This window comes from Nocardia sp. alder85J (assembly GCF_020176955.2).
Classification (GTDB): domain Bacteria; phylum Actinomycetota; class Actinomycetes; order Mycobacteriales; family Mycobacteriaceae; genus Nocardia.
In genome coordinates this window covers 115,343-171,171 of the sequence record NZ_JAIUCZ020000008.1, presented here as the reverse complement: position 1 = coordinate 171,171, position 55,829 = coordinate 115,343, and the positions used below count along the sequence as shown (strand labels likewise).

The window sequence follows — 55,829 nt, the reverse complement described above, 5'->3', positions numbered from 1 at the left end:
CACACTCGCGGTGCTCGGCATTCCGCGCATCGACGGCTGGGCCGAGCGCGGCATCGACGTGTTCGCACTGCCCGCGAACGCTGCCGTCGGCATCCTGCTCGCGTTCCGCGGCACGCTGCGCAAGCACGGCTCGGCCGACATGCCGATCATGGACCCGTCCACGACGATGGCGGACATCCGCGCTGCCGCAACCGAACTGCTGCCCGGCCTCACGGTACGGCGGCACCTGTACTGGCGTTATTCGCTGCTGTGGCGCAAGCCGCAGCGCTCGGCTCCCGAGAGTTGTTGAGCATCAGCTTTATCCGTCACCGGCATGCGTGGCCGACGACCGTCCTCACCACCGTGAGGTCCGGTTCGTCCGCGAGAGTCGCTGAATACCGGACTGTTTCGCCACAGCTTGTGTGCTGAACCGGTTGACTGCCCGCATGACGTGCGGAGGTCCGGTCACGCGTCGCCCGGGGATCGTCCGGGGTCGTCGCGGTGCCGCACGGTGGCCGCGCGGAGTGTGAGGTGGTTGCGTTCGGCCAGGTTGTGGGCGTGCGCGGCAGCCTGCGCGTAAAGCTCTGCGGCAGTATCGATGTCACCGGCACGCTCGTGCAGGTAGGCCGCGGAAGCGGTGTACCGCGGCAGTGCCGGGTCGAGTTGCGCCAGCGCCGCGAGCCCCGCGCGCGGCCCGTCCGCCTCGCCCAGCGCGACCGCCCGGTTGAGCCGGGCGATCGGACTGTCGGTGATCCGCACCAGTTCGTCGTACCACTCGACGATCTGCACCCAGTCGGTCTCGTCCGCGGCCTGGGCATCCGCGTGCAGGGCCGCTATGGCGGCCTGCGCCTGATATTCACCGAGCCGGTCCCGCGCCAGCGCCGTCTGCAAGACGGTCACCCCCTCCGCGATCAGCCCGCGCCGCCACCGCCCGCGATCCTGCTCGGCCAGCGGAACCAGGCTGCCGTCGGCGCGGGTCCGGGCATCCCGCCGCGCATGATGCAGCAGGAACAACGCCAGCAGTCCCGCGACCTCGGGATCGTCGGTCATCGCGGCCAACTGCCGGGCCAGCCGGATCGCCTCTGCCGCCAGATCGACATCACCGCTGTACCCCTCGTTGAACACCAGATACAGCACCCGCAGCACGGTGTGCAGATCGCCGGGCCGATCCAGCCGGACCTCGCCGACGGTACGTTTGGCCCGGCTGATCCGCTGCGCCATCGTCGCCTCCGGCACCAGATACGCCTGCGCGATCTGCCGGGTGGTGAGCCCGCCGACCGCCCGCAGCGTCAGCGCGACCGCCGCCGCCGGGCTCAAACGCGGATGCGCACACAGGAAATACAGCCGCAGCGTCTCGTCCACCGCGATCGCGGGTCCGGGCGGCGGCTCGTCCGCGACCACCTGTTCCCGCCGCCGCCGCGCACTGTCCGACCGGACGAGATCGAGAAAGCACCGCCACGCCGTGGTGATCAGCCAGCCCTTCGGATCGGCAGGCGGCCGCTGCGGCCAACTCTCGACCGCTTTCAGCAACGCCTCCTGCACGGCATCCTCGGCGGTCGCGAAATCCGCCCCGCGGTGGACGAGGGCCGTGAGAACACCCGGGATCAATTCCCGCACCCGGTCCACGCCCACCGCGTCCGCGGCCGTCATTCGGTGACGGTCGGCGGCGCCGCCAGGAACGGCCGCACCTCCAGCCATTCGTAGATCGGCTCCCCGTTCGCCCCCGGCGCCGCCGACAACTCCCCGGCCAGTTCCAGCGCCCGCTCGTAGGAATCGACGTCGATCACCATCCACCCCGCGATCAGATCCTTGGTCTCCGCGAACGGCCCATCGGTGACCGGCGGCTTACCCGGCCCGCCGTACTGCACCCAGGCCCCCTGCGGCGCCAGCGCCTGCGCATCGACGAACTCCCCGGTCCCCTCCAGCCGCGCCGCGAAATCCTGCATGAACGTGATGTGCGCCGACACCTCCTCGGGCGCCCACTGATCCATCGACACATCGTTCACGCAGGCCGGCGCGCCACGGTAGTGCTTGAGCAGCAGGTACTTGGCCATGAGATTCTCCTGTCTGGATCGGCGATCCGGTCGATCGCTCACCCCTGGGACGGAGCCGTCACCGCATTCTCGACATCCCTGCCGAACTTATCCGAAACTTTTTCCCGAGCCCGCACACCGGCCCGAATCAGCCGCCGCGGTGTGATGGTCATCGTGCGGGGACGAACGCGGCCCCACCTGCTCGCCCCGGCGACCGGCCCGACCATCGACCGTTGGGCGATCGTGAACCCGCTGTCCGGAGAACTCGCCCCACTGTCGTGGCCCGCATCGCCGCGCTCACCCGGCCGGCTTCTCGACGAGTTCGGCAGAACTCTCGACGAAGAACCGGATCACGCTCTCGGGCAGCGGCCGGATCGACGTCAGGGGACAGCCGAGGAGGTGGCCCTGCCCTAGCCTCGCGCCATGTCCACGAACCGGCTCAGGTGCAGCTGGTGCGCGACGGTGATGGTCGCGGTGGGACCGTTACGGTGCTTGCCGAGGATGAGGTCCGCCTCGCCGCCGCGGGGGTCGTCCCGCTCGAACGCGTCGGGCCGGTGCAGCAGGATGACCATGTCGGCGTCCTGCTCCAGCGAGCCGGACTCACGGAGGTCGGACACCATGGGCCGCTTGTCGGTTCGCTGTTCCGGACCACGGTTCAGCTGACTGATGGCGACCACCGGAACCTCCAGCTCCTTCGCCAGCAGTTTGAGGCTTCGGGAGAATTCCGAGACTTCCTGCTGCCGGGACTCGACTTTCTTGCCGGAGGTCATCAGCTGGAGGTAGTCGACCACCACCAGGCGTAGATCGTGACGCTGCTTGAGCCGCCGTGCCTTGGCTCGGATCTCCATCATGGTCATGTTCGGCGAATCGTCCACGAACAGTGGCGCTTCGCTGATCTCGCTCATCCGCCGCGCCAGCTTGGTCCAGTCGTCGTCGCTCATCCGGCCCGACCGCATATCACCGAGTTTGATCTTCGCCTCCGCCGACAGCAGACGCATCACGATCTCGGTGCGGCTCATTTCCAGCGAGAAGATGACACTGGCCAACCCGTGCTTGATCGAGCAACTCCGCATGAAATCCATTCCCAGCGTGGAGTTGTGGGTCGGGATCATGGCGCGGCCGGCGAGATACAGATGCTCGGCATTGTCGACCTCGACGCAGCGCACCGGCACGCTCGGGACGCGCCGGACGTCGACCACGTATCGCGAGCCGGACGCGGTGGTATTCGCGCTCGCGCGTCGTTCCTTGTGCAGCAGGTGTTTCCGGTGCAGCCCGAACACCTGGTCGTCGGTGGCGAAGGTGAGTGTGTCAGCGACCGACGATGCTTCCGATCGGCCGCGAACTCGCTCACCCGAGCGATGGCAGCGGTATCCGAGGCCGACTATCAATTCCTCGACGTCCTGCGCCAGTCGCCGAGCGGTGACGGAGAACTGGACCGAGCCGGCGCGGGTGACGGTGCCGTCGGTATCCAGCAACCCGGCCAGCAGGGCTCGGCGTTGCCGCTCGGACGACCGGAGATAGCGGGCCGGAATGTGCTTGTTGCCCAGCACATCCAGGGTTCGCAGGCGGGGCTGGACGGATCCGGCGCCTTCCGCCTCGATGCGGGCCACGATCTCCGGGTCGGCCGTGGTCGGCTGCGCGGCTGCCGAAGTGCCGTCGCCGAGCCAGGCGCCGAGGGTGTACGGCGGGACCAGCAGGTCTTGTTCGGGCAGTTGCAGTGGCTCGGTGTTGACGACCGAGTGGTTGATGCGCCGATCGGCCGTCTCGCAACGAAGAGTGGCGGCGATCTCGGCGGTGGTACGGACCGCCGCGCACGTGCGCTGGTTGCGGGATCGGCCGATGCCGCTCGTCGCCTGCTGGGCCGATCGCCGCGACGCGCGGGTCTCGGTCAGCCATTGGTGCTGTTCGTCCGCGACAATGACCGTGCCGTCGGAGAATTCGACCTCGTAGCAGGGACGGTCCGGCAGGATCTCGGTGGCCGCCACGACCCGGGTGGGGCGGCCGTGGGCGTCCAGCAGTTCGTCTCCGACGGCGATGTCGCCCATGGTGGTCCAGCCGGTGGGGGTCGGCAGGGGGGTGTCCAGGGCGAGAGCCTTACCGACACCGGGTCGGGCCGCGACGATGATCATCTGGCCGGGGTGCAGGCCGTTGGTGATCTCGTCGAGTTCGCTGAAGCCGGTGGGGACGCCGAGGGACATGCCGCCGCGGCTGGCGATGGAGTCGATCTCGTCCATGGTGGGCTGGAGGAGTTCTTCCAGGGGTGAATAGTCCTCGGTGGAGCGGCGTTCGGTGACCTCGTAGATCTCGGCCTGGGCGCGGTCGACCACCTCGGCCACGTCCTGGCCGTCGGCGCCGGCGTAGCCGTACTGCACGATGCGGGTGCCCGCTTCGACCAGGCGGCGCAGGATCGCCTTCTCGGCAACGATTTCCGCGTAGTAGGAGGCGTTGGCGGCGGTGGGGACGGTCTGGGTCAGGGTGACCAGGTAGGGCGGGCCGCCGATGCGCTTGAGTTCGCCGCGGCGGTCCAGGGCGGCGGAGACGGTGACCGGGTCGGCCGGCTCGCCGCGGCCGTACAGGTCGAGGATCGCGTCGTAGACGGCCTGGTGGGCGGGGCGGTAGAAATCGCCGGGGCGCAAGACTTCCACGACATCGGCGATGGCGTCCTTGCTGAGCAGCATGCCGCCGAGCACCGACTGTTCGGCCGCCATGTCGTGCGGTGGCTGACGGCCGAAATCCTCTCCGGGGGCGTCCGAATACTCCGAGTGCCCGCGATCATCGACGACTGCCACCAGACTCGACCGTCCTCTCTCGTCACGCCCGGCGTCCGGACCTTCCGATGACACCTATCGATGACATCCGACGATGACGTTGTACGCCTGGGGACCGACACATTCGCGCCGGTGCACGCGCGTCACCTCGGCCGTTGCCGCTTTCCCGCAGGACAGTCGCAGCAAACCGAGGGTACGCGGTGCAAGCCTCGCCGAATCAGCCGTTCCGGGCGTCCGATCACCGCACCGGGGAAGAACCTAGGGGACCGGACTGGGGACTACAAACCCTGTTGTGTGCAGACCTGTGGATAAACTGGGCACAGTTCACCTGCTGTTGTGCAGCCTCTGTGTACTACTTGGGGATAAACGGCCGGAGTTCCGCACGAGCGCCAGGTAGCACTGTGTTCTCTGGGTTGTGCACTTGTGGATCAAATTCCCTACGGCGTGTCGTTCAAGGTGAACGGCCGGGCGTGTTGGGTTAACAAGTGCGCGTGCGGGGTGTGACCGCCGACACAATACGGTCGGTCGGTCTGCTGGTTGTCCACAAATCCGCAGGACCTGCGGATAAATCCGGCGCCGGATGCGGCGTGGATCACAATCGGCGGGGCACCGTCCCGTGACAGTTCACCTGCGAACCATCGGCTAACTATCCGCAAATATCGAGCGCGGGCAGGAGAAAGCCACCTCCGTACCGAAATACGGAGGTGGCTCGTCCGATGGTCGCGGCGGTCGCCGCGACGACGGGCGGTACTCGGTCGAGTACCGCCGCAGCGTCACTCGGCGGCGTCGACCTGCAGGTCGAACTTCGCGACCACATCGGGGTGCAGGTGCACCGCGACGGTGTGCTTACCGGTGCTCTTGATGTGCGCCTTGGGCAGCTCGATGCTGCGCTTGTCGACGACCGGGCCACCGGCCGCCTTGAGCGCGGCGGCGACGTCGGACGGGGTGACCGAGCCGAACAGCTTGCCGGTGCCCGCGGTCTTGACCGACAGGGAGACCGACTCCAGGCCCTGGATAGCCTGCTTCAGCTCGTTGGCGTGGTCCAGGTCGCGCACGCGACGGGCCTCCTGGGCCCGGCGGATGCCCGCGACCTGCTTCTCGGCGCCACGGGTGGCGGCGATGGCCAGGCCACGCGGCAGCAGGAAGTTGCGGCCGTAACCGTCCTTGACCTCCACGGTGTCGCCGGGGGCACCGAGGTTGTCCACATCAGCGGTCAGAATCAGCTTCATCGTGTGCCTCCCTCTCAGCGAGCCGTGGACACGTACGGCAGCAGCGCCACTTCGCGGCTGTTCTTGACCGCGATGGCGATGTCGCGCTGATGCTGCACGCAGTTGCCGGTGACACGACGGGCACGGATCTTGCCGCGGTCGCTGACGTACTTGCGCAGCAGCGCCGTGTCCTTGTAATCGATGACGATGCTCTTACCTTCCTTGCAGAAGGTGCACGCCTTTTTCTTCAGCACCTTTTCGCGCGCCGGTGCTTTGGCCATTGTTTTCTACTCCGTCATTTTTTGGGAACCGCAGGTGCGGGCCCGAGTCGTAGCCGTCTAGAACGGCGGTTCGTCGTCCATCTGGCCGCCCCCGAAGGAGCCTGCCGCGGGGGCGCTGCCCCAGGGATCGTCGCCGGCACTCTGGCCGCCGCGACCACCACCGGAGCCGCCGAAGCCCCCACCACCGCCACCGGAATTGGAGTTGCCGCCGCCGCTGAAGCCGCCGCCGCCACCTCCGCCGCCCCGCGTGGTCTTGTTGATCTTCGCGGTGGCGTACCGCAGGGAGGGACCCACCTCGTCGACCTCGAGCTCGACGACCGAGCGCTTCTCACCCTCGCGGGTTTCGTACGAGCGCTGCTTCAGCCGTCCGCTGACGATGACGCGCATGCCGCGAGTCAGGCTCTCGGCGACGTTCTCCGCCGCCTCGCGCCAGATGTTGCAGCGCAGGAACAGTGCCTCGCCGTCTTTCCACTCGTTGCTCTGCCGGTCGAACACGCGCGGGGTCGAAGCGACGGTGAAATTGGCCACCGCCGCGCCCGCCGGCGTGAATCGAAGCTCCGGATCGGCTGTCAAGTTTCCGATGACGGTGATGACCGTATCGCCTGCCATGGGGGTTCCTCCTGCATTCCGGTGCAGTCCGCGTGCACCCGTCGGTTGCGCTAGAGCCTAGAGAAAGACCCTGACGAATACCGGTGTGGTCCACACGGACACAGGGGATTTACTTGCCGTGGCGCAGGACCTTGGTGCGCAGCACGGTCTCGTTCAGCCCCAGCTGACGGTCGAGCTCGCTCACGGTGGCCGGCTCGGCGGTCAGATCGACCACCGCGTAGATGCCCTCGCTCTGCTTGGCGATCTCGTAGGCCAGCCGGCGGCGGCCCCAGATGTCGACCTTGTCGATCTTGCCGCCTTGTTGCGGGACCACGGAGAGCAGCTTGTCCAGGTTCGGACCGACAGTGCGCTCGTCCAGGGTCGGATCGAGGATGACCATCACTTCATAATGACGCACGGGAACCCATCACCTCCTGTGGACTGGAAACGGCCACGGACGGTCCGTGGCAGGAGGGGTCGTTGCGTCAGCAACCCGACAAGGTTACCTGAGGGTGTGTTCACCTGCGAAATCGGGCATCGGGGAGAGGTATATGGGCGGGGGACGAGTAGTCCACCTATCGTTGTGCGCATGTCCAGTCGACCCGCCGCCGGCGACACCGCCCGCACGGCGGGCCGGTGGACAGCGGCGATCGCGGTGCTGTTCTGCGCGGTGACGTTGTTGTTCGCCTACCTGAACAAGGCCCGGTGCGCGGGGCCGCCCTTCACCCCCGACGGCCGCAGCCTGATGTTCGACCGGGTCAAGGACGCGAAGGTCTGCTACTCCGACATCCAATTCCTCTGGCTGGGAAGGGATATCAACGCCCACATCTTTCCCTACGTGAACGGTGACATCACCGCCGACGGCACGCTGATCGGCGGGGCGGTGGAGTATCCGGTGCTCAGCGGACTGCTGATGTGGATCGGCGCGGCGGGTGTGCACAACGACGCCGACTTCCTGCTCCACTCGGCCCTGCTGCTGGCGCCCTTCGCGCTGCTCACCGCGTGGATGCTGGGCCGGCTGTCGGGTCCGGCGGCGATGTTGTGGGCGGTCGGCTCGCCGCTGGTGCTCTACGCCTTCCACAACTGGGAGTTGCCGGTGGTGTGCACCGCGGCCGGCGCCGTGTACGTGGTCGCCACGCTGACCCGGTATTCGCTGCGCACACGGGGGATCATCGCGGCCGTGCTGCTGGGGATCGGCTTCTGTCTCAAGCTCTATCCGGGCATCTTCGTGCTGCCGCTGCTGGTCTACCTGGTCACCGGGGGTGACGAGGTCCGTGCCGGGCGGGTGCGCCGCCGCGACGTCTGGTCCGCGGTACTGGCGGCGGTATCGGCCGTGGTCACCGTCGCGCTGATCAACCTGCCGTTCGCCCTGGCCGGATACGACGGCTGGCGGGCGTCGATCACGTTCCAGCAGTTGCGGCAGGCGGACATCACCACGAATTCCGTCTGGTACTGGGGAGTCCGGCCGATGTTCGGCGATCTGCCGGGCAGTGAGGCGTCCTTCCAGCAGTTCGTGTCGACGGTGTCGCCGGCGCTGGTGATGGCCGCGTTCGTGCTGGCGATGTGGTTGGGATGGCGGCGTTTCCAGACCTCCGGGGTCTTTCCGTGGGTCGGTGTGAGCGGAGCGATGCTGTGTGGATTCCTGCTTTTCCACAAGGTGCATTCGCCGCAGTACACCCTGTGGCTGGTGCCGTTCATGGTGCTGCTGGAGGTCCCGTGGACGGCGATCGGGTTGTACCTGCTGGCCGACGCCGCCATCGGGATCGGCGTGTTCCGCTATTTCTATGCCCTGGGGATGACGGGTTCGGCGGATCTCGAGGGGAATATCGTCCAGTTCGGGGTGTGGGGCCGCGCGATCCTGCTGGTGTACTTCTTCTTCGCCTTCGCCCGCGCCCGGCCGCGCGATCCGGATCCGGTGCCGGTGGTGGTCCGCCGGGCCACCGGCGAGCTGCTGCCGGTGGGTCACTGAGCGGCGGCCGGCAGATCGAGTATCGGGGCGGGAAGTGCTGCGGTACAAGGGAATTCGGTGATCAGGTGCCGTGTCGCTGCCGGAATGCGGCGCTCTTGGCGCGGTTGCCGCAGATCGCCATGTCACACCAGCGGCGCGAGCCGCCGCGTGAGGTGTCCACATAGAGGCGGGTGCAGTCGTCGCGCCCACATTGCTTCAGCCGCAGCCGATCCGGCCCGCCGTGAAGTTCGATCGCCGAGCGGGCGACGGCCGCGAGCGCGTCATCGATCGTGCCGGTGCGCCGGATCGTGCGCTCGGCGGTCAGTTCCACCGTGGGTGGGCGGCCCTGCGCGCGTTCGTTGAGCAGCCGCAGATCGGCCGGGTCGAGCGGTTCGCCGAGCAGGGTCGCCAGGCCCGACCGGTAGACGGCCTCCCGTAGTTCGACGGCCCGCCGCAGCGCCTCGGCATCGCAGCCGGGTGCGGCATCGAGCAGGTCGGCGGCCGTCAGCCAGTTCGCCAGGTCCGTGGCGGTGGTCATGGTGTCCCGGTATTCGGTGCTGCGCGCCTCGACGGTACCGGCGAAGTCCAGGGCGAGATTCCCGCTGACGAAGGTGAACACGGTCCCAGCATAACCACCTTGACAGGTTATGGAAACCGATGTCAGAGTAGCAACCAGTCAAGATGGTTACTCGGGTGGGAGGTACCGATGCGGACTCGGACACTGATGTCGGCGGCCCCGGCAGCTTTCGTACTGATGTGGAGCAGCGCGTTCATCGCCGGAATCATCGGGGTCGGCGCCGCGCCGCCGATGGTGTTGCTGTTCGGCCGATTCGGCTCGGCGGGCCTGGCGCTGGCGGTGTACGCCGTTGCGGTGCACGCGCAATGGCCGCGTGGCCGGCAACTCCTCCATGCCGTGGTGGCCGGTCTGCTCATGCAGATCGTGCAGTTCGGCGCCTTCTACACGGCGATGACCGACCATGTGTCGGCGGCGGTGGTCTCCCTGATCCAGGGCCTGAATCCGGTGGTGATCGCGCTGTTCGCCGGGCGGGTCCTGGGTGAGACGGTGACCCGGCGGCAGTGGCTGGGCTTCGCGGTCGGCGGTGTCGGTGTCGGGCTGGCGGTGCTGGACCAGTCGGCCTTCTCGGTCTCCGGGCTCCTGCTGTGCTTCGTCGGCCTGCTCGGCCTGAGCCTCGGGACGGTGTACCAGAAGCGGTTCACCCCGGAGATCGACTCCCGCTCCGCCACCGCCGTGCACGCCCTGGCCAGCGCACCCGTCGCCGGTCTGCTGGCCTGGGCATACCGGGATTTCCACATCGTCGACACCGGCCGGTTCGCCGGCGCCCTGGTGTGGATGGTGCTGGTGAACGCGATGGGCGCCTTCCTCCTGTTGAACGCCATGTTGCGGCGCTGGGACACCACCCGGGTCGGCAAGCTGTTCTTCGCCACCCCCGCGGTCACCGCGATCATGGCCTGGCTGGTGGTCGGCCAGCCGCTGCACCCGCTCACCCTCACCGGTCTGGCGGTCGGCGTGGTCGGCATGGTGCTGGCCGCCCGCCGCTCACCCGCGCCGCGACCGGCCCCGGCGGATTCCACCCCGATCATGACTCTCGCTGTCCCGCAACATGTCCGGGTGTCCGGCTGACAGTCGTGACCGGTCCCGCAACGGACTACCCGGCCACGAGGTCCATCGCGAATCGATCCGAGTTCGGCGCCCGATCCTCCGCTCAGGCGCCGGACTCCGCTGTGGCGCGGGGTATCCGGCCGCTCACGACCGTCCCGGCCGGTCCGGATTCACGCGGCCGGATTCTCTCGGGTCCGGCTCCGCGGGCTCGCGGCGTCCGGATCCTTCAGCAGCACCATGAATTCCGGGCATTCCACCAGCAGCTCGTGATCACATCCGGCCGCATGCCCGAGCGCGTCCCGCATCCGGATCAGCCGGGCGATGTCCGCGTCCACCTCGCGGGCCTTGGCCGCCAGCCGTGCCCGCAGCGCGGTGTCACCGGGAGTCGCGTGCAGTACCCGCTCGATCTCCGCGATGGTGAATCCGGCCCGCCGGGCGCAGGAGATCAGCGCCAGCCGGTCGACCACCCCGGGGTGGTAGCTGCGCCGCAGTCCGTTGCGGCCGGCGGCGACGATCAGCCCCTTCTTCTCGTAGAAGCGCAGCGCCGAGGGTGCCAGTCCGGACTGTGCCGCCACCTCGGCGATATCGAGCAGTTCCGGATCCATCGCGACTCCTTGACTTGAAGTGCAGTTCAAGTCACAGACTAGCCCACATGACGATTCATCACCTCAACTGCGGATCCGTCCGGCGGATCGAAGCCACCTATCCCGGCCGGGAACCCGCGGCCGCTGTCAACCGCTGGCTGTTGCACTGCGGCGACGCCTACTACCACCACCGCGAACTGGACGACGAGCCGCACCCGCATCCGATCCTGGACATGGTCCAGACCGGCTTCGAGGTGCACCGCGACCTACGCCTGGGCACCCAGGCCCGGCTGCGCGAACTGGTGCACCGCCACGGCGACGAGGTGACCCTGATCAGTGCTCATGATCCGTGGGAATGGCAACGGCTGCGACGGGAATCCGCGCCGGCCTGACCGGCGCCGGCTGCGGTTGCAGCCAGGGCGGCAGCCAGGGCAGCAGCGGGTCGGCGGCCCGGTCCAGGATGCCGCCCGCCGGGTCGTCCACCCCGCCGCGGCGCACCGGATCCGTTGCCGGACGGTAGATCTCGCGGACGATCAGCGCGCACAACGCGAGCACGGCCAGATCCCGCAGCGCCACCGTGCCGGTGAACCACTGCTCCGGCACGCCCTTGCGGTCGGTGCCCAGGTAGTAGTACATCCGCGGGAACCAGACCAGGGCGTCGACCGTCATCCAGGCCAACAGGATTCGCCGGTGCGGTAGCGCCAGCGCGGCCAGCGGCACCAGCCACAGCGAATACTGCGGACTCCACACCTTGTTGGTGATCAGGAAGGCCGCCACCACCAGGAAGGCCAACTGCGCCAGCCGCGGCCGCCGCGGTGCGGTGAGCCCGATGCAGCCGATGGCCGCGCAGGCCACCAGGAACAGCAGCAGCGACACCGCGTTCAGCAGGGTCGGGGTCTGTTCCGGATGCAGCGGCCCGTCGAAACCGCTCCAGCCGGTGAAGGAGGTGATCACGTTGTAGGCCGAATCCGGGTCGGCGTGCCGCTCGGTGTTGAGCCGGAAGAACTCCCACCAGCCGGCCCGGAACGGCACGGCGATCGGCAGATTCACCGCCAGCCACGCCGCCGCGGCGGCGGCGACGGTGATCCCCGCGGCGCGCAGCGGGCGGATCCGCGCCCCGGCCAGATACTCCCGGCAGGCCGCGGCGAAGCCGATATCGCTGTGCCGCACCAGATCTCGCAGTCCCGGTAGGCGCTGCCGGCTGTCGGTGCGCAGGCACAGCAGCACGATCGGGCCGAGCAGCAGCAGCGGGTACAGCTTCGCCGCGCCGCCGAGTCCCAGCAGCACCCCGGCCAGCACCGGCCGCCGCCGCGCCCAGGCCAGCATGCCGGTGGCCGCGAACGCCGTGGCCAGCGCGTCGAAATTGGTGAAGATGTGCACCAGCACCAGCGGCGACAGCGCCACCAGGGCGGCGTCCCACACCCGCCGCCCGGACAGCTGCGAGGACGCCCACACCGTCACCAGCCAGGCCAGCGCCAATCCCAGTGCGGCGGTGTCGAAATACAGCACCACCGGCAGCGCCTTGGGGGTGAGCCGGACCCGGCTCCAGGCGTAGGAGACCTCCGCCGCCGCGTACTGGTACAGCCCGGACAGCACCGGATACTCCATGTACCGGGTGTGCGGGTGGCCGTCGCCGTCGAAGTCGGTCCACTGCTTGCGATACGGGAACGCGAGCTCGTTGAGATGTTCGGCGCCGTACAGCGGCACCGTGTCCGAGTAGCACATCGCCACGTATTGCCGGCCGTTGGACCAGTCCAGTGTCGGCTGGCCGGCGCTGTCGGTGGTCTGCTGGATGCAGGCCGCCTTGCCGGCCCAGCCGAACGCCAGGAACACCAGGGCGAAGGCCATCAGGACCCGTAGCGGCGTCCAGAACCGGACCCGGCCGATGAGCGCGTGCTCACCGACCGGCCCGCCCACGAGCGGGGACAGCTGCGCGGTCAGCGTGTCGGTGCGACTCGGCTTGTCACGCCGGTCCGCCGACCGTAGATCCGGTGCCAGCGGCGCCGGCGACGTCTCCCCCGACTCCGGAACGCTCGCCACGGCCGGTGTCCGCACCAGTTGCTGCTGCTCGGTCACGGGACCAGAGGCTACCGTTGCCGAGTCGGATAGGTCCCGTTTCCGCTGGCCCCGTTCCCGGTACCGCCCTGGGAGTATCCGCTGTTACCGCTGGTCGTGGGTGTCGCGCCCTCCGAGGTAGCCAACGGCTGCCCCGGCATCGGACCGCCGTCCGCCGGCTGCTGGTCGTCCTGCGACTGCTGCTGCTGGGGTTGCTGCCGCGGGTTCGGCGCCAGTCCGGGGACCGGAATCCGCACGCCCGGCAGGATTTCCATCTGGGACGGGGTGACCACCACCGGCGGCTCGAACGGCGCGCGCGGGGTGGACGACGGCGGGGTGTAGGGCGCGGACCAGGACGGCACACCTGCCTGGCCGCCGATCGCGGCGGGCTTCGGGAAGTCTTCGTTCGACGTGCCCTTGAGCGCGCCGTCCATGGTGTCCTTCCAGATGTTCGACGGCAGGTTCGACCCGTACATGATGGAGCCGCTGGGCGTCTTCAGCGCCACGCCCTGCTCGGTACCGGCCCAGACGGCGGTCGCCAGCGAGGGAGTGAAGCCGATCATCCAGGCGTCGCGGTTCTGGCCGGTGTCGCCCAGCTGGGTGGTACCGGTCTTGGCGCCGGACTTGCGGCCGCCCGCGAGGTTGTGGTTGAGCGACCACGCGGCGATCGGCTCCATAGCGGCGGTCACGTTGTCCGCCACCGCGGCCGAGACCCGCTGCTCGCCGGGCACCTGACCGCGGTCGAGCAGCACCGTGCCGTCGGCGGCCACGACCTTCTGCACGAAGTGCGGCTTGTGGTAGATGCCGGAGGCGGCGATGGTCGCGTACGCCGAGGCCATGTCCAGCGGCCGCACCTGGTACTGGCCCAGGATGATGCCGTTGTTGGGGCCGCTGCCGTCGGCCTCGGTCAGGGTCTTGCCGACGCCGGGGATGGTGTCCGGGATGCCGAGCTTGTGCGCCATCGCGGCGATCTTCTCCGGGCCGCCCTGCATGTCCAGCTCCATGCGGTAGAAGCTGGTGTTCAGCGAGCGCTTGAGCGCCTCGGCGATGGTGCAGGTGCCACAGGTCTCACCCTCGGCATTGGTGATCTTGATGCCGTTCACGTTGAGGTCCGCGCTGTCGTACAGCGTCGACAGCGGCTTGCCCAGTTCCAGATTCTCGGCCAGGCCGAACACCTTGAACGTCGAGCCGGACATCAGGCCCGCGTTGGCGAAGTCGAAGCCCTGGCCGTTGTCACCGCCGTAGTACGCCTTGACCGCGCCGGACTTCGGATCGATCGACACCGCGGCGGTGCGCACCTCGTCGCGCTGGCCGTCCATGTCCTTGTGCACCGCGTCGATCATGGCCTGCTGCATCTTCGGATCGATCGTGGTGGTGATCGTCAGGCCCTGGGTGTTCAGCTGGTGCTCGTTGATCCCGGCCTCGGCCAGCTCGCTGAGCACCTGGGTCTTGATCAGGCCCTCCGGGCCCGTCTCCAGGGTGTCGCTGCTGGTCTGCGCCGCGGTGACGACCTGCGGGTACTCCATCTTCTGGCGGTCGGCCGCGGCCAGGTTGCCGCCGGCGACCATGCCGTCGAGCACGTAGTTCCAGCGGGTCTGGGCGCCCTTCGGATTCTTCTCGGGATCGAGATTGGACGGCTGCTGGATCGTGGCGGCCAGCACGGCGCCCTCGGCGACCGACAGGTCCTGCACCTTCTTGTCGAAGTAGGCCTTGGACGCCGCGTCGATGCCGTAGGCGCCGCGGCCGAAGTAGATGGTGTTCAGGTACGCGGTGAGGATCTGGTCCTTGCTCCACTGCTGCGCCATCTTGGCCGAGATCACCAGCTCGCGCACCTTGCGCGACAGCGAGTGCTCGTTGCCGACCATGGCGTTCTTCACGTACTGCTGGGTGATCGTCGAACCACCGCCGGCATCCTCCTGGCCGGTGGCGTTGCGGTACAACGCGCGGCCGAAGCCGGAGATCGAGAAGCCCGGGTTGGTGTAGAAGGTGCGGTCCTCGGCGGCGATCACCGCGTTGCGCACGTGCGGCGGGATCTGGTCGATGGTGACATCGGTGCGGTTGCCCTGCGGCGGCACCACCTTGCCCAGCACGCTGGACCCGTCGGAGGCGTAGATGGTGGCCACCTGATTGGTCTTCAGATCGTCCGGCTGCGGCACCTTGACCGTGGTGTAGGACAACAGGAAGGCCGCGCTGGGCGCGATGAAGGCCAGTGCGATCAGGACGTACAAGGTGCGGCGGACGATCCGCCACGGCGAGCGGCGTCTGCGCGGCGGTCTGCCGCCGGGCCCGCCGGGACCGCGGCCGTTGCGGCCCGGCCCGCTCGGCGGTGCGCCGCCGCCCGCGGGGCGCATCGCGCGCTGCACCCGCCGGGTGGGGCTGTCCAGCGCCTCGGCCGGAATCTTCTGGGTGGCCTGGGAATCGGAGCCGGGGCCCGGCCGGCCGGGCTGCTCGACCCGGCGGGTGGGCCCGGTCGGTGGCCGGTTCGGGTCGCGCGGGGGCTGCCCGCCCCGCGGCGGCTGGCCGCCGGGACCGCGCGGCGGATCGTTCGGGCCGCGTGGCGGATCGTTGGGACCGCGCGGCGGGAGCGGCCGCCGCGGGTCACCGTCCTGTGGCCCGCGGCGCACCGTCGGATCGCCGGGCTGGCCGGGCTGCGGGGGCCGGCCGGGATTGCGCGGCTGGCCACCCTGCGGCGCGGGACCCTGCCCCGGACGAATCGGCGGCAGCGGACGGCCCGGCGGCGGGCCCGCCGGGCGGGGCGGCGGATAACCGCCCGGGCCCGGTTGTGGGCCCCCCGGGGGGCGTCCGCCGTGCGGTCCATCGTCATAGGGCGAAGTCACAGGCTGGATCTCCATTACTCGAAATCGGTCCGGGTCGCGCTGGCTGCGGGCACGCGGGTGCCCCCCATCTCAGCCGAAGGTCCCCATCATTCGGCGGCGGTCCGACGGGTGCCGGCCCGCCGACGAGTGGGCGTCGGCGCGCGACCGAGGAGGTAGGACTGCACCAGATGGTTCCAGCTACAGGACCGACACACCTCGACGTCGTGCACCGAGAATTCCTCACGAGATTCGGCCAGCCGGGCCAGCTCCTCGGGTGTTCGCGCGGAGCCGGCGATCGGACCCAGCCCCTCGCCGTAGACCCACGATACGAGGGTCAGCTGTTCCTTGCGGCAGATGGGGCAGGTGTTCTCACTCGGCCGCCCGTGAAACTTCGCCGCGCGCAGCAGATACGGATTCGCGTCGCAGACCTCGGTCACCGCGACCCGGCCCGCGTAGACATCGGACAGCAGCAACCGGCGCCGGAGCGCGTAGTCGACCACCTGCCGCTGGATTTGCACGCCACCCAGAGTAGCGGCCCGCGCTGAGGCCGGGTGTGGCGCTTTCGGGCCGATGGGCCGTGGTTCCGAACACGCTGCGCGAAGATGTATCGCTCCGATATAGTGGGTAGTCGCATCCATCGGTTAGGTTTGCACGACAGTCAGGAGGTGGAGCCCGATGCTCGAGCTGGCGATTCTCGGGCTGCTCCTGGAGTCGCCCATGCACGGCTACGAGTTGCGCAAGCGGCTCACCGGCCTGCTGGGGCCGTTCCGGGCCTTCTCCTACGGATCGCTGTATCCGACCCTGCGCCGCATGCAGGAGGACGGACTACTCGCGGAGGAGAGTCCGGCCGGAGCGGTCACGCGCCGCGCCCGGCGGGTCTACCAGCTGACCGAAACCGGCCGGGAGCGGTTCAGCGAACTGCTCGCCGACACCGGCCCGCAGAACTACACCGACGACGGCTTCGGCGTCCACCTCGCCTTCTTCAACCGCACGCCCGCCGAGGCGCGGATGCGGATCCTCGAAGGCAGGCGACGGCAGGTCGAGGAGCGCCGAGAAGGGCTGCGCGAGGCGATCAAGAAGGCCAGCGGAACCCTGGATCGCTACACCCGCCAGCTCCACCAGCTCGGCCTCGAATCGAGTGAGCGCGAAGTGCGCTGGCTCAACGAGTTGATTGCAGCAGAGCAATCACTGAACGCGGCACCACAGAAAGAGGGAAATATCGGCCATGAGTGATGTCAACACGGCTGAACACGCGAATCAGATTCGCGTCGCCATCGTAGGTGTGGGTAACTGCGCGTCCTCGCTGATCCAGGGCGTCCAGTACTACAAGGATGCGGACGAGACCTCGACCGTGCCCGGCCTCATGCACGTCAAGTTCGGCCCCTACCACGTCCGCGATGTGAAGTTCGTCGCCGCGTTCGACGTCGACGCCAAGAAGGTCGGTTTCGATCTGTCGGACGCGATCTTCGCCAGCGAGAACAACACCATCAAGATCTCCGATGTGCCGCCGACCGGCGTGACCGTGCTGCGCGGCCCGACGCTGGACGGCATCGGCAAGTACTACGCGGAAACCATCGAGCTGTCCGAGCTCGAGCCCGCCGATGTGGTGAAGACGCTGAAGGACGCGAAGGTCGACGTCATGGTGTCCTACCTGCCGGTGGGTTCCGAGGAGGCCGACAAGTTCTACGCGCAGTGCGCGATCGACGCGAACGTCGCGTTCGTCAACGCGCTGCCGGTGTTCATCGCCTCTGATCCGGTGTGGGCGCAGAAGTTCGTCGACGCCGGTGTGCCGATCGTCGGTGACGACATCAAGAGCCAGGTCGGCGCCACCATCACCCACCGCGTGATGGCGAAGCTGTTCGAGGATCGCGGCGTGCAGCTCGATCGCACCATGCAGCTGAACGTCGGCGGCAACATGGACTTCAAGAACATGCTCGAGCGCGAGCGGCTGGAGTCCAAGAAGATCTCCAAGACCCAGGCTGTCACCAGCAACCTGAAGAAGGAGATGGGCGCGGGCGACGTGCACATCGGCCCGTCCGATCACGTGGGCTGGCTGGACGACCGCAAGTGGGCCTATGTCCGGCTCGAGGGCCGGGCCTTCGGCGATGTGCCGCTGAACCTGGAGTACAAGCTCGAGGTGTGGGATTCGCCGAACTCGGCGGGCATCATCATCGACGCCATCCGGGCGGCGAAGATCGCCAAGGACCGCGGCCTGGGCGGCCCGATCCTGCCGGCCTCGGCCTACCTGATGAAGTCGCCGCCGCAGCAGATGGCCGACGACATCGCCCGCACCGAGCTCGAGGCCTTCATCGCTGACCGCCCCTCCGCGAGTTAGGCCGTGTCGTAGGAGCCTCGGGAGTGCGTCGCAGGTTCCCATCCGGGTTGACGCTCGGATGGGACTTTCCCGGGGAGTCACCCGTGTTCTCGCGGTGATCTGCCGGTACCTCTGCAACTCGGTATTCGCCGGTTGCAGAGGTACCTTTGTCAATCCAGGGAGACGTAGACCTCTACCGAGGCCGGGCCGGTGTAGCGCTCCAGTTCGGCGGTGTGGGAGCGGGTGATGGTGCCGGCGCTCTCGGCTCGGGCGACCTGGGCCCAGGCGGTGCGGAGCAGGTCGTACGGCTTGTCGGTGACGACGAAGCGGGCGTAGCGGCCGGCCGGGATGCGGGTGAGGACGTCGCCGGTGTCGAGGTCGTCCAGGGTGGACAGTTCGTAGCCCAGCACCGCGACCGCGTGGTCGTTCTGGCCGATGTAGGCGGCGACCCGGGCGGCGTCCTTCTGCCGGGCCAGGTAGCGGTCCCAGGTGAAGTTCACCAGGTCAAGATCGCGGGCGGTCACCTCGCGGCCGGCCAGTGGCACCGTGAGACCGCCGACCAGGCTCTCCGCCAACCGCACGATTTCGAAATCCACGCGTACCCCTCTACCTGTTGCGGTCCGGCGTGGCGTCGTCGGCCAGGGCCACGAACACCTCGACGGTGTGCGAATCCGGATAGTGTTCGAAATCACCGGTATACGACCGCACCAGCGTCCCGGCGGCCTCGAGATCCCACACCGCCCGCCAGATCGACACGATGATGTCGCCCAGATTGTCGCCGGTGTGCAGGAAGCGGGCGAACCGGCCGGCCGGGACCCGCGCGAGCACGTCGCCGGGTTGTAGGTCGGCCAGGCTGTCGCAGCGGTAGCCGACGATATGGGTGAGGTACGAGCCGATCTCCGGCGCATGGTCCACATACGCGGTGGCCGGGGGACCGGGCAGGGTACGGGCGAGATTGCGCTTCCACGCCTCCTCGACCTTCAGCCGGCGCGGGCCCTCGACCGCCAGCGCCGGACTGCGGAGCACAGTCCCGGCTACCAGCGTTTCGTGGCGCTCAACGACATTGAAGTCCATCGGTGTCGCCCCTATGTCTCGTGCTGTATGGAATCCCACCCGGCTCCCTGGTCCATCACTGTCGCGCACATCCTTCCGCATCCTGCCACCGTCGCGCCGTATCGGCCCATCGCACCGCGCGGCGACCACCTGTGAGAACCCCTGGCGCACCACGCTTCACGCATCCCACCCTAATCGGCGCGCCACGCGCGATGGCCGCATAACGAATTCGCGCTCTGCCTACCTTAGGCCGGGGGCGTGGATGCCGGGGAAGATCTCGCTGGGCATCGGCTCGGGTTGTGGTTCCGGCGCGGGTGCGGGCTGCGGTGCGGGCGGGATGATGATCTGCGGCGGCGGCGCGCTCGGCGGGGCCAGCACGTCGAAGGGTCCCTGACCGGGCGCGGCCGGCGCACCCGAAACCGACGGCCCGGCCGCGACGGACGGCCCCGTGGTGGGGGACGCGGGCGGTACGGACCAGAACGGCCCGGGCGCGATCGACGGTTCCGACGGCGCCGCGAACTCCTCGACCGGGGTGCCGTGCAGGGCCCCGTCCATGGTCTGTTTCCAGATGTCCGACGGCAGGGTGGAACCCCAGATGGCGGCGCCGTGCGCGGTGCGGATGGCCTCGGACTGCGCCGTGCCGATCCACACCGCGGTCGACAGCGACGGGGTGAAGCCGATCATCCAGGCGTCCTTGTTGGCGCCGGTGTCGCCGAGCTGGGTGGTGCCGGTCTTGGCCGCGACCGGCCGCCCGCCCGCCAGTGTGTGCCCGTTGGAGTAGCCCGCGATCGGCAGCATCGCCTGGATGGTGGTGTCGGCGATGGTGCGGGGCAGATGCTGTTCGCCCGGCGGCAGCGCCCCCTTCGCGCCCTGCGCGCCACGATCCAGCAACACCCTGCCGTCGCCGGTGATCACCTGCTGCACGAAGTACGGCCGGTGGTAGATGCCGTCCGCGGCGATGGTGGCGTAGGCCGACGCCATATCGATCGGCCGCACCGAATACGAGCCGAGCACGATCGAGGGCGTGGGGATGCCGTCCGGCTCGGTCAGGGTGCGGCCGGTCACGCCCGGAATCTGTTCCGGGATACCGGCCTCGTGCGCGGCGTCGGCGACCGCCTTCGGCCCGACCGCCTCGGTGAGCCGGTAGAAGCTGGTGTTCAGGGAGCGTTTGAACGCCTCGGCCAGCGAGCAGACGCCGCAGGAGTCGCCCTCGGCATTGGTGACCTTGGTGTCGTTGACGGTCACCGGCGCGCTGTCGAGCTGATACGACAACGGCATGCCCTGTTGCAGCGCGGCGATCACCGCGAAGGTCTTGAACGCCGACCCGGTCTGCAACGGGGCCTGCGCGAAATCGAAGCCGACCCCGTCCTCGCCGCCGTAGTAGGCGCGCACCGCCCCGCTGCGCGGATCGATCGACACCACCGCGCTGCGCAGATCGGGTGGCTGCCCGCCGAGGGTGTTGTGCACGGCGTCGAGGGCGGCCTGCTGGGCGCGGGCGTCGACGGTGGTGACGATGCGCAGCGCGCCGGTCTCCACCTCCTGGTCACCGATGCCGGCCTCGCGCAACTCCTGGAGTACCTGGCTGCGGATCAGCCCGGTGGGCCCCTGCGCGCCGTCGTCGACCATGGCCGCGATCGGGACGATCGGCGGGAACACGGTGGCGTCGCGATTGCCGGGCGCCAGCCAGCCCATCTCCACCATGCCGTCGAGGACATAGGCCCAGCGTTGCTTCAGCTGGTTCGAGTGGGTCTCCGGATCCAGTAGCGCGGGGGTGCGCACCACCGCGGCCAGGACCGCGCCCTCGGCCAGGGTCAGCTCCGGCACCAGCTTGTTGAAATAGGCCCGCGCGGCGGCGGCGATCCCGTACGCGCCGCGGCCGTAGTAGATGGTGTTGAGGTACGCGGCGAGGATGTCGTCCTTGTTCCACTGCCGGGCCATCTTCGCGGAGATGATCAGCTCGCGCATCTTGCGCGACAGCGTGCGCTCCGAGCTGAGGAACGCGTTCTTCACGTACTGCTGGGTGATGGTGGAACCGCCGCCGGCGTCGTCGTGACCGAACAGATTGTCGCGGGCGGCCCGCAGATAGGCGCCGGTGTCGTACCCCGGATTGGAGTAGAAGTGCCGGTCCTCTGCGGAGAGCACCGCGTACCGGACCGGTTGCGGCACATCGGACAACGGGACCGGGGTGCGGTTGCCCTCCGGGGGGACCACCTTGGCCAGCACCGTGGCGCCGTCGGAGGCGAAAACGGTCGCGATCTGATTGGTACGCACGGCCGCCGGATCCGGGATCTCCGCACTCCAGTAGGCCAGGGCCAGTAGCAGCGACGGGATGATCACGAAGATCAGCGCCAGCGCCAGCGCGACGCGCAGGATGCGCTGGGCCCGGGTGCGGCGCGGTCGGGGCGCGGACGGATCGGCCGCCGGTTTCGACCGTCGTTGCAGCCGGGTGCGGGGGTGGCGGCGCTTCGCGGCCGCGGCCTTGCGGGCGGCGGTGACGGATTCGATCTCGGCCCAGCCGGCCACCGTGGCGATGCCGGGCCGCGACTCACCTTCGCCCTGTCCGCGCGACTCGCCGCGGCCGGGCCCTCTGCGAATCGAGCTCACGGGCATCTCCTCCCGGAGAAATCGGTGAACCTGTACGAGTCATCGGTGTAACCGCACCACGAACGAGAATAACGCAGAGCGCACACAACCCCACCGCGCCAAGATGATTCGCGATCGTATCAGCACCGGCCGACACCTGATCCGGCGCGACGGACCCGTGATCAGCTCTTGACGCCGCCCGCGGTGAGACCGGCGATGATGCGGCGCTGGAAGATCAGCACCATGATCACCAGCGGCACCGTGACCAGCGTGCCCGCCGCCATGATCTCGACGTACGGCGGCACCTTGGGATCGTTACCGGAGAACCGCGAGATCGCGACCGTGACCGGTTCGGTCTTGTCCGCCGACAGCAGCCGGGCCAGCAGGTACTCGTTGACCGCCGCGATGAACGCCAGGATGGCAGTGGTGAACACGGCCGGCGCCGCCAGCGGCAGCATCACCAGCCGGAACGCCTGCAACCGGCCGGCGCCGTCGATGCGCGCGGCCTCCTCCAGCTCCCACGGCAGTTCGGTGAAGAACGACGCCAGCGTGTACACCGTCATCGGCAGCACGAACGAGATGTTCGGGATGATCATCGCCTGGTAGTGGCCGATCCAGCCGATATCGGTGAACAGCTGGAACAGCGGCGTCACCAGCACCACGACCGGGAACATCGACGCCGACAGGATCAGCCCCGACACCACCGACCGGCCGCGGAAGTTCAGCCGGGCCAGCGTGTAGGCGGCGAGGATGCCCAGCAGCAGCGCGATCGCCATGGTGGCCAGCCCGATGATCACGGAGTTGACCAGCGCCCGGCCGAAATCGTTCCCGCGGGTGGTGTCGAACACGTGCTGGAAGTTGGCCAGCGTGACGTGCGTCGGCCACGGCGTGGAATCGAAGGTGTAGGCCGGATCGCGGAACGCGGTGACCGCCATCCAGTAGAACGGCCCCAGGCCCCAGACCAGCACGATCAGCGCGGCGACGTAGATCCGCGCGGACTTCAGACGTTTCAGCATCAGTGCGCCTTCCGCTGCTCTTCCTGGGTGGCGACGGCGTTCGCGCCGAGCACCTTCACCAGCAGGAACGCGACCGCGAAGATCATCAGGAAGGTGATCACCGACAGGGCCGAGGCACTGTTCGGGCCCTGCCGCACCTGGTCCACGACCAGCATCGAGATCGTCCGGGTGTGCGGGTTGCCCTGCATCATGATCGCGGGCAGGTCGTACAGCCGCAGCGCGTCCATGGTCCGGAACAGCACCGCCACCAGCAGCGCGGGCTTGAGCAGCGGCAGCGTGATCCGGGTGAACCGCTGCCATGCCGAGGCGCCGTCGACCCGCGCGGCCTCGTAGACATCGGCCGGGATCACCTGCAATCCGGCCAGCAGCAGCAGCGCCATGAACGGCGTGGTCTTCCAGACGTCGGCGATGATCACCGCGAACCGGGACGGCCAGGGATCGGTCTTCCACAGGATGTGGGTGCCGAAGAGGTGGTTCACCACGCCGTCGTACTGGAACATGTACTCCCACAGCCGGGCCGTCACCGCGGTCGGGATCGCCCACGGGATCAGCACCGCCGCCCGCAGGATCGCGCGGCCGTGGAAGGTCTTGCCCATCACGGCGGCCATCCCGAGCCCGAGCGACGTCTCCAGCAGCACGGTCACCACGGTGAACAGCAGGGTGATGCCGATCGCCGCCCAGAACTGTGAACCCAGATTGCCGGTCGGGCAGGTCTCGACGCTGCCGTCGGGCAATTGGCACTGCTGCAACAGCCAGTGTGTGTAGTTGTCGAAGCCGGCGCCGCCGCCCTGCACGAACATGCCGGTGGCCGGATCGAGCCCGGAGTCCTTCTGGAAGGACATGATCAGCGCCCGCACCACCGGATAGCCGATGACGACGGCCAGCGCCACCAGCACCGGCGCGACGAACAACCAGGCCCGGCCCGAACCGGGCAGCCGCAGCCGGCGGGTGCGGGCGGCCGCCGGTTCGGGTGGGGTCGGACGAGTGGCCAGGTCGGTTGCTCCCGAAGGATCTGACACCGTGACTCTTCTCCTACGGGAACGACTCGACGGGACTGCGAGCGCCGGTTACGAACCGGCGGCCTCGATGCCCTTCTGCATGCCGGTGATCGCGTCGTCGACGGACTTGGTCCCGGTCAGGGCAGCATAGGCGTTCTCGGAGATGGCCTTGGACACCGCCGGGTAGAACGGGGTCACCGGCCGCGGCACGGCGCTGGCGATGGAATCCTTCAGCGCGGGCAGGTAGGGCATCTTCGCGATCAGCGCCGGATCGTCGTAGAGCGAGGCCCGCACCGACGGCAGCGCGCCGTCGGCCACGATGTGCTGCGCGTCCTCGCCGATCAGGAAGCGCAGGAAGTCCAGGGCGGTGGCCTTGTTCTTCGAGTAGGCGCTGATCGCCGCGTTGTAACCGCCGAGGGTGGAGGCGCCGATGCCGTCCTTGCCGGGCAGCGGCGCGACCGCGGTGTCGCCCTTGACCGCCGAGGAGTCGGCGTTGGCCGAACCGTAGAAGCTCGGCCAGGTGCGCAGGAACAGCAGTTTGCCCTGGGCGAAGGCGTTCTGGCTCTCGGTCTCGGTGAAGGAGGTGGCCTCCTTCGGGATGTCGCCGTTCTTGAAGGCGTCGGCGAGTACCTGCAGGCCGGCGCGCGACTGCGGGCTGTCGACCGTGGGGGTCTTGCCGTCCGGGCCGACGAAGGTGCCGCCGAAGGCGTTGATCACCTCGGCCGAGTTCACGGTCAGGCCCTCGTAGTTCTTGAACTGCCCGGCGTAGCAGTCGATTCCGTGCGACTTCGCCACGTTGCAGTCGGCCAGCAGCTCGGACCAGGTCTTCGGCGGGGTCTGGAGCAGGTCCTTGCGGTAGAACAGCAGGCCGCCGTTGGTGTTGAGCGGGGCCGCGTACAGGTTGCCCTTGTAGGTGGCGCTGGCCACCGTCGGCGACAGCAGGGTGGAGGTGTCGATCGAGAACGAATCCTTCAGCGGCTGCACCCAGCCCTTGGCCGCGAATTCGGCGGTCCACGGGACGTCCAGCGCCATCACGTCGTAGTCCGGCTGCTTGGCGGTCAGGTGCTGAGCCAGGTCGTCGTACTGCTGGGAGGCGTCGTTGGACTGTTCCTTGAAGGTGACCTTCTCGTCCGGATGCGCGGAGTTCCAGCGGTCGACCAGTTGCTTCACCACACCGGTCTCGGTGGTGTCCTTACCCTCGACGAAGGTGATCGGCCCGCGGCCGGACAGATTCTCGGTGAGCGGGTTGACGCTGCTCGAACTGGAGCAGGCGCTGGTGAACGCGGCGGTCAGCAGGGCGACCGACGCCGCTGCCAGCGCCGCGCGGGACACGAGAGATGTACGTCGGGGCGCCATCTTGTTCAAAGCCATCGCGGATACTCCAGGGTCGAGACGTGAGCGCCAGCACACTCAGCCGGTTGCCCTTGGCAAGATACATGGTCGTCACTTCGCCCGCCCGAGGAGTGTCGGTCCGTTCTCGTATCCTGGCCGCCATGTCCACCCAGACCGGCGCCGCGCCCCAGGACAAGCTGCTGACCCGAATCGGCGGCCTGCTGCGGCAGGCCGAGTCGACCGACAACGAGCACGAGGCCGAGGCCTTCCTCGCCGCCGCCCAGCGGCTGGCCACCCGCTCGTCGATCGATCTGGCGGTGGCCCGCGCGCACGTGGCCGGGCGGGAGCGCCGCGCCGCCCCCGTGCAGCGGATGATTCCGATCGGCACGCCCGGAAAGCGCGGATTGCGCACCTACGTGCAGCTTTTCGTGGCGATCGCCACCGCCAACGACGTGCGCTGCGATGTGGCCCGCTCGTCGACCCAGGTCTACGCGTACGGATTCGACTCCGACATCGCCACCTGCGAGGCCCTCTACGCCAGCCTGCTGGTACAGATGGTGCGAGCCTCGGACCAGTACATCAAGTCGGGCGCCTACAAGTCGGCCACCGTGGAGAAGATCGTGGCGGAATCCCGATGGGGCCGTACGGTCCAGCGCCGGGTCCAGGCCCCGGTAGCCCCGGTGACGGCCCGCCTGAACTTCCAGATGGCCTTCGCGGCCCGCATCGGCCGCCGCCTGGCCTCGGTACAGGCCGACGTCCGGGCGGAGGCACTGCGCGAGGAGAGTGCGGCCCCCGGCACCGCGGTGGCCCTGCGCGACAAGGACGTCGAGCTGAAGGACTTCTATTCCAGCACCTCACAGGCCCGCGGCACCTGGCGCGGCCCCCAGGAGTCCGCGAGCTACTCGGCCGCCGCCCGCCGCGCCGGCGACCGCGCCGGCCGCGCCGCACGCCTGGGCACCGCCCCCGAACTGGGCGCGGCACGTGGGCAATTGGACGAGGGCCGATGAGCATGCCGTGTCCCGGATGCGCCACCGGCATCTGCACGCCGCGCGCATATGCGCTCGGTTCGGCATCGCCCGGAATCACGCACGTCGATGCGGTCGGGTACCGAATGCCCGTGCGCCGGGTCGTGCCCGCGTGAGCCCGCGATGAGCGGTACCCGAGACGCGCAGCGAGCCCGGGTGTACGACGCGGAGGGCTTGGTGCGCCGGATGTTCGAGCGTGCCGACGAGCACGGCGCCCGCACGGTCGAACTGCACGGCTCACACCTGACCCTGCCGATCGAGCGCAGATTCGCCTCGGTCGAATCGGTACAGAGCTACGCGGACAAGGTGCTGTCCCTGAATTGGGTACGCGCGCAATGGGATCGCGCCACCGTGCCGATCCGGGTGCGCGCTCGATCGGGAGCCCTGGCGGCCCACTACGAATTCGACACCGGTGTCCTCGCGGTCCCCCTGCACACCGGCGGAACCGCTTGGGCCCTGCGCGAGTTGGTGGTTCTCCACGAACTCGCCCACCACCTGGAACCCGCCGGAGCCGACCTGGCAGCGCACGGCCCCGAATTCTGCACTCGCTACCTCGATCTGGTGGACGGGATCGTCGGCCCGGAGGCCGCGCTGTTGCTGCGCACCACGCTGCTCGGTTGCGGCGCCCGCCTGGGCTGACGACCCGCTGCGCACCGACCGGAACCGGCGATCAGCGCAGCAACAGCCGCACCCGTTCGAGGCGGGTGCGCCACCAGGCGGTCCGGTCCGGGTCCGGGTGCCGGAAGCGGCGCAGCAGTGCGGGATCCGGGGTCGGTGGGGCTTTCGGAACCGGGAGGAAACCGTCGACCGGGCGTGATGATTCGGCGACCACGTCTCCGTCGAACAGCTTCACAGTGCCCAGGCCGCAGGCGAAATCGAGCTCCGGCAGTGCGCCGGCCAGCGCCAGTTGGGCCGAGAGGCCGACGCTGGTCTCCAGTGCGGAGGACACCACGCACGGCAGTCCGGTGGCCTCGGCGACCTTCAGCGCGCGTCGCACGCCGCCGAGCGGGGTGCATTTCAGCACGGCGATATCGGCCGCCGCGGCGACATCGACCCGCAGCGGATCGCCGGCGCGGCGGATGGATTCGTCGGCGGCGATCCGGACACCGGTCCGCCGCCGGACGGCCGCCAATTCCTCGATGTCGCGGCACGGTTGCTCGACGTATTCCAGTCCGCCCGCGGCATGTTCGATCTTCTGGATGTGGTGGACCGCGGTCTCGACATCCCAGACGGCGTTGGCGTCCACCCGGATCGCGCCCTCGGGCCCGAGCGCGGCCCGGACGGCCTCGACCCGGGCCAGATCCTCGGTGAGCGAACCGGGGTGATCCGCGATCTTCACTTTCGCGGTGCGGCAACCGGATTCGGCGACGATCGCGTACGCGCGCTCCGGATCCACCGCGGGCACGATGCAATTCACCGGAATCCGATCCCGCACCGGCGCCGGCCATCCGACGGAGATCTGTTCCACCGTGGTGGCCAGCCACCCGGCGGCCTCCCGGTCGTCGTATTCGGCGAAGGGACAGAATTCCCCCCACCCGAGCGGCCCCTCGATCAGCACACCCTCCCGCACGGTGATCCCCCGGAACCGGTTGCGCAGCGGAATGGCGTAGACGAACGCGGACCGCGGATCCAGCAGATCGCTCATGGGCTCAGCCTAGGACCCGGCCCGGCCGAACGGGCCCAGCCTGTCCGCACTCGCCCGCGCTACCCGGGTCGGACTCGCGTCGACCTGCTCACGAGGTTCGGCCGCTCGGGTCGGCTGGGACGGTCTGCGCGCGGCCGGATTTCCGATCGGGACAGTTCGATCACCTGTGCCGTCGATTGTCGGCGGCAGTGAGACGGTCCCGGTGCGGCCGGACCTGTGGCGCGGCGGCATCGGTCGATGTATCCGCAGGTGTCACGGCTCGGACGGAACTCGCACGCCGCTCCCGAGCCAGCGGGTCAGAGCGGTTTCCAGGCCGCCGAGGTCCTCGATGCCGTCCGCCGCCCAGGCCACCACGCCGTCGGGCCGGATCAGCACGCTGCTCACCGTCGTGTCGCCCGAACGAGCCCGGACCAGTTCCAGGCGTCCGGAGTATTGCTCGGCCAGGGCCGTGAGCCGATCGTCCCCGGCGAGATCGACGAGCAGCGCGCGGCTGGAGCGGGTGTGGTCGGCGAGCCGTGTCCCGTCGCCCAGTCGGAGTTCGGGCGTCGTCGCGCCGACCAGCGGATGGCCGCCGCCGAGGTCGTAGTGCTGCCAGAGGCCGGAGACCCGTTGCACGTAGTAGGTAGCCCCGTCGCGGGTGCCGAGGAAGTCGGTGACCACGGCTCGCAGTGCGCGGCTGTCGGCGTCGCCGCGCATCACGGCGACCTGTGCGCGCGTCCAATCGAGCACCCAGGCCCCGATCGGATGGCGTTCGGCGGTGTAGGTGTCGAGCAGGCCGGCGGGTGCCCGGCCCCGCACGGTGGCGGCGAGCTTCCAGCCCAGGTTGACGGCGTCGCCGAGGCCGAGGTTGAGGCCCTGACCGCTGAACGGCGAGTGCACGTGGGCGGCGTCCCCGCAGAGTAGGACGCGGCCGCGGCGGTAGGTCGTCGCCTGCCGGGCGTTGTCGGTGAAGCGGGTGCCGGCGACCAGGTCGGTGACGCGGATGTCGGCGCCGGTGACACGCCGCAGACTGTCCTCGATTTCGGTCGCGGTGACCGGGGCCTCCCGATCGGCCGGTGGACCGTCGAATTCGACCGTGCGCACCCGGCCCGGCATCGGCCCGTGGACGTAGACGCCGGTGGGGGTGTGCTGCCAGCCCGGCGGTAGCCCGTCCGCCCCGGTCACGGTGGCGATCGCCTGGCGGCCGGTGATCCCGGGATCCGTCCCGGTGAACTCGAAGCCCGCCAGCCGCCGGACGAGGCTGTGTCCGCCGTCGCATCCGGCCAGCCAGGCCGCCCGCACGTCGGCGCTGCCGTTCAACCCGACGGTGACACCGGATTCGTCGGCGTCGAAGCCGCGTACCTCGACCCCGCGGCGGATGTCGACGCCGAGTTCCGCCGCGTACCGGCCGAGTACCCGTTCCAACTCGGCCTGCGGGATCGGCAGGTACCAGCCGTCGGCGCCACGGCCGCGCAGGACCGGATCCTCTCGGTCGACCGGACCGGCGGGGACCTGGATGCCGCCGAAATGCCCGACCGAGGGCGCTCGCCCGCCGTCGACCGGGACGGACAACCGCCGCAGCGCCTCACGTAGGGCGGGTAGCAGACCGCGGCGTTCCAGGGCCGCCGTCGCGGCGGCATTGACCGCGCCGGCCTTGACGGCCGTGTCGGGTTCGGCCAGCCGCTCGATGACCAGCACCCGGATTCCGGCGGTGCGCAGTTCGATGGCGAGCATCAGGCCGACCGGGCCGGCGCCGACGATGAGTACGTCGTAGTCGGTCCGGGCGGGTGATGTGGTCTGTTCGGGCATCGGGATCCTTCTCTCCGACGGGGCCGGTCTCCGCAGGTCCGCCTCGTTCGATTGAGCCCGTCTCAGCAGGTCGGAGCGGTAATCGGCGACAAGTATCGAGGCACCGGATCGTTCGGCGGTGGGCCGCACCGGGCGCGTGTCGGCCGGCCAGGGGACTCGGCAGGTTCGCCCGGGACGGCACGAGCAATCCGGGTGTCGTCGGGTGCCGACGAACTCTGCGAGGAGGGCGGTGTACGAACACCGTTCTACTACTAGAACAATGTTCGCGTCAATAAGAACCATGCTCGCCCCCGGTTAGACTTGCGGCCATGGACTCGCCTCCGCAGCGACGACGCGCCGCACGGCATCAGCAAGCGGCACCCGGCGACCCCGCCGCACCCCGTCGCGGACCGTCGGCGGGCCGGAAGCAACCCATCACTGTCGACGCGATCGTCGAGACCGCGCTCGGCATCGTCGAGCGCGAGGGATACGCCTCCTTGACGATGCGGCGAGTGGCCGGCGCCCTCGAGACGGGCCCGGCATCGCTCTATGCCCACGTCGTGAACAAAGAGGATCTGGACGATCTGCTGGTGGGACGCCTGTGCGCCGAAATCGAACTCCCCGAAGCGGATCCACGGCGCTGGCGGGAGCAGCTCATCGAGGTCTGCACCCGGATCCGTGAGCAGTACCAGCGCTATCCCGGCATCTCGCTGGCGGCACTGGCGGTCGTCCCGACCAATCTGGAAACCCTGCGCGTCAGCGAGGGCCTGCTGGCCGTCGTGCTGGCCGGCGGCGCCGACCCGCAGACGGCAGCCTGGGCGATCGACGCCCTGCTCCTCTACATCAACGCATTCTGCCTGGAGAATTCCCTCATCGACCGTTCGGCCGTCGACCGCGACGAACTACCGCAGCGCTTCGCTGTCCTCCCCGACTCCCTCCCGAACACCAAGCGCTACGCCACCGAACTCACGGCCGGAACCGCCCAGGACCGCTTCGAGTTCACTCTCGGCCTGATCATGGACGGCCTCGGCAACCCCGGAACGGTGACGAGCGCCATGCGGCGATGACCTGCTCGGGCCCCCACCGAATCTCGTCACTGCCGACGGCTTCGAGCACGCGGCGTGATTGGTCGGGATTCGGAAATTCGGCAAGCAGTGTGGATTCCGGGATACCGAAGACCGGCGCCGCCGGATCGAGACATTCCTGCCGGAGGAAATCGAGGGCGGACGTCCCCGACGGCCGGCTGCGGAGTATCCCGGGAATTCCACCGGACCCGAGATGTGCGTCCACGGCATCGGCCGGACCGATTGCCAACGCGTCGCCGACCTCGGCCGGATACGTGGATCCGATCTACATGGATGCCGGTCCAACGATCTGGAAGCGCCGTGGCGCTCCCGGATCGTCGACTACGCGTCCTACAACCGTTCGAAGATGGTCGCGTTGGCCAATCCGCCTGCCTCGCACATGGTTTGCAGGCCGAAGCGGGCGCCACGCTCGGCCATGGCGTGGACCAGCGTGGTGGCCAGCCGCGCCCCGGACGCACCCAGCGGGTGGCCGATGGCGATCGCGCCACCGTGCACGTTCACCTTCGACAGGTCCGCCCCGGTGTCTTTCGCCCAGGCCAGCACCACCGCGGCGAACGCCTCGTTCACCTCGAACAGATCGATGTCGGACAGCTGTAATCCGGCCCGCTGCAACACCTTCCGAGTCGCGGGGATGACCGCGGTCAGCATCAGCAGCGGATCGTCACCGGCGACGGAGAAGCTGTGCAGCCGGGCCAGCGGCCGCAGGCCCAATTCCTTCGCCTTCTCGCTGGTGGTGATCAGCACCGCGGCGCTGCCGTCGTTGATCTGGCTGGAGTTGGCGGCGGTGATGTTCCAGCCGATCTCCGGGAAGCGGGCGCCGTACTGCTCGTTGTAGAACGCGGGCCGCAGGCCGCCGAGGGTCTCCAGGCTGCTGCCCACCCGGATGCCCTCGTCGCTGGTGAGCCCGGCCAGCGGCGCGAGCTGTGCCTCGAACGAGCCGTTCTTCGTCGCGGCCGCGGCCTTCTCGTGGCTGGCGAGGGAGAACTCGTCCATCGCGGTCCGGCTGATGTCCCAGCGGGAGGCGATCAGTTCGGCGCTGATGCCCTGCGGCACCAGCTCGTCGGGATAGCGCTGCGCGAAGGCGACGCCGTTCAGGTCGGTGGCGCCGATCGTGCTGGAGCCCATCGGGATTCGGCTCATCGACTCCAGCCCGGCGGCGACCACCACATCGTAGGCGCCGGCGATGACGCCCTGTGCCGCGAAGTGGATGGCCTGCTGGCTGCTGCCGCACTGCCGGTCGACGGTGGTGGCGGGCACCGATTCGGGGTAACCGGCGGCCAGTGCCGCCCGCCGGGTGATGTTGACCGACTGCTCGCCGACCTGCGTGACGACGCCGCCGATCACGTCGTCGATCAGGCCCGCATCGATGCCGCTGCGGCCCACCACCTCGCGCAGGCTGTGCGCGAGCAGGTCCACCGGATGCACCTCGTGCAGCGCGCCGGTCGCCTTGCCCTTGCCGACGGGAGTGCGCACGGCTTCGACGATCACTGCGTCTCTCATGGCCAGTCCTTCCGATTGTCGCAACCGGCCGGCTACCTAACTCGGCCGATCTATAGCCAGGTTAGGCGCTGGCAATAGTTGCCACAAGTCAGATGGGCTATGATGTCGGTCATGGCCGTTGTATTGGAAGGTCCTTTACGCGATCTCGCCTCCTGGCAACCCGACGAATGCTCGATCGCGAAGGCGTTCGACGTCATCGGGACGCGCTCGGCGATCCTGATCCTGCGTGAGGCCATGTACGGCACCACCCGGTTCGACGGTTTCGCCGGACGGGTGGGCATCACCGACGCCGCCGCGGCGACCGCGCTGCGCAAGCTGACCGAGGCCGGTCTGCTGCGCAAACAGCCCTATCGCGAGGAGGGCAAACGCACCCGCCACGAGTACGTGCTCACCGACTGCGGCCGCGACGCGCTCCCCGTGGTGCTGGCGCTGTGGCAGTGGGGCGACAAGTACCTCCAGGACGGAGTGCCGCCGCTGGAACGGGTCGAACACGACACCGGCGCACCGGTGCACCTGGAGTTGCACAGCGCCGACGGCGCCGAGGTGCCCCTGGAGAATGTGCGAGTACGACTGAACCGGTCCTGGCGCCGCCACTGAGCCGGACGCGGTGCGGCGGGACGTGATTCGCTGCGCCACCGCATCGTTCGAGGGTGACGAGGGGTCGCCGGACCGGTCGGGAGACGGTCTCCGGCCGATCCGGTCCGGCGGCACCCGGTAGCGGGCGGAGTCAGATCAGGCGAGCCGACGCCCGCTGTCCGGATCGAAGAAGTAGGTGCGCTCCGCATCGGCACGCAGCGACAGCTTCTCGCCCCGAGCCGGCGGATTGCGCCAGTCGACCCGCGAGACGACGGTTTCACCGCTGTCACCGAGGGTGCGGCCGTACACATAGGCGTCGGAACCGAGCTCTTCGACCACATCCACCTCGACGGCGATGCCGTTGTCGGCGATCTCGAAATGCTCCGGCCGGATACCCACCACCACCGAACCCCCGGCGGCCGCATCGGCGACCTCGCGGGGCACCGGCAGCACGAGTCCGCCCAGCGTCACCGCCCCGTCGCGCACCGGAAGTGTGAACAGATTCATCGCGGGTGACCCCATGAACCCCGCCACGAACAGGTTCGCCGGATCCCGATACAGATCGCGCGGGCTCGCGCACTGCTGCAACAACCCGTCCTTCAACACCGCCACCCGGTCCCCCATGGTCATGGCCTCGACCTGATCATGGGTGACATATACGGTGGTGGTCCCCAGCCGCCGCTGCAACTGCGCGATCTGGGTCCGCGTCTGCACCCGCAACTTGGCATCGAGATTCGACAACGGCTCATCCATCAAGAACACCTGAGGCTGCCGCACGATCGCCCGCCCCATCGCGACCCGCTGCCGCTGTCCGCCGGACAACGCCTTCGGCTTCCGCCCCAGGTACTCCTCCAAATCCAGCAACTTGGCGGCCGCCAGCACCCGCTCGTCCTTCTCCGCCTTCGGCACCTTCGCCATCTTCAACGCGAACCCCATGTTCTCCGCCACCGTCATGTGCGGATAGAGCGCGTAATTCTGGAACACCATCGCGATATCCCGCTGCTTGGGCTCGGCATGCGTGACATCCTTGTCCCCGATCAGAATCCGCCCCCCGTCCACATCCTCGAGCCCGGCGAGCATCCGCAACGAGGTCGACTTCCCACACCCGGAAGGCCCGACCAGCACGAGGAACTCCCCGTCGGCGATCTCCAGGTTCAGCGCGTCGACGGCAGGTTTGGCAGCACCCGGGTACAACCGGGTAGCGCGATCGAAAGTGACCGTAGCCATGATGAATCAATCCCTTCACCGGCAGGAACGTGCCGGACGATCCGAGTAGAGGGTTCGGTCCTTCGGACAGTTGCAGGTGAAGGCCGGTCTTCAGGCGGCCATGCCGATCTCGTCACCCACGGTGACAAGATTTTGACAAGCTCCTGCGCCGTACTTCTCCTGCATTGCCACAGCGACTCGGTCCAAGTCGTCATCGAACGAGTCCGCGTAGGTGTTCAGCGTCTCCGCCGCGTCCTTGTGCCCGAGCATCCGTGACAAGACCAGTACGTTAGCGCCTGCCGACACAGCCAGCGAGGCGCATGGGTGGCGAAGGTCGTGCGGAGTGACCCGCTGCACCTTCGCGCGCGATGACCCTGATGCGCCGGACCGGCGTCCCGTACAACCGCAGCCGCTGATGCTGACTGTGCCGGACTGGCAGCCGGGGCACCTCGGGGTGCTGGCGGTGGTCGTGGACGAGGTGGACCGGTTCCAGTTGGCCAAGCTGCGTGACCCGGACTCGGTGGACCCGCTGGACGGTCGTCTTCTGCTGTGCCGGTTGAAGGTCGCGGCGGCACTGATGGCCCTGGACGGCCGGACTGCCGTGGATGTGTCGGACTGGGTGCTGGCGGGTGTGGTGATGGAGGTCAGTTCGCGTACCCGGGAAGCGATCCACGCGGCGACCACAGTGCGGGCTGTAGCGGAGATCCATCGGCAGGCCGACGAGGTCGACCAGCGCAGCGAGCGCATCGCTGAGAAGAAGTACCAGCGCTGCCGGGCACGGGTTCTCACCATTCTCGAAGACGGCCCGGCGTCGGTGACGGCACTGCGGCGCTCGGTTCGTTCCGACCTGCGCCCGAACGTCGAGACCGTGCTGTCGGACCTTGAGGCCGGGCACCTCGTGAAGGCTTCCGCCACCATGGGCGACAGCACACGCTACCACCTCGTGGCCGAACGGGCTGCGTAAACCTGCTGGAGGGTGTGGGCCGTCCCCAATGAATGAGACCGATCGGTATTAGAGTCCTGTTTGGCCTGGTGAGGGCCGAGAAGGGACACTGATCGACATGGCAGGACGGAAGCGGCATTCTGCGGAGGACATCGTGGGGGAAGCTGCGCCTGGCCGACGAGCTGACCGCCGCCGGCAAGACCGGTGAGGAGGTCGCTGCCGAGCTCGGGATATCGGCGGCGACGCTCTACAACTGGCGGTGTCAGTACGGCGGCGTGGACACCGACGCGGCCAAGGAGCTCGAGGAGCTGCGGGAACAGAACGCCAGGCTGAAGCGGTTGCTGGCCGACGCCGAGTTGGAGAAAGACGCACTGCGGGAGATCGCCAAGGGAAAATGGTGAGCCCAGCGGCTGGTCGCCGCGTCGTGGACATGCTCACAGAGGTGATGGGCATGTCGGAACGGTTCGCGTGCAAGGTCGTTGGGCTCAACCGGTCGACCTATCGTCGGCTACCCGCCGCGCGGACACCGGCGGACCCGGACGCCGCCCTGCGGGCCTGGCTGCGCTCGTACGCGGTCAGGAATCAGGGCCACGGGTTCCGGCGTGCCTGGGCGCGGCTGCGGTTCGACGAGGGCGGCGACGTCAACATCAAGAAGGTCCACCGGCTCTGGCGGGAGGAGGGTCTACAGGTCCGCGAACACCATCCCCGCAAGCGAGCCGGGATCTCCTCGGTCCCGCCGATCGAAGCCGACGCCCCGAAAGTGGTGTGGGCGTTGGACTTCCAGTTCGACTCCACAGTCGATGGTCGCGCGGTGAAGATCGCGTCGATGATCGACGAGCACACTCGCGAATCCCTGCTGCACATCGTCGAACGGTCGATCACCTCCGAGCGGCTCGTCGCCGAGTTGGAGAAGGTGTTCACCGCGGCCGGCGGGCCGCCTCGGGTGCTGCGGATGGACAACGGGCCGGAGATGATTTCCCATGCCCTGCAACGATTTTGCGCCGACAGGGTCGGGATCTCCTACATTCCGCCGGGCACGCCGTGGAACAACGGGTTCGTCGAATCGTTCAATCGCCGGTTGCGGACCGAGTGCCTGAACCGCAACCACTGGACCAGCCTGCTCGAGGCCCGGGTGGTGATCGGCGATTTCAAGGCCGACCACAACCAGCGGCATCGACATACGGCGCTGGGCTACCGCACGCCGGCCGAGTACGTTGCGGCCTGCACCTGCACCCACCACCCGGGGGCCTGCGCGACCAACTGAACACCAACGAAATCACCCGGACTCAATTCCCGGGTGGTCTCGTCATCGGGGACCGCTCACATAGTTGTAAGCAGCCAGCCGGCCATCCCCGCAGCTGAAACCTCAGTAGATAATAATGTGTTGACGAACGCGGTGAATGCACCACCCGTGAGGCCTACGATCTGCTCTGCCGAAACTACGAATGGACCGAGCATGCTCGGCATTCTGAATCCGGTCAATGCTGCCTCCCTGAAAAACCACTACGTGCATGACGTACCTTCCGTAGGACCGCCCGTGAGCTTACCGTGCTTGCCGGTGGTAACCCTGCCGACTGGCGGGCGGCCGAACGTCTGCTCATCGGCATTATGGATGTTCGAAGAGCCCGCCGCGCCAAGATGTGGAAGCTCGATCGGCTCGGGCGTGACATCATTCGTGCTCCAATTGATCGAGCATGGTACCGGCTTCTGTAGCTCACTGAGCCATTCCGGGTAAGCGGCGTGTCGGGCGCTCACGCTGTGCGGCGGTGTTCGAGTTGGAGCAGTACCAGTGCGGCGGCGGTGATGGCGCCGATTCGCCACGGGCACAGCGTGACTCGGCGAAGAGCTTTGAAAGTGGTTTTGAGCAGCGCGTTTCCGCGCTCGCCGAGGGCTCTGCGGGTGTTGTGAGCCTTGTTGGCGGTCTTGTGTTCCTCGGTGAGCGTCCCGCCGGCCGGGGTCTTGGTCGCGGTGGTGATCAGCGGGGCTTGTCCTTCGTAGCCGAGATCGCCCAGCACAGCAAGGTCGTGGCTGGTCCAGCCGGTGAACGCATCATGCACACCCTCGTGGGTACGCAACGCTTTGGTGTCGTGTTCGCGGCCGGGCCGCACGTCGGAAGTCCAGATCGGAAATCCGTCGGGCACCGTCACGACCTGCACGTTCCCGCCGTGGTGGCGGTGTTTGCCGGACCACCACAGATCGACGCGGCGACCGCTGGAACTGCCCTTGCGCAGGGTCGGTCCGGGTTCGCTGATCCGATCGGTTTCGATAAGCGTGCCATCGACCGAAACATGCTCGTGCCCAGCCAGATACGCCTCCCATAACGCCTGCCCGAGGTCGGGTGCCTGGTCGGCGAGCACGTCGATCCCTTCGTGAAGGTAGGCGTAGCAGGTGGATTTACCGATGCCGTGATCGACGGCGAGCTGGCTGACACGAACAGCGTCGAGGAACCAGCGGAGCACGAGAACGGCCTGGTCAAAGCAGCACAGCGCCCGCCGCCCCGCACGAGTGCCCCGGCGACGGCGTTCGGTTTCGAGCAGGCTGGTCAAGCGTTCGACAGTGGGCTCGGAGACCGGCAGGACGGCTGTGTATGTCACACTCATGGGGCGCGGAGTTCCTATGAAGTTGTCTTCTTGGTCGAAACAACCTCTACCAGGCACTCCGCGCTTTCACGTTGCACCCCAACACGTTCCGGCGTGTCACCAGGTCAAGCCGCCGCAGCCACCCTTACCCGGAATGGCTCATTACCATGCATTCTAAGGGTATGTGCGTAGAACTGAGGATCATCGAGATTGGCGGCAACCTTAACTGCTTGGCCTGTCCATCGAGCGGCAGATGATAGGCGCTCTTCTGGTAATACGGTGCCGAGCGAGACGCCGAGGGCTACCCGGGCTTGCGCGAGCAGTTCAAGGCTGTCTCGCTCCATGCGGCCTTCAGCTGCGCGTGCTTCCATTCTGGCCACCAATGGCCATAGCTCGTTTACTGCCTCTACAGCCCGGCCCGCTTGCCGGGCTATCTCGGCGAGTCTGACTGTCGAATCTCCGAATTGGATCATTGCGCGATATTCTGCGTCATCGGTGCCGGCCAAGCCAAGAATGTGAGGTGGGATACCGAGCCGAGCGGCGATATGTCGACGTGTTTCTACATCGCTGATTACGCGCTTGCCTGTTTCGAGCATCGACACATAGGAACTGTCATAGCCGAGAATATTGGCAAGGGCCGTTTGGCTTAGCTTATTGATTCGGCGGTATGTTCGAAGAATTATCGTCAGGTCGCGGCTGGCGATAGCGGTAGCTGCCTCTGGCGCAGCCCACAACCACACTGCGGAGTTTATCGGCGAGGCGCGGACTACGGATCGACTACTTTCGGACTCGGTCGCGCAAGTAGGGCATATAGGCTCACCTGCAAAGCGACCGACCGCTACGCCGCACTGTCGACACCTACCGCTGGCCATGACATCCCTCAGACGCTTTCGGCCGCTCGGAGTTGGGCAAACCAAGTCATGATGGAACGCCTGTAGCCGTCCGGCATGTTCAGGCCGGAAATTTCATCTTCCGCGAACAAGCCGACTTCCTTGTGTTCATGCGACAACACAGGCTCGGCGTCGGTATCGGGATAACATCCGTAGGTCACGATGAATACATGACGCTCAACCGCGTTGATGTAGTAGATCCATGAGTCGAGGATGGGTCCGGTAGTGACCGGCCACTGTGTCTCTTCGCTGATCTCGCGCGCCACGCATTCTTCCGGCGTTTCGTCGGGTTCGACTCTGCCGCCGGGCAATTCCCACTCGTCACGCTCGTTCTTCAGTAGGAGAACCTGCCCATCGCGGACGACGACACCCTTGATCGAGATCGAGTACATGTGCGGCACGTATCCGGAGGTCATGCTGCGACGCTAGCACCGTTCACGTTGGCTCGAGGGGGAGCGAGGGTTGACAGTTTGTCAGTGGACACGGCAGACCAGCGGGCCGCACGGTATGAGTCATGTTCGTTGACTTGCAGCAAGATTGGGCGGCGGGGGTAGCGGCCGGCCTCGCTGCTGACGGGTTCGCCAGGTTCGACAGGATTCGCTCGCGCGCACAGTTGGTCACTCTCGGAACATGTCTCGGGCGAATCATTGCCCACCGCGACAGTGACGACGATGGGGTAACGATCCTGGAGCACCGGGCGGGCCTCGCGGCCCGGCTCGGATTCGAAGGGTTCGGTACTGGCGCGCTGCCGCCTCACACCGATAGATCCGGCATTGCAGAACCGCCTGCTCTGCTGGTCGTTGTGTGTGGCCGAAAGAGCACTACCGGGGGCGATTGCATCGCCATAGACGGGCGCAAGGTTTTCGCCGATCTGGCCGCGAACGAGCCGGAAGCGGCGCATGCCTTGTGTCAGCCGCGATCAGTTCTCTTCGGAGGTGCCGCCGGCCATCTGGGTTCGATATTCGAGCCTGTCCAAGGCGGTCGCATTCGTATCCGTTATCGCCGTGATGGATTGGCGAAGTACTCGCCGGAGCTCTCACGGTGGTTGCCGGTGCTCGATGCGGCGATAGAGCGATACACGGTCCGGTTCATGCTCGAACCGGGTCAAGGCTACGTCCTGCACAACCACCGATGGATGCACGGCCGACTCGCCTTCACCGGTGGTCGGGTCATGTACAGACTCAGCCTGAACCCTCACCCGGAGTTCGCGATTCTGTCTGGATTCGGGGAGCGCGACAGTGCGGAGGTGATTGCGTGAACGTGGATTTCGCCACGGCGCAGATGGCTATCCGGTTCGAGAACGGTTCGGATGATCCGAACGACTACCCGTATTACGATCATTGTGGTTTCGACCCCGGGCCGCTCACCATCGAAGAAGCGCACCGACTCTCACGAGTTCACTTGCACAGCGAATCAGTGCGATGCAGACAGAAGGAAGCGGCATTGCGGATCCTCGAATCAGAGGGTCGATTGCATCGCGCTGACAGATCGGCGGTGAAGTGATGCAGTACTTGACGAGGGTGCATTGCTGTGGTGCGCACTGGATCGCGCACGTACCGGCAATCGATCGGTGGACCCTCGTTCGGGACAAGCGTCAGATCGGGTCGACAGCTCGACTGATGGTGGCGGATGTGACCGGCGCGGCGGCTGATTCGTTCGGGCTGGACCTGTCGCCAGGTCGGGCGGTAGCGAACGTCGAAGAGTTCAGCACGGGCACATGGAAGCTGAAGCGCTGGCCGCACGGTGGCCGTGGGTCGGGCGAAACTGAGAGCCGATCAGCGTCACACGGCGGCCCCGGTGGGCCACCAGATGCGGCGTAGGTGCGATGCCGATCCGCTTGCCTGTCGGATATGAGGCGACCCCCGAACCTCGTTGACCTCGTGGTTCAGGGGCCACCCGTGACAAGAATCCAGCAAGAATCTCCGCAAAACGACGATGGTTCAGGCTGATCTGCAATGGCGTTCCGATACCGCCTACCTGCTCGATTGACTGGATATCCCCTGCTGTGCTAGCCGCTGGTGAATAGTGCCGGACGATCCGAGTAGAGGGTTCGGTACTGCATCGGCACGGCGGCTCGATCCGAGTCGTTGCCCGGACAAGTTCGCGTTCAGCGTCTCCGCCGCATCCTTGTCCGAGCATCCGTGACAAGACCAGTACGTTAGCGCCTGGGGGATACCGCCGGCGAGGTGCAGGTGACGATGGTGCGGGGTCACCCTCTCCGCCTCCGCTCTCCACAGCGTTGATGAACCGGCCGAGCAGGATTGGGCGGCAGGGGTAGCGGACGGCCTCGCCGCTGACGGGTTCACCAGGTTCGACGGGATTCGCTCGCGAGCGCAGTTGGTCACTCTCGGGACCTCGCTCGGGCGGATTGCCCCGCACCGTGACAGCGATGACGACGAGGGGTGACCATTCTGGAGCACCTGGCGGACCTGGTTGTGAACCAGCCGGAGGCTGCACAGGTGCTGTGTCAGCCGCGGGGGTAACGTCGCGAAGGGTCATACCGAACCTTCAGTCCCGGGTCCCGAAAGAGGAGAGCCAGACATCATGACGTCTCGACCGGTTCGCATCGCTATTCAACTTCAGCCGCAGCAGGCGCCGCAGTACGGGCTGATCCGCGATACGGTGCGGCGCGCGGAGGATGCGGGGGTGGATATCGTGTTCAACTGGGACCACTTCTATCCGCTCTACGGGGATCCCGACGGGGCGCACTTCGAGTGCTGGACCATGTTGGGGGCGGTTGCCGAGCAGACCGAGCGGGTGGAGTTGGGGGCGCTGGTGACCGGGACGGGGTACCGGAATCCGGATCTGCTTGCGGATATGGCGCGGACCGTCGATCACATTTCCGGTGGGCGGCTGATCCTGGGGATCGGGGCGGGGTGGTTCCAGCGTGACTACGACGAGTACGGGTACGAATTCGGTACGGCCGGTTCACGGTTGGCGTTGCTGAAGGAACATCTGGGGCGGATCGAGGCGCGGTTGGCGAAGTTGAATCCGGCTCCGGTGCGGGATATTCCGATTCTCATCGGGGGTGGCGGGGAGAAGAAGACGTTGCGGTTGGTGGCGGAATATGCCGACATCTGGCATTCGTTCGCGAAACTCGATGTGCTGGAGCACAAGTCGAAGATTCTTGCGGATCACTGTGCCGCGGTCGGTACCGATCCGGCGGCCATCGAACGGTCGGTGGGCTGGCCGGGGGCGGAGGACGCGGCGGATCTGGTGGGCGCGGGGGCGACGCTGTTCACCGTGGGGCTGGGCGGTCCCGATTACGATCTGAGCGAGGCGATCGAGGCCGTGCGCTGGCGGGACGAGTTCAACGCGCGCTGAAAGTGACGCGGCCGCCGCATGATAGGGGCGGCGGCCGCTGGTCGTACCGGCTTCTCGGACATGCGATCGCGCTGATTCCATTCGTTCCTCGCCGTGCCGGTCGGCCCCATCATGGCGGCTGACCATCACGGATGAGGAGTCGGTCATGAGTGATCCGGGCCCTGTGCCCACCCCGTCACGGTCCGTGTTCGCACGGATCGGTGTCGACTGGTGGGCCGTCGCCGTCACCGGTGTGTTCGTCGTGCTCGCCGTCGCCGGTGTGCTGCCGAGAATTCCGTGGTGACGCCATGGCAATCGAAACAGTCTCCGCCACAGCGGAATCCGAGCAGTCGCCGGTGCGGCGGGCGCTGGCGTATGTGCCGGGAATCGTGCTGCTGATCGCCATCGGGCTGCTCGGCAAATACACCGAGATCTGGGTGAACAGTTTCGCCAAGCATCACCACTGGCGCTTCCCGGATATCGAATATGTGTTGTGGGCCATCGTTTTCGGGCTCATCATCGCCAATACCGTCGGTGTGCACCGTATTTTCAGGCCGGGTATCGGGAGTTACGAATTCTGGCTGAAGGCGGGCATCGTCGCGCTCGGATCCCGTTTCGTCCTCGGCGATGTGGCGAAGCTGGGCGGGACCAGCTTCGTGATCATCCTGATCGATATGACCGTCGCCGGTGCGATCATTCTCGCGGCGTCGCGGTTGCTGGGGTTGTCGGGCAAGCTCGGTTCGCTGCTGGCCATCGGCACCTCCATCTGCGGTGTCTCGGCGATCGTGGCCTCGCGCGGCGCCATTCGCGCCCGCAACGAGGATGTGGGGTACGCGATCGCGGCGATTCTCACCCTGGGGGCGGTGTCGCTGTTCCTGTTTCCGGTGATCGGGCACGGAATCGGGCTGACGAACCACGAATTCGGGTTGTGGGCGGGCCTGGCCGTGGACAACACGGCGGAGACCACCGCCACCGGTTATGCCTATTCCGATGCGGCGGGTAAGGTCGCGGTGCTGGTGAAGGCGACGCGCAATGCGCTCATCGGGTTCGTCGTGCTCGGTTTCGGCCTGTACTGGTCGGCGCGCGGCGAGGCCGACGCCATCGCGCCGGGGGTGCGGGCGAAGGCGTTGTTCGTCTGGGAGAAGTTCCCGAAGTTCGTGCTCGGCTTCCTGGCGGTGTCGGCGCTGGCGACGGTGCACTGGATCAGCGCGAAGCAGATCACCAACCTGGCCAACGTGTCTCGCTGGGCGTTCCTGCTAACCTTTGCCGGGGTCGGCCTGAACACCAACTTCCGGGAGTTGGGTCGCACCGGCTGGCGGCCGCTGATCGTCGCGGTGGTCGGCCTGACGGTGGTGGCGACGGTGTCGCTGGGGCTGGTGCTGTTCACTTCCCGGGTCCTGCACTGGGGCCTGGTCAACTGATCGGTTCCACATCGATCGGATGTCGCCGCGCGGTCCCCGGGCCGCGCGGCGACGGCGTTCCCTGGCCGGGTCTTCACATGCGTGAGTACTAATATGTTGTATCGGTTCCACCTGTCCGTACCGCTGGATTTTCCGCTGGAATGAGGAGAGGTTCGATGACCACTGCACATGCGATCCACACCGAGCACGACCATACCCACGGGCCAGATTGTGGACACGAGTCGTTTGCACACGGTGACCATGTGGACTACATCCACGACGGTCATCTGCACCGGGCGCACGACGGCCATTTCGACGAATGTGAACCCGCCGGGCACGTCGAGCACACCGCCGACCACGACCATGTGCACGGTGAAGGCTGTGGACATCCGGCGATTCCGCACGGTGACCATGTGGACTACATCCACGACGGCCACCGGCACGCCGTCCACAACGACGAGCACTGACGCGTATCCACGGTGGCGAAAGCCGCCCACAGCAGTGGTGAATCCCGGACCTGCCGCGTGTCGCGCCAGGCGGCGAGCCGTTCTCGCTGCCAGTGCAGCAGCGCGGCGACCGGGTCCGATTGCTCGTGCGCGGCATCGATCGCGCACACCGCGTCCTGCAACGGGTGTGACCCCGCCGCGCCGAACCGCTGGAAGGCCAGATCCGTGGGCAGCGTCCACCGGGTCGCGGTGACCAGTTCGGCGCCACCGTGAATCATGGCCGCGAGCAGTCCGAGGGCCTCGCCGAACCGCAGGTCCCCGCCGCTCTCGCAGGCGATCAGGGCGACCCGGCCGGGGATCGGCCACAGCCTCGCCCCGTCGGCCGGATCGGCCGCCGCCGCATGCGTGCCCAGGATCAGATCCTTGGCCGACAGCGGCCGGTGGATCCGGTCGACGGGGGCGAACCCGCTGGTCTCGGCGGTACAGGCCAGATGCAGCCGGGCCTCCTCGCTGCGTCCGGACTCCGGCGCCGCCGCCGTCACATGCCCCACGTACACCAGTCGCGACGCCCCCGCGCGCAGTGCCCGGCCCAGCCAGTCGCGATCCAGATCGGTGCGCCGGAACGCGTCCACCGGATCGCTCACCGCCGGTAGCAGCCGATCGCCGTACTCACCGACCCGCCGGGCCAGCGGCGCCGCCGCGTCCATCCGGCCCAGCACCGAACCCAGCGCCGAGTCGGCCCGGAATCCGGGCACCCGCGGATCGAGCACCGCCACCACCGGCAACTCCCGGTCCGCGGCCCAGGACCGCGCCGTCCGGCCGGGCCCGTGCACCAGGCCGGCGGGCGCCAGCAACCCGACATCGGCGATGTCGAGCAACCGCACCGCCGGATCCGGGGCCAGCAACTCCCACGGGATCCGCGCCACCCGCGGCGACGGCTGTACCCGCACCAGCGGCCGCACCCCCGCCGTCCACAGCCGGTGCAACTGCTCCGCCAATCGAAACGGCAGGAACACCCGCGAAAGATCTTGCGCCAGACCATTTTCCGCGTCGTACGAAGCCAGTTCGCCGGTGGTGAAGGCGGATTCGATCCCGCCGCCGACATCCGGCCGGGGCAGGGCCGCCGCGAACCGGGCCACCGCCGCCGCCACCTGCTCCTCGGGAATCACGGCGACCCCGGGCGCATCCGTCCCCACCGCCCAGTGCCACGACAGATACAGATCTCCGGCGTCCGCCATCCGCACGAATACCGTCGGCCGAGCCGCCTGCGCCGCAGCCGTTCCGCTGCCGTATCCCGCTGCCGCAGTGCGACTGCCGTCCGCCTCGCGACGTGATTCCGCTGCCGTCGTGGTCCGGGGCGGAGCGGGTGGTGTGGTGGATTCCGGTGCGGCCGGCAGGATCTCCGGTGCGCGGACGGTGCGCTGGTATCGGTTCTCGGCGACGGCGATGTGCGCCGCCAGCGCGATGTGACCGTCGGGGGCGACGCGCAGGCGTGGTGGTGGGCCGACGGCGAGGCCCGCGCTCGCCGCCAGGTCGGCCAGGGCCGTGCCCAGCGTCGCGGCGGCCGCGGTCGTGGCGCCGAATTCGGGTGGCGCGTCCGGAATCGCCAGGGGGATACCGGCGATTCGTTCGGACGGTTGCCGGTCCGGAGCCGGTGTGGCGCCCGCGCCGCATGTTTCGACCAGGTCCGCGATCACTCGCGCGTCACCGGCCCGGGTGGCGAAGTGGAAGGCCAGGCGCAGCGCCGGTTCGGCCATCCGGGTGTGCCATTGCTGCCGGTGGTAGCCGTCGGTGAAGGTGTGGCGGACGGCGTCGATGGTCAGCGCGGCGGGTACCGCGAGGTCGACGCCGGTCCGGGCCGCGGCGGGATCGTCCGCGGCCGCATGCTCGGCCAGGAGTGCGGCCCGCCAGAAGTCGATGTGGGCGCAGTCGAGTCCGCGGCCGTGCCGGGCGTAGGTGTCGAAGGCGTTGGACAGCAGGCCTTCTGCCGCATCGGGACGGCCGGAGCGGGCCTCCGCGACGGCGAGACGCAGCTGGACCTCCGCGGCCTCCAGGACCGCGCCGGACGCCAGGAAGTGGTCCGAACTGCGCTGATACCACTGCAAGGCCGCGGCCGGGTCGCCGGTGCCGTCGGCGAGGAAACCCAGAAGTTTCCAGCCGATTCCGGCTCTCGGCCCGAGCCCGTTGCGCTCGAAATAGTCCTGGCTCGCGTGCAGCAGCGACCGGGCCTCCTCGAATTCCCCGGCCCGCAGGTGCATCATCGCGAGGTTCTGCCGGGTCTCGGCGACGCCGTTCTCATCGCCGGAGCCGGTGAACGCGGCGAGCGCCTGCTGTGCGAAATCGACTGCGAGCGTGTCCCGTCCGGTCTCGAAGTAGACCGCGGCGAGATTCATCAGCGGATGGCCCAGCCAGTCGGGAGCGAAAAGTACGGCGGCGTCCAGGGATTCGGTGGCCAGGGTCAGGGCGTCGGACCAGTTCCGGGTGTGGATCGCCACCGCCGTGGTCGACAGCAGACAGGCGACGCGCAGGCCGCCCAGCTCGGGATCGTCGCCGATCAGCTCGCGCGCCTCGGTGAGCGCCGCCCGCGCCGCCGGGAGATCGCCGAGATGCTGGAGCGCCTGCGACATGTCGACGAGCGCGGTGGCGCGCATCTTGTGTGCGTCGGCGGGGATATCCGGCAGTGCCGTCCGATACCAGGTGAGCGCCGCGGCATGGTCGCCGAGCTGGTCGCACATGGCGGCCGCATTGACCATGGCCGCCGATCGAACCCGGCCGCCGGTCGACCGCACCGCCGCCTCGAACATCCACCGGGCCCGCTCCACGTCTCCGGTCTGATACACCGCCGCTGCCTCGTGCAGTGGCGCCCAGTCGCCGTCGGCGTCCGGTGTGGTCACGCCGTCACCGGGATCGTGATTTTCGTGATCATCGTCAGAAATCCATTTCCGCCGCGGCGATTTCGGCGAGCAGCGGGGCATCGTACGGATCGTCGTCCGCGCGTGCGGCGCGACGTAGCCGGTCGGCGGCGAAGTCGCGGATGCGTTGTCGCAGCGTGGCTTCCGAGATCGAGTCGGCCGGTCCGATGCCGGGAACCTGAACGGCCACGATCGGCGAGCTGTCCGGGCCGGATGCTGCCGCCGGTGTGGCAGGGCCGCTCCCCGCTGTCGGTGTCGGCGAGTAGGGCGGTGTCCGAGAATCGGCCGAGTCGGGCAGGGCCGCAGGGCCGGTGCGATCGGGCAACGGCATCAGCCCGTGCCAGTGATCGCCGGTGAGGACCAAGGGGGTGGTGGCGGTGGCGCCGGCGAAGCGGACGGTGGCGACGGGTCGCAGGTATTCCGGTACCGGGCCGCGGAATCCGGGGGCGGCGACCGCTCGGACCCGGACGGTGGTGGCACCCGCGGCGCGCACGACCTCCCAGGAGACGGCGCGCTCGGAGGCATCGAGCAATCCGGGCGGGCAGCGATGCCAGTCCCAGCCGCCGACCCCGCGGCCCAGCACCGCCGCATCCCCGGCGGCAGCGTCGGTATCCCCGGCGGCCAGCGCGTAGTCCTCGGCACGCGCCGTCGCGAATGCCGCGGCGAATTCGCCCGCATCCGCGTCCGCGAGGGCGTCGGCGCCGTCCACCAACGACTCGCATTCCCCGGTGAGCGTGGCGATCTCGGCGGCAAGCAGCCGATCATCCAGGGCCGCGATGGAATCGATCGCCGAGGCGGGCCACCAGCGAGCTGCCCAGTGCGCATACCCGAGCCGCCACGCGGCGGCCGCCAGCGCGGGCAAGCCGGGCCGCACCGCCGATCGCAGTGTGGCACCGGCGAAATCATCCACCGCGAGTGCGACATCCTCGCCGTACACGGCCCAGATCCACTGCTGGGCCGATTCCGGTTCGTCCAGTACCGCCGCCGGAATCCGACTGCCGGAGAGCAGGTTCCACGACAGATATCCACCGGTCACGGCCAGCACGAGAGTGTCCATGGCGCTCGACCCGTCGGCGACGGTGGCGATCCCGGGCGGGGCCACGATCACCGTCCCGTCCGGGCCGTCGCGCACCTCCACTTCGACCGATCCACCGGGCATGCTCGCGGTCGTCATCAGCCGATCCTCGATCCGGCCGGGCCGTCCGGCCGCTTCCGGACGGTCGGCCGGTCCTGGATTCGCCCGGGTGCGTTGCGGAACCGGTGGCGCATCAGCTCGCCCTCGATTCGGCCGGGACGGTGTCGGTGTCGACATCGGTGGTGGCGCCGAGGATCTGCTTCACCCGCATGCGGTGGTCGAGCACGACCGAGCGGGCCACGCCGTCGAGGATGTCCCACAGTTCGTCGGTGGCGGTCATCGGGAAATCGCGAACGTCCCTGCCGTGCAACCGGACCCACAGTCGGCGCAGGTAGGGCTGCCAGGGTTCGCGCAGTTCGGCGGCGACCGCGGCGAGCGGGCCGCCGGCCGCCGGATCCGCGTGGACGAACATGCGGCGGGCCTGCAAGACGTACGCCTCGCGCCGCCAGCGGCCGTTGATCACCTGCTGTGCGGTGGTTTCCGGTTCGGTGCCGGAGGTGGTGGGGCGCAGGCCGAGTGCCAGTTCGGCGCCGGCGGTGGCGGCCACCCGCAGTGATTCGTCGAGCAGGGCCCACGGGGCACAGCTGCGGGCTATCTCCGCGTCGACCAGTTCCGGGATCTCGGGCAGGTCGGCGCGGTCCACGCCGGCCTGGAGCACGGTGAAGACCCGTTCGTGGATGGTCCGGTCGAAGGGGCGGGCGAGGGTGGCCTTGGAGGCGGTCGCGCCGAGTTCCGGACGGCGCGGGGCGGGGTGTTCGGTCAGGCCGAGATGTCGTGCGGTGGGCGAGGTTCCGGCCGACCAGAGGCGGATGCCGGAATGGGTGCCCGCGCGGGCGGACAGCAGGGCGGTGAAGACGGCGTGGCCGTCCGGCGGCGTCCTGCGCATCCGGGCGGTGGCGCAGATCTCCAGCAGCGCACCGACTTCCGCGGTGTGCGAACTGCTCGGGCCGCCGCTGCTGGGGCGGCGCTGCCAGGCCAGTTCGATCAGCTGCGAGAGTGCCTGGGTCCGAGCGGGTTCGGTGAGATGTTCCTTGAGTGCCCGGGTGGTCCGGCCGGCGGTGGATTCGTGCAACTCCCGGACGGCCGCCGCGGCGAGTTCGGCGCTGCCGTGCGCGGGGTCGGGAGCGCCGAGGGTGCTCGCCAGCTCGAAACAGCGCTGGAAGTACAGATCCTGCGGATTGCCCTCGGTGATGCGCAGGGTGCGCCGTACCTGTTTGAAGACGGTGAACCAGGCGGCGGTCGCGCGCAGGACGTCGGCGGCGGCGGTGAGCCGGGCCGTCACCGCGACCACGCCCTCGGCGGTCAGGATCGGGCCGGCGCACAGCGGGTGCTGGACCGGCCGCAGCACCAGCGGATCGAGCACGAGTTTGATCGTGCGGCTCAGCGGGCCGCCGTGGGGTCCCGACAGTGGTTCGACGCCGTCGATCCGGCGCCAAACCTCGTCCAGCACCATCGCGCGCGGCCGTCGCATTCGACCAGGTTAACCAACCTGCGCCCGGGTCGGCCAGGGGGAAACCTGGGATCGGTAGGGCACGAACGCTTCCTACCTTTTGCTCATCGGGTTCCACCACCGGAACCGGAAGTTCGAAAAGCGAGCGGCAACGCTCCCTGACGTCGAGGAATTTCGATGAGCACTGCATCCATTCGTCTCTGCACCGCCGCCGTGGCCGCCTCCGCCGCCCTGGCCCTGGTCCTCACCGGCTGTGGCGACAGCAAGTCGGCCTCGCAGCCCGCCGCCCCGGCGCCGGCCTCGCCCACCGCCGCGGGACCGGTGTCGCCCGGCCCGTCCGGCGGCGCGTCGGCCGTGAGTGTCGACGGCGCCAAGCTGACCGGCACCTTCGACACCACCTGCGCCAAGCAGGGCGACGTGCTGGCCCTGGCCCTGACCGATGCCGCGAACGGCACCTACGGCAACCTCGCGGTGGCCGCCACGGTCACCGGCACCGGCACCGTGCAGGCGGTCGGGATCACCGGCAGCAAGGGCGGCTCCAACGGCCTGCCGTACGCGATCGGCTTCGGCAAGGGCCAGCCCGGCGGTTCGGCGGAGGCCGTCAAGTCCGGCAACACCTTCCACGTCACCGGTGAGGGTGTCGGCACCCCGGATCTGACCAACCCGACCGCGGGGCCGAAGAGCCAGAAGTTCGACATCACCTTCGCCTGCTCGACCATCGTGGGCGGGTGATCCCGATGCGCACCGCGATCCGGGCCATCGCCGCGGCGTTCTTCGTCCTCGCGGTGGGTTACTACCTGTGGCACGGACTCACCTACCGCTCCACCGACGCCTTCGGCGGCGATGTGTTCGGCTGGGTGGGCTGGCAGATGGCGCTGCCGATCGTCGCGGTGTCGGTGCTGCCGGTGGCCTTCCTGCTCACCAGCAGCGGCGTGACCGGGGGCAACAGCCCCCGGTTCCGGGACGGCCGGCTGGGGATCGGCACCGTCGAATCGTTCCGGCAGACCGGGCTCTACATCAACGAGCAGCCGCAGCTGCGGATCGAAATGCAGGTCGAGGGCGACGGCGGCGAGAACTTCCACTCGCACGCCAAGCTGGTGGTCCCGCTGGCCGAGCTGGCGCTGCTGCGCCCGGGCGTGGTGCTGCCGGTGCGTTATCTGCCCGGTCGCACCGACCATGTGGAGATCGACCGTTCCGGTGATCGCTCGGCGATGCAGCAGGCCATGAACGAGACCATGATCCGCAAGGGCCTGACCACTCGGGCCGCCCTCGACGTGGCCCAACGAGGGGTGGCCGCGCAGGCGGTGGTGCAGTCGCTGTCGGTGCCCGGGGAGACCCGCGAGGACAGCACCAAGGTGGATCTGCACCTGCTGATCACCCGGCCGGACGGCAGCACCTTCACGGCCGCGGTGCAGAAGTTCGTGCCGCAGCGCCATATCGGTCAGGTCCAGGTGGGCCGGATCGTGCAGGTGCGCTACCTCGCGACGGATGAGCGGGAGGTGGTGCTCGCCCTCCCTGTGAACACCTGATTGTTCACAACCGATCGCGCACAACGACACAGAATCGCCGGTCTCGGGGTCGAGACCGGCGATTCGGCTGTGCACAGGTCGGAATTCACATGTTGGCGAATCGGGTGAAGGTGCCCTGGGCGCCGCTGTAGATGTTCATATCGGTCTTCCCGCTGATTCCGGGGATGAATCCGGAGTCGGTGGTCTGCCAGAACGTCCAGGCCGGCCAGCCGCCGGGCACCTCCGGCTGTTCGTTGCCGCGGTAGTCGGCGATCCACAGCGGGTACCGGGTGAACTCGGTGGAGTTCGCCATCGCCGACTTCCAGAAGTTCGGATAGGTGTAGACGATCGGCGTCCGGCCGGTCAGCGCCTGCACCGTGTTCAGGTAGCGGTGCGTCCAGTCGATCAGCGCGGCCGGCGCGAGCCCGTCGGACTCCTCGATGTCCAGCACCGGCGGCAGGTCCAGCGGCCCGTTCTGGCCGAGCACCACCGCCGCGTACAGCGCGGCTTGCTGCTCCGGCGACTGGTTGGGGTGGGCGTAGTGGTAGGTGCCCCGGGCGATGCCGGCATTGCGCATCAGCACGCTGTCGGCGACGAAGTACGGGTTGAGGTAGGTGACACCCTCCGTGGCCTTCAGCATGGCGAAGTTGTGCCCCGCGGTGCGCACCTCGCTCCAGTTGATCATCCGGCCGTCGACGTGCTGCCAGGACGAGACGTCGGGCCCGGTCGGGTCGGCAGCCGCCTGACCGGTAGCCGAAAATATGCCGGAGACCGAGATTGCGAGCATGGCAACAAGGACACGGCGCAGTCTCGGGCTGATCACGGGAAGCTTACGCATGGTTAACCAGCATATTCGAAAGTCAAACCCGTGACCACAGCCACCACTGTGATTCGTTGCAAAAAAATTGCTGATGATCCGTTCAATGGGTGCGGACGGCTGCCTCGGCAGCTCGGTCGACGGGAGTGATCCGCCCGGTCAGCCCAGCCAGTCCAGGACCGACGCCGCCGTCCACGACTGCTGCATGCTGCCCAGCGGCTCCCCGGTGAAGGGTTCGTAGTATTCGGCGAAACTGCCGTCGCTGGCCTGCCGCAACCCCTCGGCCCGCAGCATGAACGACCGCTCGGCCCAGCCGCGGCGGGCGAATACCCAGGAGAACAGCCAGCTCATCACCGGCCACACCGGCCCGCGCCAGTACTCCCGCGAGCGGAAGTCCTTCGACACCGGCGAGGTGGACGGTGGCAGGGCATAGCGCAGATCCGGATGCCCGCAGAACCGCGGGCCCTCGAACAGCCGCAGCAGGCTGCGCTCGGCGTCGCGCGGCAGTCCGCCGCACAGCAGCGGCGAGAACATCGCCAGCGTCTCGGTGCTGATCCACCGGCCCAGCCGGACGTCGAAGTCGCGCGCGGCGCCGGTGCGCGGATCGGCGGTGGCGACCACCCCCGCCCGGAAGTAGTCCGCCCACTCGTACAGCTCCCGGACGTCGGCGCGCGGCATCCGGTAATCCTCGCCGATATGCGCCAGCACCTCGTTGGCCAGCGCGAAGATGGCGGTGACGAAGACGTCCTCCACCGCGAAGCTCATCGTCGACGCGAGTTGGAAATCGTCGTATCCACAGCGGCGCATCTGTTCGACCAGCCACAGGTAGCGGTCGTATTCCCGGTCCGAGGGCCGTTCGGTGGGATCGACCAGATGGATGTCGGCGCGCTCGTAGGTGGGCAGATCGCCCGGCACCACATGTTCGTAGGCGCGATCCCAGCGCGGCGAGTTGTCCATTCCGGACTCCCAGCCGTGGTACAGGGTGATCCGGCCGTTGTGCTTCGTGTCACGGGCGTTGGCCAGCCAGCGGTGCCAGCGCATCAGATCCGGCCAGCGCCGGTTCAGGAACTCCTCCGCCACCGCCCGGGTGCTGCGGCCGTGCCGGCGGGAATGATCGAGGATCCGCTGCACCGCGATGGCGTGCACCGGCGGCTGGGTGATGCCGGAGGTGTCCGGCCCGTCGGGCGCGTTGGCCGCCAGCCGGCGACATTCCCAGCGGGCGGGCCCCGGAAAATACCCGTCCACCCCGTTGGCGAACACGATGTGCGGGATCATCCCGTTGCGCCACTGCGCCGACAGCAACGTGTCGAGTTCCATCACCGCGCGCTCCACGCTCAGCGGCGCCAGACCGACCGCGACGAAAGCGGCATCCCAGCTCCACATGTGCGGATACAATTTCGGCGCCGCGGTCGTCATCGTGCCCAGATCGTTGCCGCGCAGCAGGTACGCGGCACGGGCCGCCAGTTGGGTGGGAGTGAAACCGGGCCCGTTCATCCCCCCATTGTGCGATGACACCCGCAAGTACGCGCGCTGCGCGTGGTACCCACCCTCCGACCGGCGTGGCGCCGGTTGCTGCGCCACGGTGTTCACCTGTGCTCGCCTTCGGTTCCGTGACAGGGGTCCGATCGGTGGGTGCATCGTCGGGCGCGAGTTTCCGGTTACCGTGATCGCATGGTGACCAGCTCCGAACCCACCGCCCTGATCACCGGCGCCAGCCGGGGACTGGGGGCGGCGATCGCCCGCGAACTGGCGGGCACCCACCGTCTGCTGCTCGGCGCCCGCACCGCCGCGGCGCTCACCGGCACGACGGCCGAACTCCCGGACGCGCACCCCTGGCCGGTGGACCTGACGGACTACGACGCGGTGGCCCGTGCCACCGCCGACATCGATCGCCTGGACGTGCTGGTCCACAACGCCGGCGTCGCCGAACTCGGCACGGTCGCCGAATCACCGGCATCCCTGTGGCGACATGTGCTGGAAGCCAACCTGATCGCGGTCGCCGAACTGACCCGCCTGCTACTGCCCGCTCTCCGCGCCGCGAAAGGCCATGTGGTGCTGATCAATTCGGGCGCAGGATTGCGGGTCGCCCCCGGCTGGGGCGCCTACGCGGCGAGCAAGTTCGGCCTCCGGGCCTTCGGCGACGCCCTCCGCCAGGAGGAACCGGACCTACGGGTCACCTCGATCCACCCCGGCCGCATCGACACCGAGATGCAACAGGCCATCGTGGCCGGCGAACACCGCGACTACCGCCCGGCGGAATTCCTCACCGTCGAGACCGTCGCCCGGGCCGTACGCCACGCCGTGGAAACCCCACGCGACGCCCACCCCGTCGAGATCGTGCTCCGCCCCATCCCACGCTGACACAGCCCGTCGTCGCAGTTCCCGGCCGATTCACCGCCTCGGATCACACGACCCGCCGAGCGGACCGAAGCATTGTCATTTCACGTCCGATTTACGCCATTCGTGCGATATGTTGCGCGGCGACAGGTTCGACCGCCGACACGGTAGGTGCGACATGAGATCGATGCTGAACCGTCGACAATGGCTGCTGCTGCTGGCCGCCGGTACCATGGCGAGCCTGACCGGCTGCACGGATGCGAAACCGGGCGCGGGCAATCCACGCACCGCGAGCGGATCCCCCGGCGGCGCATCACCTTTCGCAGTGGCCCCGCCACCGTTGCTGCCACCCCCGCCGCGCGGCCCGCGCATCCCGATCGCCCCCGAGACCCTCAGCGGCCTCCCCGGCGACGGCACCAGCATGGCCCTCACCGTCGACGACGGCACCAACCCCGACGTGGTCGCCGCCTACGTCCAGTTCGCCCGCGACACCGGCGCCCGCTTCACCTTCTTCGTGACCGCCTGCTACGACTCCTGGACGATCAACCGGGACGCCCTGCGCCCCCTGGTGGAATCCGGCCAGATCCAGCTGGGCAACCACACCTGGGACCACCCCGCCCTGACCCGCCTGTCCGCAACCGGCATCGCCGACCAGCTGAACCGCACCAAGCAGTTCCTCCAGGATGCCTTCGGCGTGGACGGCACCCCCTACTTCCGCCCCCCGTACGGCTACCACAACGCCGCGGTCGACCGCATCGCCGCCGACTGCGGCTACACGGTCCCCACCATGTGGTACGGCTCCCTGTCCGATGCCGGCCTGGTCACCGAGGACTACATCGTCCAAATGGCCGACCAGTGGTTCAACGACCAGTCGATAGTCATCGGCCACGCCAACCACCTCCCGGTGACCCACGTCTACGGCCAACTGGTCGACATCATCCGCTCCCGCAACCTCTCCATGGTCACGCTGAACGACGTCCTCCTACCCCCCGGCGGCACCGCCTGAGCTGTATTTTCGGCCTTCGCTTCGGCTGCGGCGGGTTCTCGGCCTCGGGCGACCGCCTCAGGCGACCACGTTCACCAATCGGCCCGGCACCACGATGATCTTCCGGGGTTGCTTTCCCCCCAGGAATTCCAGCAATTTCTGGTCGCCCAGCGCGGCCGCCTCGATGGCTTTCGGGTCGGCGTCGGCCGCGACGCTGATCCGACTGCGCACCTTCCCGTTGACCTGGATCGGGTACTCCACCGAATCCGCCACCAGCAGCGCGGGATCCGCCACCGGGAACGGCCCGTGCGCCAGCGCGGCGGTGTGCCCCAGCCGTTCCCACAGCTCCTCGGAGATGTGCGGCGCCATCGGCGCCAGCATCAGCACCAGCGCCTCCACCACCGTCCGCGGCGCACCCTGCGGATACTCCTTGGTCAGGTGGTTGGTCAGCTCGATCAGCTTGGCGCCGGCGGTGTTGTCCCGCAGCGCGGCGTAATCGCCGTCGACACCGTCGATGGTCCGGTGCAGCAGCCGCAGCGTGGCGTCTGCCGGACCGTCCTCGGTGACGCGCACGTCGCCGGACTCCTCGTCCACCACCAACCGCCACACCCGTTGCAGGAACCGGTGCGCACCGACCACATCCTTGGTCGACCACGGCCGGGAGGTGTCCAGCGGCCCCATCGACATCTCGTAGAACCGGAAGGTGTCCGCCCCGTACAGGTCGTACATCTCATCGGGCGAGACGGCGTTCTTCAGCGACTTGCCGATCTTGCCGTACTCCTGGAACACCTCGTGCTCCACGCCGTCCCCGTCGATCCAGTAGAACGTGTTGCCGCGTTCCTGCACCTCGGCGGCGGGCACATAGGCGCCACGCTTGTCGGTATAGGCGTACGCCTGGATGTACCCCTGATTGAACAGCCGCCGATAAGGCTCCGGACCGGACACATCGCCCAGGTCGAACAACACCTTCTGCCAGAACCGCGCATACAGCAGATGCAGCACCGCATGCTCGACGCCGCCGACATACAGATCGACGCCTCCGGGATCATCCGCCCCGTGCTCGGCCGGACGCGGCCCCAGCCAGTACCGCTCGTTCTCCGGATCGGCCAACGTCGCCGAATTGGTGGGATCGGTATAACGCAA

At 68.3% G+C, this 55,829-nt stretch carries 54 protein-coding genes and 2 pseudogenes (2 of these 56 running past the window's edge); 23 read left to right on the top strand and 33 right to left on the bottom strand.

Going from position 1 to position 55,829, the window contains the following annotated elements; translation table 11 throughout:
• Positions 1 to 289 carry the 3' end of a class I SAM-dependent methyltransferase gene (locus LBW94_RS28980; RefSeq protein ID WP_225058285.1) on the top strand. The gene continues 365 nt to the left of window position 1, outside the view, so only the last 289 of its 654 coding nucleotides appear in the window; its start codon lies beyond the left edge, outside the window; the stop codon is at positions 287 to 289.
• Between the two features lie 155 nt (positions 290 to 444).
• Here the strand turns inward: LBW94_RS28980 and LBW94_RS28975 are convergent, their stop codons facing one another.
• Both LBW94_RS28975 and LBW94_RS28970 read right to left on the bottom strand, forming a co-directional pair.
• Positions 445 to 1,629, bottom strand: a complete 1,185-nt coding sequence (locus LBW94_RS28975; RefSeq protein WP_225058286.1) for an RNA polymerase sigma factor — start codon at positions 1,627 to 1,629, stop codon at positions 445 to 447.
• Positions 1,626 to 2,033, bottom strand: a complete 408-nt coding sequence (locus tag LBW94_RS28970; RefSeq protein WP_225058287.1) for a YciI family protein — start codon at positions 2,031 to 2,033, stop codon at positions 1,626 to 1,628. Before LBW94_RS28970 ends, LBW94_RS28975 begins: the two co-directional genes overlap by 4 nt.
• Positions 2,034 to 2,186: 153 nt before the next feature.
• Between LBW94_RS28970 and LBW94_RS28965 the strand changes: the two genes are divergently transcribed.
• Entirely contained in the window at positions 2,187 to 2,426 is a 240-nt protein-coding gene (locus LBW94_RS28965; RefSeq protein WP_225058288.1) for a hypothetical protein, read from the top strand.
• Here the strand turns inward: LBW94_RS28965 and dnaB are convergent.
• From dnaB to rpsF, 5 genes are all read right to left on the bottom strand, one after another.
• Positions 2,423 to 4,801: a replicative DNA helicase gene (dnaB, locus tag LBW94_RS28960; RefSeq protein WP_225058289.1), complete on the bottom strand. Its 2,379-nt coding sequence runs from the start codon at positions 4,799 to 4,801 to the stop codon at positions 2,423 to 2,425. The genes LBW94_RS28965 and dnaB overlap by 4 nt on opposite strands.
• A gap of 752 nt (positions 4,802 to 5,553) precedes the next feature.
• Positions 5,554 to 6,009, bottom strand: coding sequence for a 50S ribosomal protein L9 (rplI, locus tag LBW94_RS28955; protein ID WP_225058290.1), 456 nt, complete (start codon positions 6,007 to 6,009; stop codon positions 5,554 to 5,556).
• A gap of 14 nt (positions 6,010 to 6,023) precedes the next feature.
• Positions 6,024 to 6,269 (bottom strand): 30S ribosomal protein S18, encoded by a 246-nt coding sequence (gene rpsR / locus LBW94_RS28950; RefSeq protein WP_225058291.1) that lies wholly within the window; start codon positions 6,267 to 6,269, stop codon positions 6,024 to 6,026.
• 57 nt (positions 6,270 to 6,326) lie between these two features.
• Positions 6,327 to 6,878 (bottom strand): single-stranded DNA-binding protein, encoded by a 552-nt coding sequence (locus LBW94_RS28945; RefSeq protein WP_225058292.1) that lies wholly within the window; start codon positions 6,876 to 6,878, stop codon positions 6,327 to 6,329.
• Between the two features lie 109 nt (positions 6,879 to 6,987).
• Entirely contained in the window at positions 6,988 to 7,275 is a 288-nt protein-coding gene (rpsF, locus tag LBW94_RS28940) for a 30S ribosomal protein S6 (RefSeq protein WP_026343947.1), read from the bottom strand.
• Positions 7,276 to 7,446: 171 nt separating this feature from the next.
• On the opposite strand from rpsF, the gene LBW94_RS28935 reads away from it, so the two are divergent.
• Positions 7,447 to 8,826: a glycosyltransferase 87 family protein gene (locus LBW94_RS28935; protein WP_225058293.1), complete on the top strand. Its 1,380-nt coding sequence runs from the start codon at positions 7,447 to 7,449 to the stop codon at positions 8,824 to 8,826.
• Positions 8,827 to 8,887: 61 nt separating this feature from the next.
• Here LBW94_RS28935 and LBW94_RS28930 read toward each other — a convergent pair whose 3' ends face one another.
• Complete coding sequence (locus LBW94_RS28930; protein WP_225058294.1) at positions 8,888 to 9,424, bottom strand: CGNR zinc finger domain-containing protein; 537 nt, start codon at positions 9,422 to 9,424, stop codon at positions 8,888 to 8,890.
• Positions 9,425 to 9,511: 87 nt separating this feature from the next.
• Between LBW94_RS28930 and LBW94_RS28925 the strand changes: the two genes are divergently transcribed.
• On the top strand, positions 9,512 to 10,447 hold the full coding sequence (locus LBW94_RS28925; RefSeq protein WP_225058295.1) for a DMT family transporter: 936 nt from the start codon (positions 9,512 to 9,514) through the stop codon (positions 10,445 to 10,447).
• A 149-nt stretch (positions 10,448 to 10,596) separates the two neighbouring features.
• Here the strand turns inward: LBW94_RS28925 and LBW94_RS28920 are convergent, their stop codons facing one another.
• Complete coding sequence (locus LBW94_RS28920) at positions 10,597 to 11,031, bottom strand: MerR family transcriptional regulator (RefSeq protein ID WP_225058296.1); 435 nt, start codon at positions 11,029 to 11,031, stop codon at positions 10,597 to 10,599.
• 47 nt (positions 11,032 to 11,078) lie between these two features.
• Between LBW94_RS28920 and LBW94_RS28915 the strand changes: the two genes are divergently transcribed.
• Positions 11,079 to 11,402, top strand: coding sequence for a hypothetical protein (locus LBW94_RS28915; protein ID WP_225058297.1), 324 nt, complete (start codon positions 11,079 to 11,081; stop codon positions 11,400 to 11,402).
• Here LBW94_RS28915 and LBW94_RS28910 read toward each other — a convergent pair.
• From LBW94_RS28910 to LBW94_RS28900, 3 genes are all read right to left on the bottom strand, one after another.
• Positions 11,344 to 13,086 (bottom strand): glycosyltransferase family 87 protein, encoded by a 1,743-nt coding sequence (locus tag LBW94_RS28910; RefSeq protein ID WP_225058298.1) that lies wholly within the window; start codon positions 13,084 to 13,086, stop codon positions 11,344 to 11,346. The two genes, LBW94_RS28915 and LBW94_RS28910, sit on opposite strands and share 59 nt — an antisense overlap.
• An 11-nt stretch (positions 13,087 to 13,097) precedes the next feature.
• The gene (locus LBW94_RS28905) at positions 13,098 to 15,416 is read right to left on the bottom strand and encodes a transglycosylase domain-containing protein (RefSeq protein ID WP_225058327.1); all 2,319 of its coding nucleotides are present in this window, start codon (positions 15,414 to 15,416) and stop codon (positions 13,098 to 13,100) included.
• Positions 15,417 to 15,988: 572 nt separating this feature from the next.
• Positions 15,989 to 16,399: a DUF5318 domain-containing protein gene (locus tag LBW94_RS28900; protein WP_225058299.1), complete on the bottom strand. Its 411-nt coding sequence runs from the start codon at positions 16,397 to 16,399 to the stop codon at positions 15,989 to 15,991.
• Positions 16,400 to 16,556: 157 nt separating this feature from the next.
• On the opposite strand from LBW94_RS28900, the gene LBW94_RS28895 reads away from it, so the two are divergent.
• A complete protein-coding gene (locus tag LBW94_RS28895; protein ID WP_225058300.1) occupies positions 16,557 to 17,114 on the top strand; it encodes a PadR family transcriptional regulator in 558 nt (185 codons plus the stop codon).
• Positions 17,107 to 18,216, top strand: coding sequence for an inositol-3-phosphate synthase (locus tag LBW94_RS28890; protein WP_225058301.1), 1,110 nt, complete (start codon positions 17,107 to 17,109; stop codon positions 18,214 to 18,216). The genes LBW94_RS28895 and LBW94_RS28890 overlap by 8 nt, the downstream gene beginning before the upstream one ends.
• A gap of 149 nt (positions 18,217 to 18,365) precedes the next feature.
• On the opposite strand, the gene LBW94_RS28885 is transcribed toward LBW94_RS28890, so the two are convergent.
• From LBW94_RS28885 to LBW94_RS28860, 6 genes are all read right to left on the bottom strand, one after another.
• Complete coding sequence (locus LBW94_RS28885; RefSeq protein ID WP_225058302.1) at positions 18,366 to 18,791, bottom strand: GyrI-like domain-containing protein; 426 nt, start codon at positions 18,789 to 18,791, stop codon at positions 18,366 to 18,368.
• A gap of 10 nt (positions 18,792 to 18,801) precedes the next feature.
• The gene (locus LBW94_RS28880) at positions 18,802 to 19,269 is read right to left on the bottom strand and encodes a GyrI-like domain-containing protein (protein ID WP_225058303.1); all 468 of its coding nucleotides are present in this window, start codon (positions 19,267 to 19,269) and stop codon (positions 18,802 to 18,804) included.
• 219 nt (positions 19,270 to 19,488) lie between these two features.
• Complete coding sequence (locus tag LBW94_RS28875) at positions 19,489 to 21,858, bottom strand: transglycosylase domain-containing protein (RefSeq protein WP_225058304.1); 2,370 nt, start codon at positions 21,856 to 21,858, stop codon at positions 19,489 to 19,491.
• A 155-nt stretch (positions 21,859 to 22,013) separates the two neighbouring features.
• The gene (locus tag LBW94_RS28870) at positions 22,014 to 22,847 is read right to left on the bottom strand and encodes a carbohydrate ABC transporter permease (protein WP_225058305.1); all 834 of its coding nucleotides are present in this window, start codon (positions 22,845 to 22,847) and stop codon (positions 22,014 to 22,016) included.
• Positions 22,847 to 23,866, bottom strand: coding sequence for a carbohydrate ABC transporter permease (locus LBW94_RS28865; RefSeq protein WP_416276970.1), 1,020 nt, complete (start codon positions 23,864 to 23,866; stop codon positions 22,847 to 22,849). The genes LBW94_RS28870 and LBW94_RS28865 overlap by 1 nt, the downstream gene beginning before the upstream one ends.
• A 48-nt stretch (positions 23,867 to 23,914) precedes the next feature.
• Entirely contained in the window at positions 23,915 to 25,216 is a 1,302-nt protein-coding gene (locus LBW94_RS28860) for an ABC transporter substrate-binding protein (protein WP_225058306.1), read from the bottom strand.
• A 122-nt stretch (positions 25,217 to 25,338) separates the two neighbouring features.
• Here LBW94_RS28860 and LBW94_RS28855 point away from each other — a divergent pair, with 122 nt between their 5' ends.
• Both LBW94_RS28855 and LBW94_RS28850 read left to right on the top strand, forming a co-directional pair.
• Positions 25,339 to 26,184, top strand: a complete 846-nt coding sequence (locus LBW94_RS28855) for a DUF2786 domain-containing protein (RefSeq protein ID WP_225058307.1) — start codon at positions 25,339 to 25,341, stop codon at positions 26,182 to 26,184.
• Positions 26,185 to 26,325: 141 nt separating this feature from the next.
• Positions 26,326 to 26,841 carry a TIGR04338 family metallohydrolase gene (locus LBW94_RS28850; protein ID WP_225058308.1) on the top strand — a complete coding sequence of 172 codons (516 nt, stop codon included), beginning with the start codon at positions 26,326 to 26,328 and terminating at the stop codon, positions 26,839 to 26,841.
• Between the two features lie 31 nt (positions 26,842 to 26,872).
• On the opposite strand, the gene LBW94_RS28845 is transcribed toward LBW94_RS28850, so the two are convergent.
• Both LBW94_RS28845 and LBW94_RS28840 read right to left on the bottom strand, forming a co-directional pair.
• A complete protein-coding gene (locus tag LBW94_RS28845) occupies positions 26,873 to 27,847 on the bottom strand; it encodes an o-succinylbenzoate synthase (RefSeq protein WP_225058309.1) in 975 nt (324 codons plus the stop codon).
• Between the two features lie 252 nt (positions 27,848 to 28,099).
• Entirely contained in the window at positions 28,100 to 29,635 is a 1,536-nt protein-coding gene (locus LBW94_RS28840; RefSeq protein ID WP_225058310.1) for an FAD-dependent monooxygenase, read from the bottom strand.
• 308 nt (positions 29,636 to 29,943) lie between these two features.
• Between LBW94_RS28840 and LBW94_RS28835 the strand changes: the two genes are divergently transcribed.
• Positions 29,944 to 30,681, top strand: coding sequence for a TetR/AcrR family transcriptional regulator (locus LBW94_RS28835; RefSeq protein ID WP_225058311.1), 738 nt, complete (start codon positions 29,944 to 29,946; stop codon positions 30,679 to 30,681).
• Between the two features lie 348 nt (positions 30,682 to 31,029).
• Here LBW94_RS28835 and LBW94_RS28830 read toward each other — a convergent pair whose 3' ends face one another.
• Positions 31,030 to 32,199, bottom strand: coding sequence for a thiolase family protein (locus LBW94_RS28830; protein ID WP_225058312.1), 1,170 nt, complete (start codon positions 32,197 to 32,199; stop codon positions 31,030 to 31,032).
• 99 nt (positions 32,200 to 32,298) lie between these two features.
• Between LBW94_RS28830 and LBW94_RS28825 the strand changes: the two genes are divergently transcribed.
• On the top strand, positions 32,299 to 32,796 hold the full coding sequence (locus tag LBW94_RS28825) for a winged helix-turn-helix transcriptional regulator (RefSeq protein ID WP_225058313.1): 498 nt from the start codon (positions 32,299 to 32,301) through the stop codon (positions 32,794 to 32,796).
• Between the two features lie 135 nt (positions 32,797 to 32,931).
• Here LBW94_RS28825 and LBW94_RS28820 read toward each other — a convergent pair whose 3' ends face one another.
• Positions 32,932 to 34,002 carry an ABC transporter ATP-binding protein gene (locus tag LBW94_RS28820; RefSeq protein WP_225058314.1) on the bottom strand — a complete coding sequence of 357 codons (1,071 nt, stop codon included), beginning with the start codon at positions 34,000 to 34,002 and terminating at the stop codon, positions 32,932 to 32,934.
• Between the two features lie 90 nt (positions 34,003 to 34,092).
• Complete coding sequence (locus LBW94_RS28815) at positions 34,093 to 34,398, bottom strand: tyrosine-type recombinase/integrase (RefSeq protein ID WP_225058329.1); 306 nt, start codon at positions 34,396 to 34,398, stop codon at positions 34,093 to 34,095.
• Here LBW94_RS28815 and LBW94_RS28810 point away from each other — a divergent pair.
• Positions 34,397 to 34,945, top strand: a complete 549-nt coding sequence (locus tag LBW94_RS28810) for a hypothetical protein (RefSeq protein WP_266272483.1) — start codon at positions 34,397 to 34,399, stop codon at positions 34,943 to 34,945. The genes LBW94_RS28815 and LBW94_RS28810 overlap by 2 nt on opposite strands.
• Positions 34,946 to 35,042: 97 nt before the next feature.
• A pseudogene (locus LBW94_RS28805) lies at positions 35,043 to 36,188 on the top strand (IS3 family transposase).
• Between the two features lie 487 nt (positions 36,189 to 36,675).
• On the opposite strand, the gene LBW94_RS28800 reads toward LBW94_RS28805, so the two are convergent.
• The 3 genes from LBW94_RS28800 to LBW94_RS28790 form a co-directional block, all read right to left on the bottom strand.
• Positions 36,676 to 37,524 (bottom strand): transposase family protein, encoded by an 849-nt coding sequence (locus LBW94_RS28800; RefSeq protein WP_225062831.1) that lies wholly within the window; start codon positions 37,522 to 37,524, stop codon positions 36,676 to 36,678.
• Positions 37,525 to 37,628: 104 nt separating this feature from the next.
• Positions 37,629 to 38,243: a helix-turn-helix domain-containing protein gene (locus tag LBW94_RS28795; protein WP_225059966.1), complete on the bottom strand. Its 615-nt coding sequence runs from the start codon at positions 38,241 to 38,243 to the stop codon at positions 37,629 to 37,631.
• A 140-nt stretch (positions 38,244 to 38,383) separates the two neighbouring features.
• Positions 38,384 to 38,809, bottom strand: a complete 426-nt coding sequence (locus LBW94_RS28790) for an NUDIX hydrolase (RefSeq protein ID WP_225059965.1) — start codon at positions 38,807 to 38,809, stop codon at positions 38,384 to 38,386.
• Between the two features lie 98 nt (positions 38,810 to 38,907).
• Between LBW94_RS28790 and LBW94_RS28785 the strand changes: the two genes are divergently transcribed.
• The 6 genes from LBW94_RS28785 (at position 38,908) to LBW94_RS28760 (ending at position 43,563) form a co-directional block, all read left to right on the top strand.
• Complete coding sequence (locus LBW94_RS28785) at positions 38,908 to 39,651, top strand: TauD/TfdA family dioxygenase (protein ID WP_225059964.1); 744 nt, start codon at positions 38,908 to 38,910, stop codon at positions 39,649 to 39,651.
• Positions 39,648 to 39,896, top strand: coding sequence for a hypothetical protein (locus LBW94_RS28780; RefSeq protein WP_225059963.1), 249 nt, complete (start codon positions 39,648 to 39,650; stop codon positions 39,894 to 39,896). Before LBW94_RS28785 ends, LBW94_RS28780 begins: the two co-directional genes overlap by 4 nt.
• A 1,041-nt stretch (positions 39,897 to 40,937) precedes the next feature.
• On the top strand, positions 40,938 to 41,717 hold the full coding sequence (locus tag LBW94_RS28775; protein ID WP_225059962.1) for an LLM class F420-dependent oxidoreductase: 780 nt from the start codon (positions 40,938 to 40,940) through the stop codon (positions 41,715 to 41,717).
• Between the two features lie 145 nt (positions 41,718 to 41,862).
• A complete protein-coding gene (locus LBW94_RS28770; RefSeq protein ID WP_225059961.1) occupies positions 41,863 to 42,000 on the top strand; it encodes a hypothetical protein in 138 nt (45 codons plus the stop codon).
• Positions 42,001 to 42,004: 4 nt separating this feature from the next.
• Positions 42,005 to 43,117: a YeiH family protein gene (locus LBW94_RS28765; RefSeq protein ID WP_225059960.1), complete on the top strand. Its 1,113-nt coding sequence runs from the start codon at positions 42,005 to 42,007 to the stop codon at positions 43,115 to 43,117.
• Between the two features lie 155 nt (positions 43,118 to 43,272).
• Entirely contained in the window at positions 43,273 to 43,563 is a 291-nt protein-coding gene (locus LBW94_RS28760) for a hypothetical protein (protein ID WP_225059959.1), read from the top strand.
• Here LBW94_RS28760 and LBW94_RS28755 read toward each other — a convergent pair.
• The 4 genes and pseudogenes from LBW94_RS28755 to LBW94_RS28740 form a co-directional block, all read right to left on the bottom strand.
• Positions 43,515 to 44,780 carry a hypothetical protein gene (locus tag LBW94_RS28755; RefSeq protein ID WP_225059975.1) on the bottom strand — a complete coding sequence of 422 codons (1,266 nt, stop codon included), beginning with the start codon at positions 44,778 to 44,780 and terminating at the stop codon, positions 43,515 to 43,517. The two genes, LBW94_RS28760 and LBW94_RS28755, sit on opposite strands and share 49 nt — an antisense overlap.
• A 732-nt stretch (positions 44,781 to 45,512) precedes the next feature.
• Positions 45,513 to 46,277, bottom strand: a pseudogene (locus LBW94_RS44480) (tetratricopeptide repeat protein); the annotation flags it as partial.
• A 193-nt stretch (positions 46,278 to 46,470) separates the two neighbouring features.
• Entirely contained in the window at positions 46,471 to 47,628 is a 1,158-nt protein-coding gene (locus LBW94_RS28745; RefSeq protein ID WP_225059958.1) for a hypothetical protein, read from the bottom strand.
• A gap of 94 nt (positions 47,629 to 47,722) precedes the next feature.
• The gene (locus LBW94_RS28740) at positions 47,723 to 49,042 is read right to left on the bottom strand and encodes a hypothetical protein (protein ID WP_225059974.1); all 1,320 of its coding nucleotides are present in this window, start codon (positions 49,040 to 49,042) and stop codon (positions 47,723 to 47,725) included.
• Between the two features lie 174 nt (positions 49,043 to 49,216).
• Here LBW94_RS28740 and LBW94_RS28735 point away from each other — a divergent pair, with 174 nt between their 5' ends.
• Together LBW94_RS28735 and LBW94_RS28730 are read left to right on the top strand one after the other, a co-directional pair.
• A complete protein-coding gene (locus LBW94_RS28735; RefSeq protein WP_225059957.1) occupies positions 49,217 to 49,771 on the top strand; it encodes a lipoprotein LpqH in 555 nt (184 codons plus the stop codon).
• A 5-nt stretch (positions 49,772 to 49,776) separates the two neighbouring features.
• Positions 49,777 to 50,568, top strand: a complete 792-nt coding sequence (locus LBW94_RS28730) for a hypothetical protein (protein ID WP_225059956.1) — start codon at positions 49,777 to 49,779, stop codon at positions 50,566 to 50,568.
• 85 nt (positions 50,569 to 50,653) lie between these two features.
• On the opposite strand, the gene LBW94_RS28725 is transcribed toward LBW94_RS28730, so the two are convergent.
• Positions 50,654 to 51,385, bottom strand: a complete 732-nt coding sequence (locus LBW94_RS28725; RefSeq protein ID WP_225059955.1) for a glycoside hydrolase family 25 protein — start codon at positions 51,383 to 51,385, stop codon at positions 50,654 to 50,656.
• 138 nt (positions 51,386 to 51,523) lie between these two features.
• Positions 51,524 to 52,858 carry a glucosylglycerate hydrolase gene (gene ggh / locus LBW94_RS28720; RefSeq protein WP_225059954.1) on the bottom strand — a complete coding sequence of 445 codons (1,335 nt, stop codon included), beginning with the start codon at positions 52,856 to 52,858 and terminating at the stop codon, positions 51,524 to 51,526.
• A gap of 177 nt (positions 52,859 to 53,035) precedes the next feature.
• Here ggh and LBW94_RS28715 point away from each other — a divergent pair, with 177 nt between their 5' ends.
• Together LBW94_RS28715 and LBW94_RS28710 are read left to right on the top strand one after the other, a co-directional pair.
• The gene (locus LBW94_RS28715) at positions 53,036 to 53,725 is read left to right on the top strand and encodes an SDR family oxidoreductase (RefSeq protein ID WP_225059953.1); all 690 of its coding nucleotides are present in this window, start codon (positions 53,036 to 53,038) and stop codon (positions 53,723 to 53,725) included.
• Positions 53,726 to 53,879: 154 nt separating this feature from the next.
• The gene (locus LBW94_RS28710) at positions 53,880 to 54,707 is read left to right on the top strand and encodes a polysaccharide deacetylase family protein (RefSeq protein WP_225059952.1); all 828 of its coding nucleotides are present in this window, start codon (positions 53,880 to 53,882) and stop codon (positions 54,705 to 54,707) included.
• A gap of 57 nt (positions 54,708 to 54,764) precedes the next feature.
• Here the strand turns inward: LBW94_RS28710 and leuS are convergent, their stop codons facing one another.
• A protein-coding gene (gene leuS, locus LBW94_RS28705; protein WP_225059951.1) for a leucine--tRNA ligase crosses the window boundary here: on the bottom strand, positions 54,765 to 55,829 show its 3' end. The gene runs 1,797 nt beyond the window's last position; 1,065 of the gene's 2,862 nt are visible here — the last part of the coding sequence; its start codon lies beyond the right edge, outside the window; the stop codon is at positions 54,765 to 54,767.

Coding starts and splice junctions, on each gene's coding strand:
- LBW94_RS28975 (WP_225058286.1), bottom strand. CDS start 1,629: ATGACGGCCGCGGACGCGGTGGGCGTGGACCGGGTGCGGGAATTGATC.
- LBW94_RS28970 (WP_225058287.1), bottom strand. CDS start 2,033: ATGGCCAAGTACCTGCTGCTCAAGCACTACCGTGGCGCGCCGGCCTGC.
- rplI (WP_225058290.1), bottom strand. CDS start 6,009: ATGAAGCTGATTCTGACCGCTGATGTGGACAACCTCGGTGCCCCCGGC.
- rpsR (WP_225058291.1), bottom strand. CDS start 6,269: ATGGCCAAAGCACCGGCGCGCGAAAAGGTGCTGAAGAAAAAGGCGTGC.
- LBW94_RS28945 (WP_225058292.1), bottom strand. CDS start 6,878: ATGGCAGGCGATACGGTCATCACCGTCATCGGAAACTTGACAGCCGAT.
- LBW94_RS28935 (WP_225058293.1), top strand. CDS start 7,447: ATGTCCAGTCGACCCGCCGCCGGCGACACCGCCCGCACGGCGGGCCGG.
- LBW94_RS28925 (WP_225058295.1), top strand. CDS start 9,512: ATGCGGACTCGGACACTGATGTCGGCGGCCCCGGCAGCTTTCGTACTG.
- LBW94_RS28920 (WP_225058296.1), bottom strand. CDS start 11,031: ATGGATCCGGAACTGCTCGATATCGCCGAGGTGGCGGCACAGTCCGGA.
- LBW94_RS28915 (WP_225058297.1), top strand. CDS start 11,079: ATGACGATTCATCACCTCAACTGCGGATCCGTCCGGCGGATCGAAGCC.
- LBW94_RS28905 (WP_225058327.1), bottom strand. CDS start 15,416: ATGCGCCCCGCGGGCGGCGGCGCACCGCCGAGCGGGCCGGGCCGCAAC.
- LBW94_RS28895 (WP_225058300.1), top strand. CDS start 16,557: ATGCTCGAGCTGGCGATTCTCGGGCTGCTCCTGGAGTCGCCCATGCAC.
- LBW94_RS28890 (WP_225058301.1), top strand. CDS start 17,107: ATGAGTGATGTCAACACGGCTGAACACGCGAATCAGATTCGCGTCGCC.
- LBW94_RS28880 (WP_225058303.1), bottom strand. CDS start 19,269: ATGGACTTCAATGTCGTTGAGCGCCACGAAACGCTGGTAGCCGGGACT.
- LBW94_RS28875 (WP_225058304.1), bottom strand. CDS start 21,858: ATGCCCGTGAGCTCGATTCGCAGAGGGCCCGGCCGCGGCGAGTCGCGC.
- LBW94_RS28870 (WP_225058305.1), bottom strand. CDS start 22,847: ATGCTGAAACGTCTGAAGTCCGCGCGGATCTACGTCGCCGCGCTGATC.
- LBW94_RS28860 (WP_225058306.1), bottom strand. CDS start 25,216: ATGGCTTTGAACAAGATGGCGCCCCGACGTACATCTCTCGTGTCCCGC.
- LBW94_RS28855 (WP_225058307.1), top strand. CDS start 25,339: ATGTCCACCCAGACCGGCGCCGCGCCCCAGGACAAGCTGCTGACCCGA.
- LBW94_RS28850 (WP_225058308.1), top strand. CDS start 26,326: ATGAGCGGTACCCGAGACGCGCAGCGAGCCCGGGTGTACGACGCGGAG.
- LBW94_RS28845 (WP_225058309.1), bottom strand. CDS start 27,847: ATGAGCGATCTGCTGGATCCGCGGTCCGCGTTCGTCTACGCCATTCCG.
- LBW94_RS28840 (WP_225058310.1), bottom strand. CDS start 29,635: ATGCCCGAACAGACCACATCACCCGCCCGGACCGACTACGACGTACTC.
- LBW94_RS28835 (WP_225058311.1), top strand. CDS start 29,944: ATGGACTCGCCTCCGCAGCGACGACGCGCCGCACGGCATCAGCAAGCG.
- LBW94_RS28830 (WP_225058312.1), bottom strand. CDS start 32,199: ATGAGAGACGCAGTGATCGTCGAAGCCGTGCGCACTCCCGTCGGCAAG.
- LBW94_RS28825 (WP_225058313.1), top strand. CDS start 32,299: ATGATGTCGGTCATGGCCGTTGTATTGGAAGGTCCTTTACGCGATCTC.
- LBW94_RS28820 (WP_225058314.1), bottom strand. CDS start 34,002: ATGGCTACGGTCACTTTCGATCGCGCTACCCGGTTGTACCCGGGTGCT.
- LBW94_RS28810 (WP_266272483.1), top strand. CDS start 34,397: ATGCTGACTGTGCCGGACTGGCAGCCGGGGCACCTCGGGGTGCTGGCG.
- LBW94_RS28800 (WP_225062831.1), bottom strand. CDS start 37,524: ATGAGTGTGACATACACAGCCGTCCTGCCGGTCTCCGAGCCCACTGTC.
- LBW94_RS28790 (WP_225059965.1), bottom strand. CDS start 38,809: ATGACCTCCGGATACGTGCCGCACATGTACTCGATCTCGATCAAGGGT.
- LBW94_RS28785 (WP_225059964.1), top strand. CDS start 38,908: ATGTTCGTTGACTTGCAGCAAGATTGGGCGGCGGGGGTAGCGGCCGGC.
- LBW94_RS28775 (WP_225059962.1), top strand. CDS start 40,938: ATGACGTCTCGACCGGTTCGCATCGCTATTCAACTTCAGCCGCAGCAG.
- LBW94_RS28770 (WP_225059961.1), top strand. CDS start 41,863: ATGAGTGATCCGGGCCCTGTGCCCACCCCGTCACGGTCCGTGTTCGCA.
- LBW94_RS28765 (WP_225059960.1), top strand. CDS start 42,005: ATGGCAATCGAAACAGTCTCCGCCACAGCGGAATCCGAGCAGTCGCCG.
- LBW94_RS28760 (WP_225059959.1), top strand. CDS start 43,273: ATGACCACTGCACATGCGATCCACACCGAGCACGACCATACCCACGGG.
- LBW94_RS28755 (WP_225059975.1), bottom strand. CDS start 44,780: ATGGCGGACGCCGGAGATCTGTATCTGTCGTGGCACTGGGCGGTGGGG.
- LBW94_RS28745 (WP_225059958.1), bottom strand. CDS start 47,628: ATGACGACCGCGAGCATGCCCGGTGGATCGGTCGAAGTGGAGGTGCGC.
- LBW94_RS28740 (WP_225059974.1), bottom strand. CDS start 49,042: ATGGTGCTGGACGAGGTTTGGCGCCGGATCGACGGCGTCGAACCACTG.
- LBW94_RS28735 (WP_225059957.1), top strand. CDS start 49,217: ATGAGCACTGCATCCATTCGTCTCTGCACCGCCGCCGTGGCCGCCTCC.
- LBW94_RS28730 (WP_225059956.1), top strand. CDS start 49,777: ATGCGCACCGCGATCCGGGCCATCGCCGCGGCGTTCTTCGTCCTCGCG.
- LBW94_RS28725 (WP_225059955.1), bottom strand. CDS start 51,385: ATGCGTAAGCTTCCCGTGATCAGCCCGAGACTGCGCCGTGTCCTTGTT.
- ggh (WP_225059954.1), bottom strand. CDS start 52,858: ATGAACGGGCCCGGTTTCACTCCCACCCAACTGGCGGCCCGTGCCGCG.
- LBW94_RS28715 (WP_225059953.1), top strand. CDS start 53,036: ATGGTGACCAGCTCCGAACCCACCGCCCTGATCACCGGCGCCAGCCGG.
- LBW94_RS28710 (WP_225059952.1), top strand. CDS start 53,880: ATGAGATCGATGCTGAACCGTCGACAATGGCTGCTGCTGCTGGCCGCC.